This is a genomic window from Tropicimonas sp. S265A (assembly GCF_049800835.1).
GTDB lineage: Bacteria > Pseudomonadota > Alphaproteobacteria > Rhodobacterales > Rhodobacteraceae > Dinoroseobacter.
Map to the genome: position 1 here is coordinate 1 of NZ_JBNAFU010000011.1, position 57,671 is coordinate 57,671.

Here is a 57,671-nt window from a genome sequence, read left to right on the forward strand (position 1 = left end):
ACCGCGCATATTGATGCGGATCGTTATGCTGAGATGTATGCGGCTTCGGTTTCGGATCCGGAGGGGTTCTGGGGCGAGCATGGGCGCTCTCTGGACTGGATCAAGCCCTATACGAAGGTGAAGGACACGTCCTTTGCGCATGACGACGTGCATGTGCGCTGGTTCGAGGATGGCACGCTGAATGTGGCGGCCAACTGCATTGACCGGCACCTGGCGACCCGCGGCGACCAGACCGCGATCATCTTCGAGCCCGACGATCCCGAAGAGCCCGCGCAGCACATCACCTACACCGCGCTGCACCGCTCGGTCTGCAAGATGGCCAACGTTCTGGAAGACCTCGGCGTGCGCAAGGGCGACCGGGTGATCCTGTATCTCCCGATGATCCCCGAGGCGGCCTATGCGATGCTGGCCTGCGCGCGCATCGGCGCGATCCACTCGATCGTGTTCGCGGGCTTCTCGCCGGACGCGCTGGCCGCGCGCATCAATGGCGCGGATGCCAAGCTGGTGATCACCGCCGACTACGCCCCGCGCGGCGGCCGTCAGACCCCGCTCAAGTCCAACGCGGATGCCGCCCTGCTGCACACCAAGGACGACGTCAAGATGCTGGTGGTCAAGCGCACCGGCGGGCAGACCACCTGGGTCGACGGGCGCGATTTCGACTATAACGAGCTGATGCTGGAGGCGGACGAGGTCCAGCGCCCGGTCGAGGTCGAGGCCGAACACCCATTGTTCATCCTTTACACCTCCGGCTCCACCGGCCAGCCCAAGGGCGTCGTGCATTCCTCGGGCGGGTACCTGCTCTATGCGGCGATGACCCAGAAATACGTCTTCGACGTGCATGAGGGCGACATCTACTGGTGCACGGCGGATGTGGGCTGGGTCACGGGCCACAGCTACATCGTCTACGGGCCGCTGGCCAATGGCGGCACCACGGTGATGTTCGAGGGCGTGCCGACCTACCCCGATGCCAGCCGGTTCTGGGAAGTGTGCGACAAGCACAAGGTCACCCAGTTCTACACCGCCCCCACCGCGATCCGCGCGCTGATGGCCAAAGGGCCGGAGTTCGTCGAGAAGTGCGACCTGAGCACGCTCAGGGTGCTGGGCACGGTCGGCGAGCCGATCAACCCCGAGGCCTGGAACTGGTACAATGACCTCGTCGGCAAGGGCAAATGCCCGATCGTCGACACCTGGTGGCAGACCGAGACCGGCGGCCACCTGCTGACCCCGCTGCCGGGCGCCACGGCGCTCAAGCCCGGCTCGGCCACGACCCCGTTCTTCGGCGTCCAGCCGGTGGTCCTGGACCCCCATTCGGGCGAGGAGATCCACGAGACGACGGCCGAGGGCGTGCTCTGCCTCAAGGACAGCTGGCCGGGCCAGATGCGCACGGTCTACGGCGATCACGAGCGCTTCGTGAAGACCTACTTCTCTGACTACAAGGGGTATTACTTCTCGGGCGATGGCTGCCGCCGCGACGCGGATGGCTATTACTGGATCACCGGCCGGGTCGATGACGTGATCAACGTCTCGGGCCACCGGATGGGCACCGCCGAAGTGGAATCCGCGTTGGTGGCGCATGCCAAGGTGGCCGAAGCCGCCGTGGTCGGCTACCCGCATGACATCAAGGGCCAGGGCATCTACTGCTACGTGACCCTGATGAACGGCGAGGAACCCTCGGAGGAGCTCCGCAAGGAGCTGCGCACCTGGGTCCGCACCGAGATCGGTCCCATCGCCGCCCCGGACCTCATCCAATGGGCCCCCGGCCTGCCGAAAACCCGCTCCGGCAAGATCATGCGCCGCATCCTGCGCAAGATCGCCGAAGACGACTTCGGCGCCCTCGGAGACACATCAACCCTCGCAGACCCATCCGTCGTCGACGACCTCATCAACAACAGAATGAACAAAAAGGACTGAGGGCAATGGACGGATCAACCATCACAAAGACCGTGAATGTCATCCTGCTTGGCCCTCCTGGGGCCGGCAAGGGAACACAGGCCCGTATGCTCGAAGAAAAGTTCGGGCTCGTGCAGCTGTCCACCGGCGATTTGTTGCGGGCAGCGGTCGCATCGGGATCCGAAGCCGGAAAGGCCGCCAAAGCGGTCATGGAATCCGGTGGACTGGTCTCGGACGAGATCGTTCTGGCGATCCTGAAGGATCGTCTGGGCGATGATGATGTCAAGTCCGGTGTCATCCTCGATGGCTTTCCACGCACCACGGCCCAGGCCGAAGCGTTGGACGAGTTGCTCAAGGAAACCGGGCAGACAATCGACGCAGCGATCTCGCTCGAGGTCGATGACGAGGCGATGGTCGGTCGCATCTCGGGCCGCTTTACCTGCGGTGCGTGTGGCGAAGGCTATCACGACGATTTCAAACCCACGGCAGTTGCCGGGGTTTGTGAAAAATGCGGCGGAACGGACATGAAGCGCCGGGCCGACGACAATGCTGAGACGGTGCGCGAGCGGCTGAAAGCCTATCACGCCCAGACGGCACCCCTGATCACCTATTACGAGCAGCAAGGCAGCTTGTCCAAAGTCGATGCGATGGCGTCGATCGACGACGTCAAGGCATCGCTGGATGGGCTCGTGGCAGGGATTACGGGTTAGAGGAACCGGGGGGTTCCGCGCGGAACCCCTAATTTTGGAAAGGGAGAGAGTCATGTCGGACAACTCTGACAGCAACGGCTACTGGGCGGCCAATATTCGCCTTGTGAAAATCTGCCTCGTAATCTGGGCGACTGTGTCGTTCGGATTTGGCATTCTACTGCGCCCGCTTCTTTCGGGCATCCCGGTGGGAGGAACGGACCTCGGCTTTTGGTTCGCACAGCAGGGATCGATCCTCGTATTCCTGGCACTGATCTTCTTCTACGCCTGGCGCATGAACGGCCTCGACAAAGAATTCGGCGTCGAAGAGTAATCCGAGGGACACGGAACAATGGATCAGTTTACCCTGAACTTGCTGGTGGTTGGCGCGACTTTTGCGCTTTACATCGGCATCGCGATCTGGGCCCGGGCGGGTTCCACATCTGAATTCTACGCCGCCGGTCGCGGCGTTCACCCGGTCACCAACGGTATGGCGACAGCGGCAGACTGGATGTCTGCAGCCTCGTTCATCTCGATGGCAGGCCTCATCGCCTTCACCGGCTATGACAACAGCTCCTTCCTGATGGGTTGGACCGGTGGTTACGTGCTTCTGGCGCTGCTGCTTGCCCCTTACCTGCGTAAGTTCGGCAAGTTCACCGTTCCGGAATTCATCGGTGACCGCTTCTACAGCCCGACCGCGCGCATGGTTGCTGTGATCTGCCTGATCGTCGCGTCGGTCACTTACGTGATTGGCCAGATGACAGGCGTTGGCGTTGCCTTTTCCCGCTTCCTTGAAGTGGACAATGCAACGGGCCTGTTCATCGGTGCCGGCGTTGTGTTCTGCTACGCGGTTCTCGGCGGCATGAAGGGTGTGACCTACACCCAGGTTGCTCAGTACTGCGTTCTGATCACGGCCTACACCATCCCTGCGGTCTTCATCTCGCTGCAACTGACCGGCAACCCGATCCCGGGTCTGGGACTGTTCGGTGAGCATGTTGCATCCGGCGAGCCGCTTCTTCAGAAGCTCGACGGACTTGTGCAGGAACTGGGCTTTGCCTCCTACACCGGACACCATGCCGACACGCTGAACATGGTTCTGTTCACGATCTCGCTGATGATCGGTACGGCTGGTCTGCCGCACGTCATCATGCGCTTCTTCACGGTGCCGAAAGTGGCTGACGCGCGGTGGTCCGCGGGCTGGACGCTGGTTTTCATCGCCCTGCTGTACCTCACGGCTCCTGCTGTTGGTGCGATGGCGCGCGTGAACCTGATCGACACGGTCTATCCGAACGGCACTCAGTCCGAACCGCTGGAGTACGAGCAGCGTCCTGACTGGATGAAGAACTGGGAAATCACCGGTCTTCTGAAGTTCGAAGACAAGAACGGGGACGGCCGGATCCAGTGGTACAACGACGGATCCGAAGCCTATGCCGCAACGGCTGCCGAGCGCGGCTGGCAGGGCTCCGAGCTGAGCGTGAACCGGGACATCCTCGTTCTGGCGAACCCCGAGATTGCGCAGCTTCCGGGCTGGGTCATCGCGGTGGTCGCAGCTGGTGGTCTTGCAGCGGCTCTGTCTACAGCGGCGGGTCTGTTGCTGGCGATCTCGTCTGCGGTGTCTCATGACCTGTTCAAAGGTCAGCTGACCCCGAACATGTCCGAGAAAAGCGAGCTTCTGACAGCGCGGATCTCGATGGCTGTTGCCATTGGTGTGGCCACGTATCTTGGGCTTAATCCTCCGGGATTTGCGGCCCAAACCGTGGCCTTGGCCTTCGGTCTGGCAGCGGCGTCCCTGTTCCCCGCGTTGATGATGGGTATCTTCTCGAAAACCATCAACAACAAGGGTGCAGTTGCCGGTATGCTGGTCGGTCTGGTCACGACACTGATCTACATCTTCCTGCACAAGGGCTGGTTCTTCATCCCGGGCACCAACACCTTTGATGACAGCGATCCGCTTCTGCTGACCATCAAGTCGACTTCGTTCGGCGCGGTTGGTGCGGCACTGAACTTCGTCACGGCCTATTTCGTGTCGAAGTCGACCGAGCCGGTTCCGCAGGACATCGTCGAACTGGTCGAAAGCGTTCGTATCCCCAAGGGTGCAGGCGCAGCAGTCGATCACTAAGATCAGCGTCGAGGGGGGCGTCCCCCGTCCTCCTCTGCGTCAAACGACTGCGCGCTCCGGTTTTCTGCCGGGGCGCGCTTTTTTCTAACGAAAGGGTCCTTCCGCAATGATGCACGACGTTTCGCAGATCACATCATTTCTTGCGCGCGTTCATCCGTATGATGCGCTTTCGGCAGAAGAACTTGCCGATGTCGCAGGGGCGATTGAGGTGGTCTCGGTTCCGGCCGATGCGTCCGTTTACGATGTCGGTGATACGCTGAAGGGTCTGTACGTTGTTGCCGAAGGGGAGGTCAGCGTTTCCGACGCCTCCGGTGCGCAGGTGTCTCAACTTGGGTCCGGAAACAGTTTTGCGGAACGCGGGCTCAGCCGCGATGGCAAGGCCGTGACTGCCGCCAAGGCCGTTACCGACGCGCAACTCTTTCTTCTGCCGGCGTCGGTTTTCCACCGTCTGGTCAAGGAAAACCCGTCGGTTGCCAAATTCTTCAAGCGTTCGCGCACGGGCGACAGCCGCAAGACCGATCTGTCCACTGCGCGGATTTCGGAACTCATGTCACGACAGGTGATTGGGGTGACGCCCGGGCAGTCGGTTCAGCGGGCGGCACAGGTCATGCGCGAACGGGGTGTGTCCTCGCTTGCGGTAGTAGACGGCGGACGCCTCGTTGGCATCGTCACGGTTCGCGATATGACCCGGGCCCTGGCCGATGGGGTCTCTCCCGAGGAGAAGGTAACCACGCTAATGACTGCCGATCCCGTAAGTCTGCCGCCCGAGGCGTTGGGAACGGATGTCCTGCACACGATGCTGGAACGTCGGATCGGGCATCTGCCCATAACGGACAAGGGGACGCTGGTCGGGATCGTCACGCAGACAGACCTGATCAGGTTTCAGGCCCTGAGTTCCGCACAGCTTGTCTACGACGCGGCGCATGCTGCAGACAGTGCCGAGATCGCCCGCGTGACCCAACGGCTGCCGGAGCTTCTGGCGCAGTTGGTCGGGGCGGGAAATCCGCACGAGGTTGTCACGCGCCTGATCACCGATATCGCCGATGCAGCCACCCGTCGCCTGCTTACGCTTGCCGAGGCCGCGCTTGGCGCGCCGCCTGTCCCTTACCTGTGGCTGGCCTGCGGATCGCAGGGCCGACAGGAACAGACCGGTGTCTCGGATCAGGACAATTGCCTGATCATCGACGATGCCATGCAACCCGAACACGACGCGTATTTCAAAGCACTGTCGAAGTTTGTCTCTGATGGGTTGGACCATGCCGGGTATTTCTATTGTCCAGGCGATATGATGGCGACGGCGGACCGCTGGCGGCAGCCTCTGGCGGTTTGGAAAGACTATTTCGCAAAGTGGATAGCAAAGCCCGACAACGAAGCGCAGATGCTTGCTTCTGTGATGTTCGACCTGAGACCCATAGGGGGCACGACCGCGTTGTTTGATGATCTGCGGGAAGCGACGCTCAGAAGCGCGGCCTCCAACAGCATCTTCGTCGCGCACATGGTCTCGAACTCGCTCAAGCACACACCCCCGTTGGGGATGTTTCGCGGCTTCGCAACGATCAAATCAGGCGAACACAAGAACCAGATAGACCTCAAGCACAATGGCGTGGTGCCGATCGTGGATCTGGGGCGCGTCTACGCACTTCAGGGGCAATTGACGGCCGTCAACACACGTGCCCGGCTGGTCGAGGCGCAGGAGCAGGGCATCATTTCGAAGTCCGGGGCGCATGATCTTCTGGATGCCTACGACCTGGTGGCAGAAACACGGCTCAACCATCAGGCCGCACAGATCAGGGCCGGGGCCAAGCCCGACAATTTCATGGCGCCGACCAGTCTCTCGGATTTCGAGCGCAGCCACCTGCGTGACGCGTTCGTGGTGGTGCGCACCATGCAATCCGCTGTAGGCCAGGGTAAGGGTGCACTCGGATGATAGGACACGCATGTTTCTGGAATTAGTCGCGACATTTTCCATCGGATTCGGGGCTGCCGGCCTTGTCCTGTTGCTCAACTGGATCTCCGGTGGACGGCTGCCACGGGCGATGCTGCCCATCAGTGCAGGCCTGGCGATGATCGGCTTCACGATCTGGAGCGAGTACAGTTGGTACCCGCGCACTCTGGCGCAGTTGCCCGACGGCGTGGAAGTTCTGGTCGCCCACGAGCAACAGGCATTTTATCAGCCGTGGAGCTACGTGAAGCCCTTCGTGAACCGCTTTCTCGCCGTGGATATGGGCAGGGCGCTTCGCAATGAAAATCAACCGGATCAGGTCATCGTCCCGCTCGTTTCGATGGAAAGGTGGCAATTCGGCAGTGAGGTGCCGGTTATCGTGGATTGCGCTGAGTCAAGGCGCGCAGCCATGGCAGACGGTATGGAATTTGATGAACAGGGTGCACCCGTTGGTGCCGACTGGTTTCCCATGGAGGAAGGGGATCCATTGAGGGAGGCCGTCTGCGCCTGAACAGCCAAAGCCCTGAGGGGGGGCTTACGCCATGTTTGATACACTGAGTCTTCGGTTTCGCGTCTTTCTGTTTTTCGCGTTTGTTGCCTTGGGGGGGGTCGCGGCGGTTTGTGCTGCCCTCTGGCTCGGGTATCGGCAATTGGCAGAGCCGGAGGCATTGTCGGCCTTCGTGACCTCCGGTGCGGTGGCGGCGTTCGTCATTGTCGGCCTCGTGACATGGGTCTGGATGCTGTTTGACGAGAATGTCGCGAAGGCCGTGGACCGGCTTGCCACGGACATGCGAGCGCGGGCGCACGCGGATATCGAAAGCGATCTGGACCAGAAAACTGCCAAGTATCTTGGTGATCTGGCCCCTGCGGCGGCAGCTGTCACGTCCAACCTGACCGAAATGAAGAACGGCCTCGCGCAACAGGTGATGCGCGAGACGACCCGGGTTTCGGCGGAAAAATCACACCTTCAGGCGGTCTTGTCAGATCTGCCCACCGGGGTGGTGATCGCAACGGCTGGACATCAGGTCGTGTTCTACAACGGTCGCGCCAGAACCCTGCTGGAACGTTGTGGCGCAGTGGGGCTCGATCGGTCCCTGGCGGGACTGCTGGGCGCAGCTCCGATCGAGGCGGCCTATGCTCAGTTGCTGGAGGCCCCGCGCGAAGCCTGTGCCGATCTGCGCATCGATATTCCTGAGAAACGGCTGCGGCTCGGTGTTGGGATGCGTCTGCTGGAGCCGCTTCCCGATAGTGATCAGGCACCGGCATATGTGCTGACACTGCGCGAGGCGCCGCTCACCGACATGCCCTGCGGCACGCATATTCCGGTGCCGCGTGAAGCGGTCTTTGATTTCCAGCTGATGCACGCGCGTCCCTCGAAGGATGTGATGGAGCATCGATTGGACGAGCTTTGCTATGTTATTTTCGATACCGAGACGACCGGTCTCATGCCAGATCGCGGCGATGAGGTGTGCCAGATCGCGGCCACGCGCGTGATCGGTGGCAAGATGGTCAAGGGCGAAATTCTGGACACGCTTGTTAATCCGGGTCGCAAGATCCCACTTTCCTCCACGAACGTTCACGGTATCACGGATGCGATGGTCGAAAACGCACCGGATTTTGCGACTGCCGGGCGCGCATTTCACGATTTTGCCGACGGTGCGGTACTTCTCGCGCACAACGCGCCGTTCGACATGGCGTTCTTCTACCGTGCGCAGGCAAAGATCGGGGCCCGGTTCGATCATCCGGTGCTGGATACGGTGCTTTTGTCGGCGGTGCTTTATGGACAGAACGCGGAGCATTCACTGGATGCGATTGCAGACCGGCTTGAGGTGTCCATCCCCGAGGAGGCACGCCACACCGCCCTTGGTGATGCACTGGCGACAACGGAGGTGTTCCTGAAGATGTTGCCGATGCTCAAAGCGCGAGGGATCGAAACCTTCGGCGACCTGCTGGCGGAGACTCGCAAGCACGGACGGCTGCTTGAGGACCTGAACACCGCCTGACTGACAGGCCTTGTATTGGCGAAGATTCGGGCGTATATGCCCGATCAACAGCGGCGGTGCAGGTCCACACTGCGCCCCACCGGAACACAATCGCGGGCCGCTCGGCCCGTTTTTTTGTTTTAGACCCAAGGAAAACGTCGTGAGCGAACTGATCGCCAAGACCATGATGGACCAGCGCCTTGCCGGGATCGTTCAGCCCGTGATCGAGGATCTGGGCTATGAATTGGTGCGCCTGCGGTTGATGAGCGGCAAGACCCGGTTGCTCCAGATCATGGCGGACAAGCCCGATGGGGGGATCGAAGTGGATGACTGCGCCGCGATTTCAACGGCGGTCTCCGCAATCCTCGATGTCGAAGACCCGATCGAGGATGAGTATACGCTCGAAGTGTCCTCCCCGGGAATTGACCGGCCGCTGACACGCCTCAAGGATTTCGCTGCCTGGGTCGGATACGAGGCGAAAATAGAGACAACAGAGTTGATCGACGGTCGTCGCCGGTTCAAAGGCGCGCTTGCGGGTATCGAGGGCGACGAGGTCCTGATCGAGATCGAAGAAGGCACCATCGGACTGAAGTTCGAGTGGTTGAGCGATGCAAAACTCGTTCTGACCGATGACCTGATCCGAGATGTCCTGCGCGCGCGCAAGGATGCGGGTGAGGTCGACGAAGCGCAGTTTGACGAAATACAGACCATCATTGATGGCGAAGACGAGACACCGGCGAATACCGCCTAAGGGAGAGACAGATGGCCATTACCTCTGCAAACCAGCTTGAGCTTTTGCAAACCGCCGAGGCAGTCGCGCGGGAAAAGATGATCGATCCCGAACTGGTGATCGAAGCGATGGAAGAAAGCCTCGCCCGGGCAGCGAAGTCCCGCTACGGCGCGGAGATGGACATCCGCGTCTCCATCGACCGCAAGACCGGCGTGGCGACCTTCACCCGCGTGCGCACCGTGTCCGATGACGAAGAGCTTGAGAATTACCAAGCAGAGATGACAGTGCAATCAGCATTGGAAACTGCAAAGGCACAGAAGTCTGACATCATCGTCGTTTCTGGTGTGCGCGAGGTTTTTGATCCGGAAACCGAAACGTCCGAGAAGTTCCCGAACCGCCGGTTCCTGTTGCGCAAACCCACTGAGTTGGACCGCGCGCTGGCAGAAGGTGTTGACCAGGACACGCCACCGCAAGTCGGTGACGAACTGGTCGATCAAGTGCCACCGGTCGAGATGGGCCGGATCGCGGCCCAATCGGCCAAGCAGGTAATCCTGCAAAAAGTGCGCGAGGCGGAGCGGGATCGTCAGTTCGAAGAATTCAAGGACCGCGCGGGCACCATTATCAACGGTGTCGTCAAGCGCGAGGAATATGGCAATGTCATCGTGGACATCGGCCGTGGCGAAGGCGTTCTGCGCCGGAACGAGAAAATCGGCCGCGAAAGCTATCGCCCCAATGACCGCATCCGTTGCTACATCAAGGACGTGCGTCGCGAAACGCGTGGGCCGCAGATTTTCCTGAGCCGTACCGCGCCGGAATTCATGGCAGAGCTTTTCAAGATGGAAGTGCCCGAGATCTACGACGGCATCATCGACATCAAGGCTGTGGCCCGTGATCCGGGCAGCCGGGCGAAGATTGCCGTTATTTCCTACGACAACTCCATCGACCCGGTCGGGGCCTGCGTTGGTATGCGCGGCTCGCGTGTGCAGGCGGTTGTGAACGAGCTACAGGGTGAGAAGATCGACATCATCCCGTGGAACGAAGATCAGCCAACTTTCCTTGTGAACGCGTTGCAGCCCGCCGAGGTGTCCAAGGTTGTTTTGGACGAAGACGCCGAGCGGATCGAAGTGGTCGTCCCGGACGAGCAGCTTAGCCTCGCGATCGGTCGTCGCGGCCAGAATGTGCGCCTCGCCTCTCAGCTTACCGGTCTCGATATCGACATCATGACCGAGGCGGAGGAATCCGAACGTCGTCAAGCTGAGTTCGCGCAACGCACCAATATGTTTGTCGAGACCCTCGATGTGGATGAGGTGCTTGCGCAGCTTCTGGTGTCAGAAGGCTTCACGTCCCTCGAAGAGGTTGCGTATGTTGAGCAGGACGAGCTTCTGGTGATCGACGGGTTCGACGAGGACACTGCCGAAGAGCTTCAAACCCGAGCGCGCGAGCATCTTGAGGAGCAAGCCCGCAAGGCGCTTGAACGCGCCCGCGAACTGGGTGTCGAGGACAGTCTTATTGATTTTGACGGTCTCACACCCCAGATGCTGGAAGCGCTTGCGGAAGACGGTGTCAAAACCCTTGAGGATTTCGCGACCTGTGCGGATTGGGAACTGGCTGGCGGCTGGACCACGGTCGATGGTGAGCGCGTCAAGGATGATGGCGTTCTTGAACAATTCGACGTGTCCCTCGAAGAGGCACAGAACCTCATCATGACTGCGCGTGTGGCGATTGGCTGGGTAGACCCCGAGGATCTGGTCGCCGATACATCCGAGAGCGCGGACGACGCCGCCGAGACGGAGGAGGCGCAGGCCTGAGCCGGGTCAGCGGGTCGGATCGATGGGTCGCGGCGGCGCAGATAAAGACCGGGAGGCCGGGGCGGAGCGCAAGTGCATCGCCACCGGCGCGGTTTGGCCAAAGGCCGAGTTGATCCGGTTTGTCGTGGGGCCCGATGGTGCCATCGTCCCGGACATTGCGGGCAAGCTGCCGGGACGTGGGATCTGGGTTCGGGCGACACGAACCGCACTGGACACGGCTGTGTCCCGCAAGCTGTTTGCCCGCGGCGCAAAGCGTGCAGTTGAAGTGGCGCCAGACCTGCCCGATCAGGTCGAAGCCCTTCTTCTGGCGCGCGTGATTTCCCTCCTTGCGCTCAGTCGCAAGGCCGGTGAGGCCGTGATGGGCTTTGAGAAGGTCAAAAGCTGGCTGGTCTCCGGCGAAGCTGCCGTTCTATTGCAGGCCTCCGACGGGTCTGAACGCGGCAAAACGAAATTACGGCCCCCCGGTGGGCCGGAGACGTATATCGGCTGGTTGTCCGCCCGGGAAATGGGTTTGGCATTTGGCCGCGATAGTGTGATACATGGCGCCTTAACGGCTGGTGGACTCACAACACGTGTTGTAGAGGAAGCCACGCGGCTTTTGGGCGTCCGCGAAAATGATGTCGGCAGCGCTGCTGCCGGAAAGGATACGACAAGCGCATGAGCGATACAGACGGCAAGAAAACACTTGGTCTCCGCAGCGGTTCCCGGACCGGTCAGGTGAAGCAGAGCTTCAGCCACGGCCGGACCAAGAACGTTGTGGTCGAGACCAAGCGCAAGCGCGTTCTGGTGCCCAAGCCCGGAGCCCCAAAGTCGCAAGGCGGTGGCGCGTCTGCCAAACCGGCCACCGCGACCGATGCGGAGATGGAACGCCGTCTCAAGGCGCTGGCCGCCGCCAAGGCGCGTGAGTCCGAAGAAGAAGAACGCCGCGCTCAGGAAGCCCGCGAGCGCGAAGAAGAACGGGCGCGCCGCCGGGCCGATCTGGAGGCCAAGGAACGCGAGGAACGCGAACGCGAGGAGCGGGCCCGACAGAAGGCTGCCGAGGAAGAGGACGCACGCAAGCGTGAGGCTGCCGAAGCCAAGCGTGATGCTGCCAAGCCCAAGGCAGCGGATGCGCCTGCGGATGCTCCGGTTGACCCTGCGGCCGCGCAGGCCGCGGACGCTGCACGCACCGGCAAGGGACCAAGCCGCGCCAAGCCCGCCGATCGTGACCGCGAACGTCGCGAGAACAAGGGCGGCAAGGGCGGTGGCGACCGTCGGCGGTCGGGAAAACTGACCTTGAACCAGGCCTTGTCTGGGGATGGTGGCCGTCAGAAGTCGCTCGCTGCGATGAAGCGCAAGCAGGAACGCGAACGCCGCAAGGCGATGGGCGGGACGCAAGAGCGTGAGAAGGTCGTCCGCGATGTGCAGCTGCCCGAAGCCATCGTTGTGCAGGAACTGGCCAACCGCATGGCGGAACGTGTCGCCGACGTGGTCAAGGCGCTGATGAACAACGGTATCATGGCGACCCAGAACCAGTCTATCGACGCTGACACTGCCGAACTCATCATCGAAGAATTTGGCCACAAGGTGGTCCGGGTCTCGGATGCCGACGTCGAAGACGTGATCGACTCGGTTGACGACAAGGCCGAAGACCTGTCGCCACGCCCACCGGTCATCACCGTCATGGGCCATGTCGACCACGGCAAAACCTCTCTGCTGGACGCGATCCGGAACGCCAAGGTTGTCTCGGGCGAAGCTGGCGGGATCACGCAACATATCGGTGCGTATCAGGTCAAGACGGACAGTGGTCAGCTTCTGAGTTTCCTCGACACGCCCGGTCACGCTGCATTTACTTCCATGCGGGCCCGCGGCGCGCAGGTCACCGATATCGTTATCCTCGTGGTTGCCGCCGACGACGCCGTGATGCCGCAAACGATTGAGGCGATCAATCACGCGAAGGCCGCGCAGGTGCCGATGATCGTTGCGATCAACAAGATCGATAAGCCCGACGCAAATCCCGACAAAGTACGCACGGACCTGTTGCAGCACGAGGTGATCGTGGAACAGCTGTCCGGTGATGTTCAGGATGTCGAGGTTTCCGCGATCAGCGGTCAGGGCCTAGATACGCTGCTGGAGGCAGTTGCCTTGCAGGCGGAAATCCTTGAATTGAAGGCCAACCCGAACCGTGCTGCCTCTGGTGCCGTCATCGAAGCGCAGCTTGACGTTGGTCGTGGTCCGGTCGCGACGGTTCTCGTTCAGAACGGGACGTTGCGCCGCGGCGATATCTTCGTTGTCGGAGAGCAATGGGGCAAGGTGCGCGCGCTCATCAACGACAAGGGCGACCGTGTCGATGAAGCTGGCCCGTCGGTTCCGGTTGAAGTTCTGGGTTTGAACGGCACGCCGGAAGCGGGCGACGTTCTGAACGTTGTGGAAACAGAGGCGCAAGCGCGCGAAATCGCGGAATACCGCGAGAACGCCGCGAAAGAGCGCCGGGCTGCCGCAGGCGCCGCGACGACCCTCGACCAGCTTCTGGCCAAGGCCAAGGCGGACGAGAATGTCACCGAACTGCCGATCCTGATGAAAGCAGACGTGCAGGGCTCTGCCGAAGCAATCGTTCAGGCGATGGAGAAGATCGGAAATGACGAGGTGCGCGTGCGTGTCCTGCATTCCGGTGTTGGTGCGATCACCGAAAGTGATATCGGTTTGGCGGAAGCCTCTGGCGCGCCTGTGTTCGGCTTCAATGTACGGGCCAACGCGCCCGCGCGGAACGCGGCGCAGCAAAAGGGCGTGGAGATCCGGTATTACTCGGTGATTTATGACCTGGTCGATGACGTGAAAGCTGCGGCTTCAGGTTTGTTGAGCGCCGAAATTCGCGAGAATTTCATCGGCTATGCCGAGATCAAGGAGGTCTTCAAGGTCTCCGGTATTGGCAAGGTCGCCGGGTGTCTTGTAACCGAAGGCGTCGCGCGCCGTTCGGCGGGCGTACGGCTTCTGCGGGACAACGTGGTGATCCACGAAGGTACGCTCAAGACGCTTAAGCGCTTCAAGGATGAGGTTAAGGAAGTCCAGTCCGGGCAAGAGTGCGGCATGGCGTTCGAGAACTATGACGATATTCGCGCCGGCGATGTCATCGAGATTTTCGAGCGCGAGGAGGTCGAGCGTAACCTCGACTGATAATCCGAAACTCAAGAAAAAAAGAGGTGGCCCGGGCCACCTCTTTTTTTGGTTGGTGTAAAGTTGATCGGTTATGCAGTGCGACCGATCGGTATTCCTTTGAAAGTCCGCGTCCCGACACGCACAACAATGCGGCCATCTTCCAGAGCCTTAACGAAAAAGCCCTGGATCGACACGCAGCTTCCTAGAGTGATGGTACGAAGCATGGATGTCTCCAAGAGTGATGTTTCATGAAACTATCATCATTCGAGACACAATTCATTACAATTCCGCCACAAAAAGACGATTTTCCCGGGTTTTGTTGCGCAATTTTTGTGCGCGACGCGAATTTTATTTACAACCAGTCTCTCAGGATGGGAATCAGCGGGATGTCAGCGGCCGGCATTGGGTAGTCCCGTAAGGCATTCGCCTTCGCCCACGCAAGGGTCTGTCCTTCTTTCGGCTGTGGGATGCCTTCCCATTTGCGGCAAGCGAAAAGCGGCATCAAAAGGTGAAAGTCATCGTAGCTGTGCGACGCAAAGGTCAGCGGGGCCAGGCAGCTGTTCCAAGTCCCTATCCCAAGCTCTTCGCGCAGTTCCCGCACGAGACAGGCTTCGGGCGTTTCGCCGTGCTCGACCTTGCCACCTGGAAACTCCCACAAGCCGGCCATGGACTTGCCTTTGGGTCGCTGCGCCAGCAGTACCCGATTGTCGCGGTCAATCAGCGCGACGGCAGAGACAAGAACCATCTTCACGAGCGGTAGTCCGCGTTGATCTCGATATAGCGTTTGGTCAGATCGCATGTCCACATGGTTGCGCGTCCGTCACCCAGACCCATCTCGACCGCAACAGTGATCTCGGGTTGTTGCATGTAGGTGGCCCCTGCTTCTTCGGAGTAGCTACTTGCAACCCAACCGTTTTCCGCCACCAGAATGTCTCCGAACGAGATAGACAGGCGGTCGCGATCTGCCGCCGCGCCGGACTTGCCCACAGCCATGACGATCCGTCCCCAGTTCGGGTCCTCTCCGGCGATGGCTGTTTTGACGAGCGGTGAATTTGCAATGCTTTGGGCGACCTTCCATGCGTCTGCATCGGATGCGGCTTGGGTAACGCGCACCTCAATCAGTTTTGTCGCTCCTTCGCCGTCCCGAACCACCTGAAGAGCCAGATCGTGCATCACGCTTTCAAGCGCCGTGTCAAAGTACGCGGCCTCCGGACTGTCCGGATCGGTAATCTGCGCATTGCCAGCCTTGCCGGTTGCGGCGCAAAGCAGCGTATCCGAAGTCGACGTGTCTCCGTCTACGGTTATGGCATTGAAACTGCGGGCGTTGATCCTGGACACGAGCGTCTGAAGCGCGGTTTGCGTAATGGCAACGTCCGAGAAGATGTATACCAGCATCGTTGCCATGTGCGGTGCGATCATGCCGGACCCTTTTGCAATCCCGGCGACCTTCACCTCTGTTTCCCCGATCTGTGCAGTGGCGCTGGCCGCTTTGGGGTAGGTATCGGTTGTCATGATCGCTCGGGCCGCCGCGGGTAATCCGCGTGGATCGAGGCTAGCGTGCAGCGCCCCAATGCAGGACGTGATTTTCTCGTGAGGGAGTGGTTCGCCGATAACGCCCGTGGAGCTTGTAAAAATCCGGTCCTGCGGGAGTTTGAGCGTTTCGGACACCGCTGCGGTGACCACCGCGACAGTTTCTGATCCGGCACTGCCGGTAAAAGCGTTCGCGTTGCCGGAGTTTACGAGTATCGCGGCCCCCTCGGTGGCTGGGGAGCCCATCTTCCGTTCGCAGTCCAGAACGGGTGCTGAGCGGGTGGACGATGTGGTAAACACACCAGCGATTACAGAGCCGGGGGACACACGTGCGAGCATCACGTCATCGCGCCCCTGGTACTTCACGCCAGCCGCACAGGTTGCGAAGCTTGCCCCACCGATAACGGGCAATTCCGGAAATGCCTTCGGTGCCAAAGGCGACACCGCAGGGGCGACTGCCGGGCGCGCAGCGCGGCTGAGCCTGCGAAGACGGGCATCTTGTCGCCACGCCGCGCGACGTTCAAACCGTTCCAACATCATTGGTCCGTCGGATCAGTCGATCAGTGTGCTATCGCGGATCGCCGACGGGTCCACTTCGACCTCGGGACGCTCGACAGCGACACCTGCGGTGAGAGACTCAATTGCCTCCTGAATGGCGGCGGTTTCCAGTTCGCTGGTCAGTTCGGCGCGCATCGACTCAAGGCTGGGCGGCTGTTTCTCGCGGGTTTCGACAAGACGAATGACGTGCCAGCCGAACTGGGTCTGAACGGGTGAGGAGACTTCGCCTGTTTCGAGGGCGATGACAGCGTTTTCGAAAGGGGCCACCATCATGCCAGCCGAGAACCAACCCAGATCGCCGCCATTGGGGCCCGAAGGCCCTATCGATTTGGCTTGCGCAAGTTCGCCGAAGTCGGCGCCACCCTGAAGCTCTTCGATCAGCGCGGCCGCTTCTTCTTCGGTCTCTACGAGAATATGCGCGGCGTTGTATTCCTGCTCCGGCTCGTTGTTCTCGAAACGCGCGTCGTAGGCGGCCTGAATAGCTTCCTCCGTCACTGCGGCTGCGGCCGCGCCGCCAAGCACGTAATTGGCGAGATAAGAGCGCCGCGCGTTTTCCAGCCCAAGCTCGGCCCGGACCGGGACAGTGTCGCCCAGGGATTGCGCCAGAGCAGATTGTTGGATCAACTGGTCGAGAATACCATCAAACAGCACGTTGTCCGGCAATTGCTTGTACTCGGCCGGAAGGTTCTCTTGAACGGAGATCAGATGGCCCAGTGTGATGTCTTCGCCGCCGACCGTGGCCAGAACCGTGCTTGTATCCTGCGCCTGCGCTGCGAGCGGCAGAGCGAGGAATCCGCCGACAAGCAGGGCTGCGGCTGGTTTGATTGAAAATGTCACGGATGTGTCTCCTTTTGCGCGCGTCTCAAGCGGCGTTTTGGCCTGTCCAGTTAGGTCACGTTGACAGTTTTGGGGTGGCCCCTTATGTGCGATCAGGACCCCGAAAGGCCGTGCAGGCCGCAGCGTCTCATGCCGTTTCTATGCCGCAGCCGAGGCGCGGGCAAGCGCGGAGCGTCGGGCACAGATCACGATCGGTCGAGACGGCCGCAACCGGAGCGAAATGGCGCATATGCTTGGTATTGGAACAGTCGCGAAAAAGGTGTTCGGCACACCCAACGATCGCAAAGTCAAATCGGTCCGGTCGACGGTCGCCAAGATCAACGCTCTGGAGCCGGAGTTTCAAGCGCTCGATGACGCGGGGCTGATCGCGAAGACGGAAGAGTTCAAACAACGGATCGCAGATGGTGAAAGCCTCGATGATCTCCTGCCCGAAGCGTTTGCCAATGCGCGCGAGGGGGCACGGCGTGCGCTTGGCCTGCGGGCCTTCGATACGCAACTGATCGGCGGGATTTTCCTCCATCAGGGGAATATCTCGGAAATGAAGACCGGTGAGGGGAAGACACTGGTCGCCACACTTCCGGCGTATCTGAACGCCCTGACCGGACGGGGCGTGCACATCGTTACGGTTAACGACTATCTCGCGCGGCGTGACAGCGAATGGATGGGCAAGGTCTATGCGCAGCTGGGGCTGACGACCGGGGTTGTGGTTCCCATGCAGCCGGATGAGGAGAAGCGTGCGGCCTATGCGGCTGACGTGACCTATGCGACCAATAACGAGCTGGGTTTTGATTACCTGCGCGATAACATGCGCTCTGAACTCGATCAGCTGTCGCAGCGCGGGCACTACTTCGCCATTGTCGACGAAGTGGACAGTATTCTGATCGACGAAGCGCGAACGCCGTTGATCATTTCGGGTCCGAGCGAGGACAAGAGTGACCTGTACGTGAAGGTCAACGCCCTGATCCCGCGCGTCTCTGAGGATCACTACGCGCTGGATGAAAAGACACGCAGTGTCACGTTCACGGACGAAGGCAATGAGTTTCTCGAGGAGTTGTTGCTTGCCGAAGGTCTCCTGCCGGAGGACCAGTCACTGTACGATCCAGAATCCACGACGCTTGTGCACCATGTGAACCAGGGCCTGCGGGCGCATAAGCTGTTCACGAAGGATCAGCAGTACATCGTCCGCGGTGGCGAAGTGGTTCTGGTTGATGAGTTTACGGGCCGAATGACCCCGGGGCGACGCTTGTCCGACGGGTTGCACCAGGCGATCGAGGCAAAGGAGGGTGTCGAGATCAAATCGGAGAATGTCACCCTCGCATCCGTGACGTTCCAGAACTATTTCCGTTTGTATGAGAAACTGGCGGGCATGACCGGGACGGCCGTGACCGAAGCGGAGGAGTTTGCCGAGATTTACGGTCTGGGCGTGGTCGAAATTCCGACCAACAAACCCATCGCCCGCGAAGACGAGCACGATCAGATCTATCGCACCGCGGAAGAGAAGTTCGTCGCAATCGTCAAGACCATCGGCGAGGCACACGCCAAGGGGCAACCGGTTCTCGTCGGCACGACATCGATCGACAAGTCGGAATACCTTTCAAGTCTTTTGAAAGAAGCTGGAATACCACACAACGTTCTGAATGCCCGCCAGCATGAACAGGAAGCCCAGATCGTGGCAGATGCCGGCAAGCTGGGTGCGGTGACGATCGCCACCAACATGGCGGGGCGCGGAACCGATATTCAGTTGGGCGGCAATGTCGAGTTGAAGGTTTTGCAAGCTCTGGCCGAGGATCCCGACGCGCATCCCGATGAAGTGCGGGCGCGGATCGAAGCGGAACATGCCGACGAAAAAGAGAAGGTTCTGGCGGCAGGTGGCTTGTTCGTGCTGGCAACCGAGCGGCACGAAAGCCGCCGGATCGACAACCAGTTGCGCGGTCGGTCCGGGCGTCAGGGCGACCCGGGCCGATCGTCCTTCTTCTTGAGCCTCGAAGACGACTTGATGCGTATTTTCGGGTCTGAGCGCCTCGACAAGGTGCTGTCTTCGCTCGGTATGAAAGAGGGCGAGGCGATCATCCACCCTTGGGTGAACAAGTCGTTGGAGAAGGCGCAGGCGAAGGTAGAAGGCCGCAACTTCGATATCCGCAAGCAGTTGCTGAAGTTCGATGACGTGATGAACGACCAACGCAAGACGATCTTCAGCCAGCGGATGGAGATTATGGAGGCTGAAGACGTTTCCGAGATCACCCGTGATATGCGCCATCAGGTGATTGACGACCTCGTTGACGCCTATATTCCCGAGAGGTCCTACGCCGATCAATGGGATACCGAGGGGCTGAAACAGGCCGTTCTGGACAAGCTTGGTCTTGACGAAGACGTGGTTGCCTGGGGGGCAGAAGAAGGCGTCGACGACGAGGTTATCCGTGAACGTCTGACCAAGGCGTCCGACGAGTTCATGGCGGCCAAGGCCGCGCAATTCGGCGTCGAGAACATGCGCCGGATCGAAAAACAGCTGTTGCTTCAGACGATTGACGGCAAGTGGCGCGATCACCTGCTGACCCTCGAACACCTGCGGTCCGTCGTGGGATTTCGCGGGTATGCGCAGCGCGATCCGCTGAACGAATACAAGACCGAGGGCTTTCAGTTGTTCGGAAGCCTGCTGGACAGCCTACGCACCGAGGTCTCCGAAAAGCTCGCGCAGATTCGCCCTTTGAGCGAGGAAGAACAGCGCGCGATGCTGGAACAGATTGCCGCCCAGCAAGCGGCGATGGCGAAGGCTGCCGAAGGGGCGTCGGCAGCGGCTGCGGGGGCGCCGTCACCGGATGCACCTACGCCACTGATCGATGGGTTCAAAGAGGACGATCCGACCACATGGGGCAATCCCGGACGCAATGATCCATGCCCCTGTGGCTCAGGCAAGAAGTTCAAGCATTGCCACGGGCGTTATACCTGATGCGCCAGACCGCGTTGGCCTTTCTGGCCTGCGCGCTGTTTGGCCTACCGGCACTTGCAGATCCGATCACGCTACACGCGCGGGTTGGCAGTTTTAGTGTAACCGGCACTCTGCTGAGCTTTGACGGGGATTACTATCGGCTGGCATCCGAAGACGGGGTGGTGTCGCTCCGCGCGGCGGCGGTCCAGTGTGTGGGCGGTGCTTGTCCGGCACCCGGAGAGACCACCGGGTTTACCATCGCGGCGGCAGATAGCCTTGTTGACGTTCTGGTGCCTGCGCTGGTTCGTGCGTTCGCCGCGCAGAATGCCCTATCTGTGGACCGGCCATCTGATCAAGACGGTGCGGTTTTTCTGCTGACTGGAAATGGCGCTGACACAAGGCGCTTTTCGATCAAAATGCGCCGGATGAGCACCTCCGAAGCTTTTGCCGAGCTTGCCGCTCAGACGTCGGACCTTGCCATCACGGACCGTTCCATTTCCGAGGCAGAGTGGACGATCCTCAAAGATGCTGGCCTTGGCGACATGACCGCGCCAGGTCGGGAGCGTTTGCTCGCTTTGGACGGGCTGTCGATCGTGGTCTCGCCGCGTCGCGAAACAGAGGATGTGTCACTGGGCGCTTTGGCGGAAACACTGTCGACGGTGACACCGAGTTGGCATTTGTTGCAGGACGGCGCCACGGAACCCTTGTCGTTGACCATGCGCGCGTTGGCCGAGGATCTGCCCCGTTTGAACTTGCTGCTTGGGCAGGTGTCCGCGTCGGTCGAGTACCGCGTCAATGGAGCGGGTGTGGCGCAGGCCGTGCGCGCGGACCCGATGCGGCTGGGTGTGCTTGCCGCGAGCGAGGCCGGAGCTTCGCGGGCACTGGCCCTGCGCGAGGGGTGTGGATTGCGCCACGCGCCGGATACCACCCAACTCGCCACCGGGCGCTACCCTTGGATGCTGCCGATCAAGGCGTATCGGCCGGATGTTCGGGCGTCGCGAGACCTGGAAGCTTTCGAAGCGTTTCTTACCTCCGACGCCGCCGCCGGCGTGATCCGGAGAGCCGGGTTTTCCCGGCCCATCGCGCAGTCTGTTGCCAGCGACCTGGCCGAACGGGCCCTGGTCGCCCTGAGGCTTGCGGACGCTTCGCGCCTTTCTGAGTTGCAAACGCTTGTTTCCGTGTTGTCAGACGCAGAACAGGTCGGGGTGTCAGTGCCTGCGCGTAGCGATCTTGGACCGATGCGCGGTTTGCGGCGTCTCGCGCTGCGGGAGCTTGCCGATGGGATCGCGTCTGGAGCCTTGCCGGCCGACCGTCTGCTGCTTTTGGCGAGCGGGCCATCGCCTGAGGAGGCTGCCAGCTATGCGCAAGCCCTGATTGCGGAATTGAATGATGCCGTTCCCCGGCTGTCGGCCGAACAGATCACTGTTCTGCCAAACGGCGCTCTCTTGCCGGTTTCGTGCCCGAACGCACCTTGGGCGGACTGGATGACCGCGCGAGTCGATGTCTGGCTGCTGCCGGCTACAGGTAGCCCTGAGCGCGAAAACTGACTTGCCGGGATTTTCCGATCACGAGATGATCATGCAGCGTTATCCCCAGCACCTCTGTTGCATCACGGATGCTGTAGGTCATCGTGATGTCCTGTTCGGACGGTGTCGGATCTCCGGAGGGATGGTTATGGACAAGGATCAAAGCTGACGCGTTCAGTTCAAGCGCCCGCTTGGCGACTTCGCGTGGATAGACCGGAACGTGATTGACCGTGCCCTTTGCTTGCGGCTCATCCGCGATCAATACGTTCTTGTTGTCCAGGTACAGGACGCGAAAATGCTCTGTTTCTTGATGGGCGAGTGCTGTCTGGCAATAATCCAGAAGCGCGTCCCAGCTTGAGACCACGGGGCGGTTCAGTACACGCCCCTTTGCCATCCGATGCGCTGCTGCCTCAACGATCTTCAACTCGGTTATCACGGCATCTCCGACGCCGTCGGTCGCGCGCAAGCGGGCGATAGGGGCGGAAATGACGTGATTGAAGTCGCCGAACCCATCCAACAGTTTCCGGGCGAGCGGTTTTACGTCCTGCCGTGGGATGGCCCGGAACAGCACCAGTTCCAGAAGCTCGTAATCCGGGAGCGCATCCGCGCCCCCTTCAAGAAACCGGGTACGCAGCCGTTTGCGGTGATTCTTGATGTAGGAGGGCAATTTGCCCCCAGGCACGACAGGCTCGGCCCCTTGAAACAGGGGCAAGCATGTGTCGTGAAAAGCGGGGTCCCGGGGCATGGATGCACCTTGCCCCGGTCACGGTTAAGCGATGGTTAACCTGTGAGATCGTCCCAGAAACTCTTCGCCTTCTTGAAGAACTTCGAGGTTTCCGGCTGATTATCTTCGCTCAGTTCTTCGAACTCGCGCAGGAGCTCTTTCTGGCGCTTGGTCAGGTTCACCGGCGTTTCGACGGCGACCTCGATGAACATCTCGCCGGTTTCGTTGCCGCGCAGGGCAGGCATTCCCTTGCCGCGCAGACGCATCTGGCGACCGGACTGGCTGCCCGCCGGTATCTTCACCCGTGAGCGGCCGCCATCGATGGTCGGCACCTCCACATCCCCGCCAAGGGCTGCGGCGGCCATGGAGACCGGCACACGACAATAGAGGTCCATGCCATCCCGCTGGAAAATCTGGTGTTCCTGCACTTCGATAAAGATGTACAGATCGCCCGATGGTCCGCCGCGCATGCCCGCGTCGCCTTCGCCCGCCAGTCGGATGCGGGTGCCCGTCTCCACCCCTGCGGGAATGTTCACTGACAGGGTGCGTTCCTTTTCCACCTGGCCGGAGCCACGGCAAACGGAGCAGGGGTTCTTTATGATCTGCCCCATGCCAGAACATGTCGGACACGTGCGTTCGACCGTGAAGAAGCCTTGTTGCGCGCGGACCTTGCCCATGCCCGAGCAGGTCGGGCAGGTCACAGGCTCCGCACCCCCTTCGGCTCCGGTGCCGCTACACGCGTCGCAACTGACGCTGCCGGGCACCGATATCGTCTTTTGCAGGCCCTTGTAGGCATCTTCGAGGGAGATGCGCAGATTGTACCGCAAGTCCGATCCGCGGGCGGCACGTTGTCGTCCACCCCCCGGGCCACGCTGACCCCCCATGAAATCGCCGAACAGATCCTCGAACACATCCGAGAACGCGGATGCGAAATCGCCCTGACCCTGTGGCCCGTATCCACCACGCGCGCCGCCGGGTCCGCCGCTGCCATTCTCGAATGCAGCGTGGCCATAGCGGTCATAGGCGGCCTTCTTGTTTTCGTCCTTCAGGACGTCATACGCCTCGTTTGCTTCCTTGAACTGGGCTTCCGCATCGGGATTGTCTGCATTCCTGTCAGGATGCAGTTCCTTGGCTTTTGCCCGAAACCCTTTCTTGATTTCGTCCGCCGAAGCGCCTTTGGACACGCCAAGGACTTCGTAGTAGTCGCGTTTGGCCATGACCGGTCCTTCTGTTGTGAACGGCGACGCCGGCCCGCATCAGCGGACCGGCGCGGCATGTTCGTCTAACCGGCCTTTAGCCGCGCTTCTGGTTATCGAGATCTTCGAAGTCCGCATCGACGATATCATCGTCAACGCCCTGCGGTTCATCGGCGTTCTCGGGCGCGTCTTCGCCGCTGGCTTCCTGTTGCGCCTTGTAGATCGCTTCGCCCAGTTTCATGGCCGCATCGGTCACGTTCTGAACGCCGGACTTGATCTTGCCAGCATCTTCGGTCTCCAGCGTTTCCTTCAGCGCGGAAACGGCCAGTTCGATCGCCTCCACGGTCGAAGGATCGACCTTGTCGCCGTGCTCTTCCAAAGACTTCTCGGTCGAATGAATCAGGCTCTCTGCCTGGTTCTTCGTCTCCACCAGCTCCTTGCGCTCCTTGTCGGCATCCGCATTTGCTTCGGCATCGCGCACCATCTGCTCGATCTCGTCATCCGACAGACCGCCGGACGCTTGGATCGTGATGTTCTGCTCTTTGCCGGTGCCCTTGTCTTTTGCGGACACGGATACGATGCCGTTGGCGTCGATATCGAAGGTCACCTCGATTTGCGGCAAGCCACGCGGGGCGGGCGGAATATCCTCAAGGTTGAACTGGCCAAGCATCTTGTTGTCGCCCGCCATTTCGCGCTCACCCTGGAAGACCCGGATCGTCACGGCGTTCTGGTTGTCCTCCGCGGTCGAGAAAACCTGCGATTTCTTCGTCGGAATGGTCGTGTTGCGATCAATCAGACGGGTGAACACGCCACCCAGCGTCTCGATCCCCAGCGACAGTGGGGTCACATCCAGAAGGACCACGTCCTTCACATCCCCTTGCAGAACACCTGCCTGGATCGCGGCGCCCATGGCGACGACTTCGTCCGGATTCACGCCCTTGTGCGGCTCCTTGCCAAAGAACTTCGACACTTCGTCGATCACTTTCGGCATCCGGGTCATACCCCCGACCAGAACGATCTCATCGATGTCGTCCTTGCCGAGACCGGCGTCTTTCAAAGCGGCCTGGCAAGGCTTCAGCGACGCCTTGATCAGGTCATTGACGAGGCTTTCCAGCTTCGCGCGGGTCAGCTTCATGACGAGGTGAAGCGGCTGGCCGCCATTAGGGTCCATGGAGATGAACGGCTGGTTGATCTCGGTCTGGCTGGACGAAGACAGCTCAATCTTCGCTTTTTCCGCAGCTTCCTTCAGACGCTGCAGTGCCATCTTGTCCTTGGTCAGATCAACGCCGTGTTCCTTCTTGAACTCGTCGGCAAGGTAATTGACGATCCGCATGTCGAAATCTTCGCCGCCAAGGAACGTGTCCCCGTTGGTCGACTTCACTTCGAACAGACCATCGTCGATCTCGAGGATCGTGATGTCGAACGTACCACCGCCAAGGTCATAGACCGCGATGGTGTGGCTCTCGGACTTGTCGAGACCGTAGGCAAGGGCTGCTGCTGTCGGTTCATTGATGATCCGCAGCACTTCAAGGCCCGCGATCTTGCCAGCATCCTTGGTGGCCTGGCGCTGCGCATCGTTGAAGTACGCGGGCACCGTGATGACGGCCTGCGTCACGTCTTCGCCAAGGTAACTTTCGGCGGTTTCCTTCATCTTCTGAAGGATCAGGGCAGAAACCTGTGCGGGAGAGTATTTCTCATCCCGGATGCCTACCCATGCATCTCCGTTGCCGCCATTGACGACTTCGTATGGAAGATTTTTCTTGTCCTTCTCAAGCGCCGGGTCGTCAAAACGACGGCCGATCAGGCGCTTGACACCGAATACGGTATTTTCCGGGTTCGTGACAGCCTGGCGTTTTGCCGGCTGGCCGACCAGGCGTTCATCGTCGGTGTAACCGACAATCGAGGGCGTTGTACGCGCCCCTTCGGAGTTCTCAATGACACGCGGTTGCGACCCATCCATGATGGCAACGCAAGAGTTCGTCGTGCCGAGATCGATACCAATGACTTTTCCCATTGCTATAGTCCCTTTCGTCGTGGCGATAGTTGCGAAACAGAACCCGAGAGCGGCGTCCTGTCTCTGATCCCAAAATGATCACGGGGCCCGCGATCCACTTCCCGGCGTATATAAGGAGGGGTCTGTAGCGCTGCAACCATCACACCCCCGAAGGAGGGACGCATTTTGCAGAAAATTCTGCCCGAAAAGCCGGAAAAACCGGGTTTGAACCTGCGCGGGGTTACGATTTATCAAGACCTCCTTGATCGCGCTGCACAAGAGGCGCTTTTGGAGGACGTTCGTGCGATGGTCAGGGCAGCGCCGCTCTATTCGCCCGTGACGCCTTCGGGGCGCAAGATGTCGGTGCGCATGAGCGCGGCGGGACAGTACGGATGGATCTCTGACCGACGCGGGTATCGCTACAGCAGCCATCACCCTTCCGGGGCGCCGTGGCCAGACATTCCCCAGCGCATTCTGGGGTTGTGGGAACGGGTGACCGGGTATCCGCGCACTCCGGAATGTTGTCTTGTAAACTTCTATACCGTCGACGCGCGTATGGGCTTGCATCAGGATCGGGACGAGGCCGATTTGAACGCGCCGGTTTTGTCGTTGTCTTTGGGTGATGACGCCTTGTTTCGGGTCGGCAACACGACACGTGGCGGCAAGACGGAGTCGCTCTGGTTGAGATCAGGCGATGTCGCCGTTTTGGGAGGCTCTGCACGGCTTGCCTATCACGGGGTGGATCGGATTCGCGCGGGCTCTTCGGACTTGTTGCGCGATGGCGGGCGCATCAACCTGACACTGCGGGTTGTGACCTGACGGCGTTCAGCGTCTCGCGTTCCAACTTATGGACGCCTTGTTGCGCGTGTAGAATTCGCCCATCAGACCAATTGCCAGACATCCGAGTGCGACCCACAATGGGTATTCAAGGTTGGTATTTCGAGGGTCGTAATTGATGAAGATATAGCCGCGCATCTGATCGATCAGGTGGAACAGGGGGTTCCACGTGAACAAGACCAACATGAAGCCCGGCAAGGAGTTCGCGACAAACATCTTGCCGCTGGCGAACATGTTGATCCGGCTGTAGATCGTCATCACCATTTTCGAGGCCTGAGGGACCCAGGGCCTGAGCGCCAGGAACATCATTCCGATCGAAACGCCCGACAACCATGTAACCATGTAGACCTTCAAAACACCGCCGAAATCCGCGAATTCCACCGAATGCCAGCCGATATGGTAGAAGATCAGGGTGATCGTTATGGACAGGGTCTGAATGTAAAGCGCGCTGAGCGCCGCGGCGCAGATCGCGATCATTGTATTCATGTTGGCATGTTTCATCATGGGGGAGGCTGGCCCCTCCGCCCCGTATACCGACATCATGGATTTGTTGAACACGAGGAACAGGAATACACCCGACAGGATGTATAGCAGGAAGTCGCCGCGCAGACCTGCCCCCTGAACGCCAAGGATCGCGAACATCGCGAAAAAGGCCCCGACAAAAACAAACGTCTGAAAAATGTTGATGAAAATACTCATCAAGGCGTTGCCATGGTCCTTGCGGACGTCCCGCACCGTCGCATGATAGATCAGCGACCAGACGCGAATGGCCATCGCGACTGTCGACGTGTTTTGTTCTGTTCTGAACATCGGGACCGATTGTTGTTTTGGCACGGAGCTCGCTCGGACTTTGGGGACAAACAGTTGCGGTTCCTTTAATCGCGCAGCATAGAGCATTGCAAAGGCCGATCAACCGAACCGCAAAGGCATTGCCCCAGATATGGATTTTCAGCATCTAACCGCCGTTATTCGCTCCCTCGCCCTCGAAGCGGGCGACGCCATCATGCAAATTTACAACTCCGACGATTTCGATGTGCGTGCAAAGTCGGATGATAGTCCTGTCACCGCTGCCGACGAAGCCGCCGATGCGCTGATATCGGCCGGTCTTGCGAAGGCTTTTCCGGATGTTCTCTGTGTCACCGAGGAGCAGGCTGCGTCACATTCCGAAACCGCAGGCACCTTCTTCATTGTTGATCCACTGGACGGTACCAAGGAGTTTGTGCACCGACGCGGCGATTTTACCGTGAACATCGCGTATGTTGTCGATGGCGTGCCCATGCGCGGCGTTGTCTACGCACCAGCCAAGAACCGGCTGTTCTACACGCAGCCCGATGGCACGTCCGTGGAGGAAACCGGTGATCTGGCTCCCGAAACGGCAGGCCCAGTAACCCCGATCTCCGTCACCGAACCGGACAATTCGGCGCTCATGGTTGTCGCGTCCAAGTCTCACCGCGATCAGGCGACGGAGGATTATATTTCGCAGTATGCTGTCAAGGACATGACCTCCGCCGGATCGTCGCTCAAGTTCTGTTTGGTAGCCACCGGAGAGGCGGATTTCTATCCGCGTCTCGGGCGGACGATGGAATGGGACACGGCGGCGGGCGATGCCGTTCTGCGCGGAGCAGGAGGGCAGGTGCTCAGGTTTGATGACCACACGCCGCTCAGCTATGGCAAGTCAGGTTACGAGAACCCGTTCTTCATCGCGACCGCACCGGGCGTCGTTTTGAAAGGCGCGTAAATGTCGGTTCTGGTCGTCATCCCGGCGCGTTACGCCTCGTCGCGGTATCCCGGCAAACCGCTTGTCCCGCTGAAAGGGGCGACGGGCGTTTCGCGCACACTTCTGGCGCGCTCGTGGGAAGCGGCCTGTGCGGCCAAAGGCGTGGACCGTGTGGTGGTTGCCACGGATGATGACCGGATCGCAGTCCACGCGACCGAGATCGGGGCGGAGGTCGTGATGACCTCTACTGCGTGCCGCAATGGCACTGAACGGGTGGCCGAGGCTGTCTCCGTTCTGAAGGTCGAGCCAGAGATCGTCGTCAACCTTCAGGGCGATGCCCCCCTGACGCCTGCGTGGTTCGTCGAAGAGCTTGTTGAAGGCCTGCGTGCCGCGCCGGATGCCGATCTCGCAACACCGGTGTTGCGGTGCGATGGACGTGCGCTCAACGGGTTTCTGGACGACCGCCGCGCAGGACGTGTCGGGGGTACAACGGCCGTGTTTGGGGCGCAGGGTCAGGCGCTCTACTTTTCGAAAGAAGTCGTGCCCTACACTGATACCACCTACGCAGAGACAGAAGCGACTCCGGTGTTCCACCATGTCGGGCTCTACGCCTATCGGCCGGATGCGCTAAGCGCCTATGCTCACTGGCCAGTTGGCCCCCTGGAAATGCTCGAAGGTCTCGAACAACTGCGTTTTCTAGAGAACGGTCGCCGGGTTTTGTGTGTGCAGGTCGATGGCAAAGGGCGCCAGTTCTGGGAATTGAACAACCCCGAAGACGTCCCAAAGATCGAGTCGATGTTGGCGGAGATGGGGCAGGCCTGATCTTTTGGTATGCTCCCGATTTGACAGCAACAATGCTGTTCAGCGGCGAAAACATGCCACCTTCAAGAAACAATAGCGGATGCTGCGCAAATGCTTGTTTTTTGAAAGAACCGGTGTTGTTTCTGCCTCGAACGCTTGATTTCTCAAAGCAATTTTTCCCGCCATGCTGCGGCGCAGCAACAACGCATTGCCGATCCGGGCCGACGTGGTTGCCATCCACAGGCAAACCTGCACAGGATTGGGCAGCCAAGTTATGCACAGGTCAGGACATACTATGCCTCGCTCCGTAAAAACGGCCGTTTTTCCAGTTGCCGGCCTCGGAACCCGCTTTTTACCCGCTACAAAATCCGTCCCGAAGGAAATTATGACCCTCGTGGACAAGCCTCTCGTGCAGTACGCGATCGACGAAGCGCGCGCGGCAGGCATCGAAGAATTCATCTTTGTAACCTCGCGCGGCAAGAGCGCGCTCGAGGACTATTTTGATCAGGCGCCCCAGTTGGAGCAATCGCTCGAAGCAAAGGGCAAGACAGAGCTTCTGGATGTTCTGCGAAAGACGAACATGGAAAGCGGCGCGATCGCGTATATCCGCCAGACGCAGGCCTTGGGTCTTGGCCACGCGGTCTGGTGTGCCCGCCGGTTGATTGGCGACCGGCCGTTCGCAGTGATCCTGCCGGACGATGTGATCGCCGCCGATACGCCCTGCTTGCAACAGATGGTCGAAGCCTATCAGGAAACCGGCGGCAATATGGTGGCCACGATGGAGGTGCCCGCAGACAAGGCGTCGGCCTATGGCATCGTGGATATTGCCGAGGACATGGGATCGATCGTTTCGGTCAAAGGCATGGTCGAGAAGCCGTCGCAGGAAGAAGCCCCGTCGAACCTGGCTGTTATTGGACGCTACATCCTGACACCCAAGGTGCTGACCAACCTCGAAGAGGGCAAGCGCGGCGCTGGTGGCGAGATTCAACTTACAGACGCCATCGCTCAGGAGATTACGGATTCGGACAACGTCTACGGGTTCCGGTTTGCCGGGCAGCGGTTCGACTGCGGCTCCAAGGCGGGTTTCCTGCAGGCCACCGTTTCCTTCGCGTTGTCGCGGCCGGACCTAGCGCCGGAATTACAGGACTTCCTGCAAGAGCTGTCCTTTGCGAGCAAGGCCGCAGAGTAAACCGATCACTTGTGCCATATCATGGAGTAGCTAGTCTCGGCGCGATGTCCTAAACGGGTCGGCTCCGGTGATCAACGCTCTGCGACAAGCCTACAAGCTCCGCTGGAAACGGCGTGAACTTCTTTGGCGTGCATGGAAAGCGCGCCATGAACTGACCCCGGTCACGGACAGAACACGTTCGTTGCCGACCGAAGGCGTCTTGTGCTTCGCCTGTGTACGGAACGAGGCAGAACGGATTCCGTTTTGGCTGGCGCACTACCGGGCGCTTGGCGTCGTGCATTTTCTGATCGTGGATAATGACAGCACGGATGCCACCAGTGCTTTGCTACGGGACGCGTCCGATGTGTCGGTTTGGCGCACGTCTTCCAGTTACAAGGCCGCACGCTTCGGGATGGACTGGCTGACCGTTCTGCTGGCGCGCCACGGTCAGGATCGTTGGTGCCTGACCGCAGATGTGGATGAATTGCTGGTCTATCCGGATCATACGGCGCGACCCTTGCCATACCTGACGAGTGCACTCGACCAACATGGGCGCCGCGCGTTCGGTGCCTTGATGGTGGAGCTTTTTCCAAAGGGTCCGGTGGGCGCGCAGAAATACAGGCCAGGTCAGGATCCGACCGAAACCCTGCGGTGGTTGGACCCAACTCCGTATCGGACGCGCCGGCAGCCACATTTGAAAGCAACGCTCTATCAGGGTGGTATTCGAGACCGTGCGTTTTTCGCCGATGAGCCGAGGCGTGCGCCAACCCTGAACAAGATTCCGCTGGTCAAATGGCATTGGCGCTGGGCGTATCTCAACTCTACGCATTCTTTGTTGCCACCCCGGTTGAACGAGGTGTTTTCCACTCCCGGTCAATCTCGCCTTTCGGGCACATTGCTTCATACGAAGTTCTTGCCATCTGTCGTGCCCCGCTCGGTCGAGGAGAAGGCACGGCGTGAGCATTTTGGAAACAGCACACTTTTCGATGCTTATTACGACCGGTTGATCGAAAACCCCGATCTGTGGTTCCCGCAGGCTGTTGAATACACGGGCACCGATCAGCTTGAAGCACTGGGGTTCATGGCACGGGACGCTGAATGGGGGCCCTGACGCGCCCCGTTGTGGCAGACCTGAACTGCCGTTAGTCTTCGGGTAAGAACATTAACCATATATCGGGCATAGAGCGCGGGGCGGGTCCACGCCTTTGCGCACAGGTACAGGAGCAGGATCGTGAGCGTTCTTGCGCGCTACAAGCTCAGGCTGCGGCGGAAACGTCTGTTGCTGCGCGCACGCCGCAAGTCGCGCGAGTTGCGTGCGGTTCGTGATCTGACCCCCGACATCCAGTCGCAGGATATCCTGTGCTTTGTCACCGCTCGCAACGAGCGTATCCGCCTGCCCTATTTTCTCGATTACTACCGAAACCTTGGTGTCGATCAGTTCCTGTTTGTGGACAACGGATCAAGCGATGGGTCTGTCGATTACCTGGCCGCGCAACCGGATGTCTCAGTCTGGTCAACCCAAGCCAGTTACCGAAGCGCGCGTTTCGGTATGGACTGGACAAGCCAGCTGCTTCGAAAACACGGCACGGGGCACTGGTGCCTGACCGTCGATCCCGACGAGTTCCTTGTCTATCCGTTCTGCGAGACGCGGCCCTTGCGCGCCCTGACAGACTGGATGGACGCTTCCCGCCTGCGGGCATTGCCTGCGATGCTGCTGGACATGTACCCGCGCGGACCGCTGGATGCGCATCCCTATTCCGAAGGGCAGAATCCGTTCGAGATAGCAAGCTGGTTTGACGGTGGGAATTACACGGTCAAGCTCAACCCCTATCTGAGGAACCTGTGGATTCAGGGTGGCCCCAGGGCACGCGCGTTTTTTGCTGACGATCCAAGTGCGGCGCCGGCGTTGAACAAGATACCGTTGGTCAAATGGCACGCCCGTAATGTCTATGTCGACAGCACCCACATGCTGCTGCCACGCGGGTTGAACCAGGTTTATGCGACCGATGGCGGAGAACGGATTTCCGGTTGTTTGCTGCATGCAAAATTCTTCGACACCTTTGCCGCCAAGTCGCAGGAAGAGCTGCAACGCAACGAACACTATGCGGGCGGGAGAGAGTACAGCGCCTATGCCGCTGCGCTGGACCGATCGGACAACCTGGACCTTTGGCATGAATACTCCGAGCGGTACGTCTCATGGAGGCAACTGGAAATCCTTGGCCTGATGTCGAAGGGGAACTGGGCATGAGCGCCGCACGGATCGGGTTCGTGATGCTTGCGCATGTCGAATTGCCGAGGGCAGGCCAGCTTGCGCGGCATCTTGCCTCACGCGGGTTTCCGGTGGTCATCCATCTGGATCGCAAGGTGCCCATCAGCCAAGCGGAAGCGCTACGGTCGGCGCTGCGTGATCTGGCCAACGTGCTGTTTGCGCCGCAATACGCGTGTGGATGGGGCCTGTGGTCGATGGTCGAGGCAACGCAGGCCAGCGCGGCGCTTCTTCTCGAAGCCATGCCCGCCGTGCGTCACGTCGCGCTGATCAGCGGCGACAGCTTGCCGCTCGCTCCGGTGACCGAACTGGCGGACTTCCTGAACAGGTATCCACAGACTGATTTCATCGAGTCCGTCACCGTTCAGGACGTGCCTTGGACAATTGGCGGGCTACAGCAGGAACGCTTTACGCTGCGTTTCCCGTTCTCGTGGCGGACGCAGCGCAAGTTGTTTGACAGGTACGTGAACCTTCAGCGACGGACCGGGTTTCGGCGCCGGATACCACAGGGCATTGAACCGCATCTCGGGTCGCAATGGTGGTGCCTGACGCGCGACAGCCTTGAGGCAATTCTTGCTGATCCACGCCGGTCGGAGTTTGACCGGTACTTCTCCAAGGTCTGGATTCCGGACGAGTCTTATTTCCAGACCCTTGTGCGTCGCGTGTCGGTGTCGATCGAAAGCCGGTCGCTGATGCTGTCCAAGTTCGATGCCCAGGGAAAGCCATTCACGTTTTACGACGATCACCTCGACATTCTGCGCAACTCGGATCGGTTCCTCGTCCGCAAGGTTTGGCCGCGCGCAACGAAATTGTACGAGGTTTTGTTGTCAGAGCAGCCTGCACGTCATGCGCAGTCGCCCGCGCACCCCCATCGCATCGAAAAGGTGTTTGATGAGGCTATCCTGCGTGGCCGGGATGGCCGACAGGGGTTGTTCATGCAAAGCCGATTTCCGGCCGATACCTGGTCGGCGGGCAAGACCGCAGCGCCGTATTTTGTCTTTCAGGGGTATGATGAAGCGGTGGACGGGTTTGCCAAATGGCTGTCGCGCTGGACCGGTGCACGGGTGCACGGGCACCTTTTTGATTGGCAGTCAGTTCCGTTTGCCGATGGGGCGCGAATGTTCAATGGCGGGCTTCCCGCCGATCCGGCCTTGCGCGACCATGATCCGCGCGGGTTCTTGAGAAACCTGCTTTGGAACGGTCGGGGCGAGACGCAGTGTTTTCAGATGGCGCCCTATGACCGACAGGATGTGAACGAGGAAATGATATGGGATTCCAACGCGCATATTTCGGTCATCTCTGGTGCCTGGGCGATCAAGCTGTTCAAATCTGACCTGCCGTTCGAGGCGGCGCGCAAGGAAGCGGCCTGGATGCAGCGGGTCGAGGATCATTTTCTGGGACAGTTGCGGCGGCGCGGCCTGCCCTCGACCATCCGGGTCACTTCGCTTGCGGATTTCATCGAGAACCCCATGACCCATCTGCAAGACACGCTGGATGTGCTGACGCCCTTGTCGCGTCGCCACTTGTCCGAGGCGCCCAAACTGGTCGACCTCGCAGGTTTTGGCGACTTCCTGCAACGGCTGACCAATGCCGGTATGAAACCCTATCTGACGGGGGATATCCCGCATGATAGCGAACTCGTTGCTTCCGTTGTTCCGACGGACACCGCTGCGAGTGGGCGCGCGTGATGTCCGCGTTCGATTACTTCGTGATCTTCGCGGGGATGCGAACCGGGTCGAACTATCTGGAGCGAAACCTGAACTCCGCCCCGGATGTTCAATCCTACGGGGAGCTGTTCAACCCCTACTTCATTGCGCATGAGGGGCAGGACGCGTTTCTGGGGATGACACTCGCGGACCGGGAGTCTGAACCGGTTGAACTGATCGAACGGGTCCGTGCCGAGACGGAGGGCTTAGCCGGGTTTCGGCTTTTTCATGATCACGACCGGCGCGTCCGTGACGTTGCACTCGCGGACCCGCGTTGCGCAAAGATCATCCTGACACGCAACCCGGTCGAAAGCTATGTATCCTATGTGAATGCGATGGCTTCCAATCAGTGGGTATTGACCGATGCGAAGGGCCAGATCGATGTTCCGCCGGTAGTTTTCAAGCCTGAGGAGTTCCAGGCTTTTGCGAGAGCTCAGGCAACGTTCCTGAACGAGGTGCGTGTGGGATTGGCGGCGGCGGGGCAAACCGCTTTGCAGATTGACTATACCGACCTTGGCGACCTGACTGCGGTCAATGGCGTTTTGTCCTACTTGGGGTCGCGTCACAGGCTGAACCGACCGGAACGAAGCCTGAAGCGTCAGAACCCTGCTGATGTTCTCGATCGCGTGGCCAACCCGGGCGAGATGCAGAATGCGATCTCTACGCTTGATCCGTTCGGCCTTGATCCGACGGTTGCGGCGCGGTTGGAACGCGGTGCGGCGGTGCGCAGTTATGTGGCAGCGGCGCAAGCGCCGTTGCTTTACCTGCCGGTGCATGGTCCATTGACCAGAGCCGTAACCGACTGGATGACCGCGTTGGACCATGGCGAGGCGCCACAGAGCGGGATGACGCAGAAGGACCTACGGGATTGGCGCCTCTCTCATCCAGGCGCGCGCAGCTTCACCGTTGTAACGCACCCTGTGCGGCGGGCGTGGGACGCATTCGAAACAGCCATCCTGCCCAGAGACCTGAGGCCTTACGCCGAGGTGCGCCGGGGCCTCGTGACGGCCTACAAGATTCCTTTGCCGGAACGCTGGCCCGACCCCGATCTGCCGACCGGACAGCTCCGACGCGCGTTCCTTGGGTTTTGCAAGTTCCTCAAGGCGAACCTTGCTGGGCAGACCAGCCTTCGGATTGACGACGCGTGGTTGGGACAACATACGAAGCTGCACGGGATGGCTGCGATTGCCCTCCCGGATTTGATCCTGCGCGACTGTGATATGCACGCGGGTCTTATGCAGGTCGCCAGAATGGCTGGTTGTGACACAGCATGCACAGATCTGGCAGAGGCCCCCAAGCCGGAGCTTCTGTCCCGAATCTACAACCAGAAGGTCGAGACAAGCGTTCGAACCGCGTATGCGCGCGACTATGCCGTGTTTGGTTTTTCAGATTGGTCCGCGTCCTAGGCGGCGCGATGCTGCTCTGTTTCCGTCAGGATCGCGTGCAGGGTCGACGGTTCCGCGTTGGCCCGCAGTTTGGCACAAACCGCCGGATCCCGAAGTGTGCGCGATACCAGCGCAAGCGCCTTGAGATGCTCAACTCCGCTGTCTTCGGGCGCAAACAGCGCAAAGATCAGATCGACCGGCTGGCGGTCGACCGAGTCGAAATCCATCGGCTTTTCGAGGCGCACGAACACGCCCACGACCCGGTCGATGTCGGCAAGCCGCGCATGGGGCAATGCAACGCCGCCACCAACACCTGTGGGCCCAAGCGACTCGCGTTCTTGCAAGGCATCGACGGCATCGGTCAGGCACACCTCGTAGGCCTGACACGCGATGTCGCTCAGCTCCTGCATCAGGCGCTTCTTACTACTCATCTGTCCCAGAACGCGAATTGCCTTCGGGGCGACCAAGTCTGATAAATCCATTGCCCTCGTCCGTTTAACCGGTTCAATCTGCGCCAGCTACACCGGCTGTTCTCAGCTGTCGAGCTTTGGATCGATCCAGCCGATATTTCCATCTTCACGGCGGTAAACGACGTTGAGGCCACCGTGCCCCTCGTTACGGAAGACCAGCACCGGGGCGTGTGCAAGCTCCATCTGCATGACGGCCTCTCCGACCGATACCGAGGGGATTTTCGTTTCCATTTCAGCGACAATCATCGGCTCAAATGTATCGGGTTCACTCTCCTCAGGCGTGTCCGATCCATCGAGGATATATGCAGCCGCGCCCATGGATGCAACCGGCTCGGTGCGATCGCGGTGATGGTTTTTCAGGCGGCGCTTGTAGCGGCGCAGCTGTTTCTCCATCCGTTCGTTGCATTTGTCGAAGGCCGCGTAGATATCTACGGCGCTTGCCTTTGCCTGCGCCGTCAGACCGGTGGACAGGTGCACGATCGCTTCGCAGACATGTTCATGCGCATCTTTGGAAAACACGATGTTGGCGTCGGTCGGGCGCTCCGCATACTTGCTGACCACCTCCGACATCTCATCCTTGACATGGGTTTGCAGAGCTTCGCCGACATCGATTTGTTTTCCGGTGATTTGATAGCGCATAGTACCTCCCGATATGCGGCAATCCGACGACCTGACAGACGTCAGGGCGCGCTCTGGACTGCATGTAGAAGAGTGTTCCGAAACACGGGTTTCGGCGTGGCATCCGCAAACCGGCCAGTGGCGCGGTCTGAGAGCAGGATGTCTGGATGACTACTCATCGACTTCATTTGGCGACAAGGTGCGAGCGGAGTCAACGCTTGCGTCGGGTATCTGCAAAGGTGCCGCAGGCATCAATTAAGGGTGAAGTTGTCGCCAAGATAGACGCGCCTGACGTTCGTGTCCTGAACGACCTCGTCCTTGGTTCCGTTCATCAGAACGGTTCCATCATGCAGGATGTATGCGCGATCAACGATCTCCAACGTTTCACGCACATTGTGGTCAGTGATCAGTACGCCGATCCCACGTTCTTTGAGATGTGACACGAGCATCCGGATGTCGCCGACGGCAATCGGGTCCACCCCAGCGAAGGGTTCATCAAGCAACAGATATTTGGGATCGGCCGCCAGGCAGCGGGCAATCTCGACCCGACGCCGCTCCCCTCCTGACAAGGCAAGTGCCGGGGTCCGTCGCAGGTGTTCGATCGAGAACTCCGAAAGCAGTTGGTCCAGCTTCTCCATCCGCCGTGTTCTGTCGCGGGTGCTGACTTCGAGAATCGCACGGATATTGTCTTCGACACTGAGCCCGCGAAAGATGGACATTTCCTGTGGTAGGTAGCCGACGCCGATTTTGGCACGCCGGTACATCGGCAGGGTGGTGACATCACGCCCGTCAATACTGACCAACCCGGCCTCCGGCGTGATCAGGCCCGCAATGCAGTAAAAACAGGTCGTCTTCCCTGACCCGTTGGGCCCGAGCAAGGCTACGGCTTCACCGCGGTTCAGGTGCAGGCTGACATCCCGGATAACCGGTCGTTTTCTATAGCTTTTGCGTAGGTTGCGGACGTGAAGCCCCGCATCCCCATCCTTCACTTCGAGTTTTGGAGGTCCGGCCATGTCTATTGCGCGGCCGGTTGCAGAATTGTCCGAACCCGCCCCTCCATCTCGCCGATCCCGGTGGCCAGGTCCATCACCAGCGCGTCGCCAGCAACGATCACGGGCCCTTGTGTCAGCAACACATCTCCGAAGATGCGGAGCTCCTGGGAGTCGGGCTTGTAGGTGGCACGCGCGCCTTCCGCCGTGTCCGGGCCGCTGACGAACACGACATTACCCGTCGCGTTGACCTCGGTGATGCCGCCCTCGCGCAATTGCGTCGATTCCGCATAGAAGACAACGACTTCGTCTGCGACGAGTTTCAGTGCGCCCTGGGTAACGACAACAGACCCGACGAACACAGCCTCGCCGGTTTCGCGGTTGACGTTCAGCGTATCCGACGTGATTTCCACTTCTTCGTCGGGCGAAGTTGCAGGCGTGCCAAGCGCGACCTGCGTGCCTTGCGCGTACGCCGCGACAGTCAGGCCGGCGCACAGCGCAACACAACTTATGAACCGAACCAGCGTCATTGTGGTTTGTATAGCACCCGGACCCCGCCCGAGAAAACAATCACTTGAGAATTTGTCGCCGGGTCCGGTTTCAGCTCTGCCCGCGCGGCATTCAGCGTGATCTGTTCTCCGACCACGACGACGTCGCCTTCGGAGACCGCCTCGGTGCCATCAAAGGTCGTGGTGCCCCCCCGGGCGGTCATGATGTATCCCGCACCGTGGACGATGCGCAGCCCGTCATCAATAACGGCGATCTTGGCGTTCTGATCAATCCGTGCCTGTCCTCCGTCCAGCGTGATCTCGGTCCCGCCAGAAGTCTTTAGGATGCCGAAGACCTCCTCCGCCAGAAACTCACCGGGGGATGTCAGAAGCGGTCGTGCCGTTCTTGCCCGCAGATCGACCGACGAGCCGTTTTCGAGGATGGTCTGGTATCGTGGGCCGCCGACGCGCTGGTTTTCCACGATGTCTTCAAGCTCCACCTCGGAATAAGGCAGTTCCCCGACCTCACGGCCCTCATTCGACAAAAGAAACAGGCTGGACAACAAACCTAGTCCGAGGACCGGGAGTGTGATCTTGGCCAGCGTGACAAACTGGGAATAGAGATTGTCCGCGCGCGGCATGACTCAGCCAAGGCCCGCACGAAGGCAGTCATGAATGTGCAGGAACCCTTCGGGCATCGCCGGACCGGTCTCGTCCACCACGAACAAACACGTAATCTTGCGCTCGTTCATCACCGCTACGGCTTCTTCAGCAAGGGCATCGGGTGGAATGGTTTTGGGCGCACGCGTCATCACGTCTCCGGCGCGCATGGTCAACAGCCCGTCCATGTGCCGTCGCAGGTCACCATCCGTGATGATGCCTGCAAGCTTTCTGTCCCTCAGGACGCCCACGACGCCAAAGCCCTTTTGCGAGATCTCAAGCAGGGCGTCCGACATGGGCGCATCGATATTTATCAGCGGCACGTCCTCGCCGCTGTGCATGAGGTCGGCCACTTTAGACAGCCGCGCGCCCAGTTTTCCCCCCGGGTGAAAGTCGCGGAAATTCTCGGGGCTGAACTTGCGATGCTCCATCAGTGCGATGGCAAGGGCGTCCCCTAGGGCAAGCGTCATGGTGGTAGAGGTGGTCGGTACGATACCGGTTCCGCAGGCTTCTTCCGCCGGGGGCAGGACGAGGGCGACATCCGACTGTCGCAACAACGTACTCTCTGAACGCGATGCGACACCGATCAGCGGGATCTTGAAGCGGCGGGTGTAGGCGACAAGATCGGCCAGTTCCGGCGTTTCGCCAGAATTTGACAGAACCAGAGCGACATCGCCAGCCGCCATCATCCCGAGATCGCCATGGCTGGCTTCGGCCGGGTGAACGAAATGCGCAGGCGTGCCGGTAGAGGCAAATGTCGCCGCGATCTTGCGCGCAATATGTCCTGACTTCCCCATGCCTGAAACGATCACGCGCCCCTTGGCAGACAGAATCACCTCGACCGCCACGCCGAATCTGTCGTCCAGGCTATCCGCCAGCTGATACAGCGCGTCGGCCTCGCGTTTGATCACGCGGTGGGCCGTGCTGAGAAACTCTATCGCGTCCATGGGAGCCTCAATGGTGGAAAATGTCGACCTCTGGCCAGCCTTGCAGGTCCAGCGCCGCGCGCGTCGGTAGGAAATCAAAGCACGATTGTGCAAGCGCCATCCGGCCTTCGCGCTCCAGCCGGATGTTCAACTCGTCCCGCAGCCGGTGCAGGTACAAGACGTCCGATGCGGCATAGTCGATCTGTGCGGTGGTCAGCTCTGGCGCGCCCCAGTCCGAGCTTTGCTGGTGTTTGGAAATATCGATCCCGAGGACTTCGTGAAGCAGGGCCTTCAGCCCGTGTCGGTCCGTATAGGTCCGGATCAGTTTGGACGCGATCTTGGTACAGTAAACCGGTGCTGCGCGTACGCCGAACGCATATTCCATCACGGCGATGTCGAACCTGCCATAATGGAACAGTTTCAAGACACTCGGATCCGCGAGCAGGCGTTGCAGGTTCGGAGCCTCGGTTTGTCCCTGTGCGATCTTGACCACATGCGCGTCCCCGTCCCCGGACGAAAGTTGCACGACACACAAACGATCGCGATGGGCGATCAGCCCCATGGTTTCGGTATCGATCGCGACCACCGGGCCAAGGTCCAGATCATCCGGAAGATCGCTGTGATATAAGTGGTTCGCCACGTCAGTCCCTCACTCTGCCTTGCCGGCCGGGGGGATGGTGCCCAGGAGAGGCAGCCAATTACTATATCTTGATACGCCATCCCGACCGCGCGACCAAGAAAACAAAGCATATACTGCGCTCTTGCCGTCTCAAAGGGTTCCATTTTGCCCCACGATACCCCACATATAGAGGGGGATAGAAAGGTGGATCAACATGGCCCGCGCACTGCACAAGCTCACCACTGCAACTGTCAAAGCAGCCCAACAAGGCAAGTACTCGGACGGAGGCGGCCTTTGGGTCTATAAGCGCAAGGATGGTGGCGCGCAATGGGTGCTGCGCTACACGTTGCATGGGCGCAGGCACGAAATGGGGTTGGGGGCATACCCTGAGGTTACCCTAAAGGAAGCCCGTGAAAGCGCTGAGACGTGGCGCGCAGTCGTCCGGCAGGGCAAAGACGCCATCAAGGAACGCGAGCGCCAACGCCGGGAAGCCGAGCGCAACATGCATATCCTGTCCGACATAGCCACCGATGCCTTCGAGAGCCGTAAGGCAGAGTTGAAAGGTGACGGAAAGGCCGGGCGCTGGTTCACGCCGCTGGAATTGCATGTCCTGCCAAAGCTGGGCCGCATGCCTATCGCGGAAATAGACCAGCGCGACATTCGCGACACGCTTGCGCCCATCTGGCACGACAAGGCAGATACCGCCCGAAAGGCGATGAACCGGCTCAACATCTGCTTCAAACATGCCGCCGCGCTGGGCTTGGACGTGGACCTGCAAGCACCCGAGAAGGCTAAGGCTCTTCTGGGCAAGCAACGCCACACCGTTCGACATGTCCCTGCTCTTCCTTGGCAAGATGTGCCCGCTTTCTATCGGAGTTTAGCGGGCGGCAGCGTGACCGAGTTAGCTCTACAACTCCTTATTCTTACTGCCGTTCGGTCCTATCCGCTGCGGCATATCCACGATAGCCAGATTGACGGCGACGTCTGGACCATCCCCGCCGAGAACATGAAAGGGCGCGTGGGTGCCACCCAGGATTTTCGTGTGCCGCTTTCAACCGAGGCCCAGCGCGTCATTGGCGAGGCCCGCAAGTTTTCGCGTGATGGCTACCTGTTTTCAGGCGTTCGGCGCGGTGTCATTTCCGACATGACCATGAGCGCATTCATGGCGCGCAGAGGCTTAGAGGCGCGTCCTCACGGCTTTCGGTCGTCCTTTAGGGATTGGTGCGCAGATGCGACGAACACGCCGCGTGAGGTCGCAGAGACCGCGCTGGGCCATGTTTCTGGTGGCAGCGTGGAGCGGGCTTATCGCCGAACGGATTTTCTGGAGCAACGGCGCGCTCTAATGGAACGGTGGGGACAGATGTGCGCGAAAGAAGAAACAAAAATCTATAAAATCAATCAGTGACGGCATGGCATGAGACTGAAAAGTACGACTGCAATGCCAGATATCCACAGGTTTACCCCCACCGGCAAGAAAATTTTTCCTCATATAATCAGAGTGTTGTGCGCTTTATCCACAAGAAAGTGCGTATCCACAAGATATCCACATATCCTTTACCCCGCTTGTGTGAATAATGGGGGGCACTTTCGTATTTAGAGGTGCACTGCCGAACTCGGCGTACCTCACAATCAAGAGGTACATACATGCGCTACATCACCCTTTCAGACGTTCAGAGCAAACTCGGCGGCAGAGGCCGCACAACCATTTACCGTGACGTGGAATTGGGTCGCCTGCCCAAACCCGTGAAACTCGGCGGACGCCTTTATTGGGCCGAAGCCGATATCGACGCCGCTATCGCGGCACACGCGGAGTAAGACCCGCTCAATCCTCTGCGCAGACGCAGGGCGGATCGAGCGGGAATATATCCTCCAAGATACTCCTTCGACATACGCCCAGCGCCTTCGTAGATCAACTATGGAGGCCAATTTGGCTGAAACCTCAAACTGGGGCACAGCGCCCTACACACTCTATTTGCCGAACCAAACGCAAAGTTACATCGCCGTCTCAGGCCGCGACCGCTGGGCGCTTGAAGCGCTTATCGCTGCCGGGGAGAAGGGTTGCACCCCAATCGACACCCCCGGCCCGCGCTGGAGCGGCTACGTGTTTAACCTCCGCCGACTCGGTGTGGCGATTGAGACCGTCACAGAGGCGCATGACGGCCCGTTTGCAGGCACTCATGCCCGCTACGTGCTTCGCAGCCGTGTGACGCGCTCTCAGGGGCAGGCAGCATGACGGAGAAGAAGGCAAAAGCCCCGACACCTCGCGCGCTTTTCGAGCGCAAGGTCAACCACCAATTCGGTCTGACCGGCGGGTTACTCCGCGCAATCAGCGAACTCCACTATCCGGACAAGCTCTGATGGCAGGCCGCAGTTATAGGAAAGGAAAGAGGGGGGCTGGGCGTCACGTCCAGCTTCCCGAATATCTGCAAGCGACAGAAGCTTGGGAAACCCTGAAACCTGGGCCGCGCGCGCTCTACATCGAGCTAAAGCGCCGTTACAACGGGCGCAACAATGGTCAGATTTTTCTCAGCCATCGCGATGCTGCAAAGGCTATCAACGTGAACCGCAATACCGTTGGAGGCTACTTTGCTGAGTTGCAGCAACGCGGGTTCATTTCCATGACCCGTGCGCCTTACCTTGGGCCAGAGGGTGTTGGCCGGGCGAGCTTATGGGCATTGCAGGAGCTTGCAACGCACGACAGTAAGCCTGCTGAGCATGGCTTCAAAAAGTGGCGCAAGAACAAGAAGCCCCGCACAAAAAGCATGCGTTCCCGTCCTGATAATCAGGACACCGATACAGAATGGGACGATGGCAAGCGCGCGCCCGTCCTAAAAATTGTGACGTGAGCCGATTTTTCCTTGTGTTCCCGGTGCCTGAAAACCGGGACACATATACATCTAGCCACAGGGGGTTGACCTACTGTTTTGCAGCGGCCTCTGTAACTTGTTGCTGTAACAGGCGAGCCAGAAGAGCTGCCAACCGTGACGTGTCGCCATTATTTCCGTCTGCATAACGAAGCGCCGCAATGTACTCGTCGTTGTTTTCTTTGATCAGTACCGGCAACACAGGGTCATAGGGCAGCCAGCCTCCCGCCTTCAAGCAGATCACGAAGAAACATGCGGCGCGGGCCGTTCTACCGTTTCCGTTGATGAACGGGTGAATTGCGTTGAGCTTCCACAGCACATGTGCTCCCAGTTCGGCTGGATGTGCGTTGTCCCAGTGGCGGTTCACCCGATTGGTGAAATCATCCATCAAGTCCGGAACTTGCCAAAACGGGGGGTAAACTGTCCCGGCGGCGTTAGAGACGTCGCACGGGCGATACTGGCCCGCATTAGTGTGCAGGCACGCAATAGCGTGAAAGTTCAGAGCCTTTATAACAGTTTGAGAGAGAAAAGGCCGACCAACTGCCAAGGCTGCCTCGGTTGCGGATCTGATGAAGTCCAAGTGTCGAACGTGGTTATCGACGTGCAGTTTTTGATATGCGGGATGCTCCTCAGACCCACACAGATCAAAAAGTATCAAGCTGCGTTGCCCTCGTGCGCGTCCAGTTGTCTCTCAACCCGCTGGCGCGTTGCTTCACTGCTATCGTCTAAAGTGCTAAGGACGAATGACAGTCGTTGCGCCCGTATTTCCTCGGCACTCATGCTCCGTCCGGCGGCCTTACGCAGGGCCTCCAGTAGTTCGTCGTTGCTCATGTGCTCGTTCTCCGCGCAATCAAAGGTTGCGGCAGCTTGTCTCCCATGACGTCAAAATAGTCGCACAAATCCGATTTGTCACATCAACTTGATGCAAAAAACGCTCGCGTGCGGCAAAATTTCGCCGTGGCAGAAATACACGCAAAGAACGAACAATCACCTAAACAAACCGAAACACGGTAAATTTCGTAATCAGCATGGGTGTCTGGTGTCTTGCGAATTACCCAGTTAGGTTCTTTGAAGCATGTGCGCGACCAGGCGAAGTTGCGGGTTTTCGCTATCGATTTCGGTAAAAAGTTGGAAGCTGCGATGGGTGGAGTTGGTAGCGGTCGTCATTGGCACTGGAGCCCGAAGAATACGACCGAAGACTTCCGCAGCATCGATGTCAGGCGCTGGGCGCGAGAGGGTTTGCTACATTCTGGCCGTTCCTTCAATTGGCAGTGGTCTATCGATGGAGAACGCCAAGGACTCATAAGCGTGACCGCCGAGCATGCGGCTGTGCGCCTGAAATACAAAAGCCGCGACTACGGGGAAGAGTGGCGTGACCACGACTACAGGGTGCGACTACTATCCGAGCCGTGCAATCTAGGGGGCTTTCGACAGTGGTTTGCTTGTCCGGCGCAAGGATGCGGTCGGCGTGTCGCCTTGCTGTATGGCGGGCACATCTTCGCGTGTCGCCATTGCTACCAGCTCGCTTACCCCTCGCAGCGCGAGAAGCCTTTCGAGCGCCAGAGACGGCAGGCTGATAGGGTCAGAGACCGGCTTGGCTGGTCAGAAGACCCCGATTTGCTTGAAGGCATAAAACCCAAGGGTATGCACTGGGCGACTTATAACCGTTTGGTATCAGAGCTGGATATTCTTGAACGGGAGTCCGATGCCGCCTTCGCCGCATACATCTTTGAGCGCCTAGGTGGCGGCAACTGGACTACCTGACTATCTTCGTAAGCAAGCATGTTCTGCAAAACGTGCGGGATAGCCCACGTCTGCTCAATTAGTGTTTCGCGATGCTAAATCGCGGAGAAGCTGGTCAACTTCCACTTGATCTATACCCAACGTATCCGCTGCTGTTCTCAGCATCCATGCGCCAGAGGGAAGCTCAGCGATTATTCCACGCTCTCGCCAAATTTCACACGCCCAAGATACGCGGTCGGCTGGTAAGAAGTCCTCAAGCGAACCTTTGCGGCCTCTTCTGTCCGGCATCCGACTTCCCAACTCCTGCACGCCACAATTTAGAACGTACAGTGAACACGGTGGTGCGGATAGGTGATACAAGACCTTTACAGGCAACGAACCAAACAAGTGTTTTGTTGCGTATTTAATCAAGAACTTCGGCCACACTGATGGCGTAGATCTGGACTAGAATAGGCGAATATATGTCTGAGCTCGGCACGCCGGTTCTGACCTCTTCGAGACAGTCGCGCATTCCGCAACGTGTTAGCTTGCGCTCCAATCTCTGTCACTGCGCCATCGAGGTTGATTTCCGTCAATATTTGGATCTCCAGAAACACGATGGCTGGTATCAACGCTGGAAAGCCGTACCGTGATGGTTCAATTTTTCGGAGATTCGGTATGCTTTCAAGGTTTGGATTGGCTGCAACGGTCTGCGCATCGGTTCTTTTTTCTGCCGGAACTGCCAGTCCAAAAACGCTTCTTGTTGAAGTCAGTGATGTGCAGCTAGTCGGTGCACAGGTGCAGTATGATGGTTTCGATGAATACGAGGGTGAGATATTTTTCAGCAACGTCGTGCAGACGCAAAACACTGGCGGTACAGTTGATTTGCCGCAAGAAACGATTGATGAGCTGGCCGCCGGAAATCCGTTCTTTGCTCCGGAACAGACCGGTTTCGCGATTTTTGAAAGTGAGACCGGTTTAGCAGGTCCTTTGATGGTAAAAGAGTGTGGAGGGTTTCTCAAACTTTTCTGCGGTGACAGCTTTGGGATATTCGATGTCAATGCGGCTGCTACACAGATAACGTTTAACGTGAACCACTTCATTTCCTCGTTCGCTGTTTGGGGTTCAGTTGGCGAAGGTGGTGGGTTTGTTTCCTATGGAAACGACTTCATCGTGGATGCCGAAGGTGGTGAGGCCGGAGGTATAGCAATCGGTAACTTCTACTATTTTACCCAAGGTGGCGGCTCAACGTCGATTTTATACAACGTAGGGGCAGGGTCGATTAGTGCGATTCCATTGCCCGCCCCTGCGCTTCTGCTGCTATTCGCGCTTCTACCGTTTCGCTTGCTCAAACGCAGAGCATGACTCAACGTGAGTGCTCGGCCCGTTTGCGTCGTTGACCAAGGTGGACTTCCACTTTTGGCGTTGAGCGAACCAGTCCTTCGGCGCGATGAGGTTAGTATTATAGCGGCCATAGCAGCGCGCTGGCTTGGCGCTTCCAACCCAATAAGGGGGGCTGCCGGGGGGATGAGATTTGAGCGCCCACGGCCAAGTCACTGTAAATAAACAAAATTGACCGAATATTTGGTGCCCAGGAGAGGACTCGAACCTCCACGTCCATACGGACACTAGCACCTGAAGCTAGCGCGTCTACCAATTCCGCCACCTGGGCCGGTGTCGTGAGCGCGGGAGTTACAGCGGCTTGGCAAAGGTGTCAACGGCCCCGGGTGGTACGGGTGCGAAAAATCTGTATGCAGCGTGGCGCCGCGATGCTGCACCCGCGACGTGATGCGCCTTGTGAGGTTGGCGGGGCAGGGATATGACCGGTGCAACGACCTATTATGCGGAGCGTCAGCATGTCCAAGCTTGTCACGATTTTCGGCGGATCGGGCTTTGTGGGGCGGTACATCGCCCGGCGCATGGCGCAGCAGGGCTGGCGTGTGCGCGTTGCAGTGCGTCGCCCCAACGAAGCAATCTTCGTGCGGCCGTACGGTGTCGTCGGCCAGGTTGAACCTGTCCTTTGCAACGTACGCGATGATGCGTCTGTGGCCGCGGTGCTCGAAGGGGCTGACGCCGCGATCAACTGCGTTGGCATTCTGTCCGCAACGGGCAAAAACACGTTCGGTCTGGTTCAGCATCACGGTGCGGAACGTGTGGCCCGGTTGGCAGCGGCGGCTGGCGTCGCGCGGTTCGTGCAAATCTCTGCAATCGGGGCAGACGCCGACTCCAAAAGCACCTATGCCAGTTCCAAGGGCCTTGGCGAGCAGGCTGTATTGAAGCACCAGCCCGATGCCATCATCCTGCGGCCGTCGATCATCTTTGGACCAGAGGACCAGTTTTTCAATCGGTTTGCAGGCATGACCAAACTTGGACCCGTCCTGCCCGTTGTGGGCGCGGGGACGAAGTTTCAGCCTGTTTATGTGGACGATGTGGCCAAAGCCGCTGTTCTGGGCGCGACCGGAGCGGCGGCACCGGGCATCTACGAGTTGGGCGGGCCGGATGTGGATACATTCCGCGAGTTGATGGTGCAGATGCTTAAGGTCATCAACCGGCGCAGGCTCGTTTTGAATATTCCGTTCTTTGCGGCAAAGATCATGGGGGCAGGGCTTGATCTTGTGCAAAAGCTGAGCCTCGGGTTGATCCACAACTCCATGCTGACCCTCGATCAGGTACGTAATCTGGCCAAGGACAACGTGGTGGCTGCGGATGCCAAGGGTTTTGCGGAGCTGGGAATTCAGCCGGTCTCGCTCGAAGCCGTTCTGCCAGATTACCTGTGGCGGTTCCGTCCGGACGGCCAGTACGATGAACTGAAGGCGTCGGCCCGCAACCTGAAGGCATGAACGTCAGGTCGTGTAGGCCATCACCAACAGAACCAACCCGAGCGCGACCCGATAGATGACATAGGGCGTGAAGCTGACGCTGCGCAGCAGTCGCATCATGAAGTGCAATGCGGCCAGTGCGCAGACAAACGCCATGACCGCAGCAATTGCGCCATCTCGGGCCGCGTCAGCGTTCGCTTCCGCCACGACACCGACGCCCAACAGCAAGCCCGACGCGATAATGGTGGGGATCGACATCAGCATCGCCAAACGCGCTGCATCCTCCCGACCATATCCCAACAGCCGTCCACCAGTGATTGTGATGCCGGATCGAGATGTGCCCGGGATCAGCGCCAGTGCCTGCCACAGCCCCATGATGACCGCGTCTTTCAGGGTCCAACCCTCGGCCTTGCGGTGTGTCGCGCCGCGTTGATCCGCCCAGTACAGCAGGACGCCGAACCCGAGCATGGTCCAGCCGATCACCGCCATGTTGCGCGTGGCACTGTCCAGACCGGTGACATGCAGGATCAGGCCCAACCCCATCACCGGCACAGTGGCGACCAGAAGGCAGAGCGCTAGAAAAGCACCTTGCGTATCGATCTTGCCGCGTACCAACCGGCCCAGACCGCCGATAGCCTTGGCAACATCGGACCGGAAGTAGAGGATCACCGCCAGCAATGATCCGACATGGACAGCGACGTCGATCACCTGCCCCTGATCCTCCATGCCGCTAAGTTCAGGCAGTAGGATCAGATGACCGGACGAAGAAACTGGCAGAAACTCTGTCAGGCCCTGGATGGCCGCAACGAGAAACAGGTGAAAAAGGGTCATCAGCAGTTGGTCTCACGATTCGCGGCTGACCCTAGAGAGCACGCACAAGAAGGGAAAGCTCTGCCGTGCCGTTCGACATAGGGATCATGTGCTGACCTAAAATTCAGATCGCCACATGCATATCATCGGGCCTTGACCCATTTTTTGTTTATTAGGTCAGTATAAGTGACTTTTATTTCTCGTTTTGGCGATTTATAGCGGGCAGACGCAACTTGGAGGCACTCATGGCCAAGCAGCCGATGCTCAAATTCGTGACCGTAGATCAGGCAACGCCCGAAAAGCGTCCGCCAGACCTGCGTAAACAGGATTTTCAAGAGATCTACGCTGAGTACGCCACAGAGAAAGCCGCCGAACAGGCTGGGCGGTGCAGTCAGTGCGGTGTGCCGTATTGCCAAAGCCATTGCCCGTTGCACAACAATATCCCCGATTGGCTGAAATTGACCGCCGAAGGGCGTTTGCAGGAAGCCTACGAGATCAGCCAGGCGACCAACACCTTTCCCGAGATTTGCGGGCGCATCTGCCCACAGGACCGCCTGTGCGAAGGCAATTGCGTAATCGAGCAGTCTGGCCACGGCACGGTCACGATCGGTTCGGTCGAAAAGTATATCACCGACACTGCGTGGGAACAGGGCTGGGTCAAGCCCATCGTGCCCGCGCAGGAACGGACGGAAAGTGTTGGAATCATCGGGGCGGGACCCGGTGGCCTGGCTGCGGCAGACGTATTGCGCCGTCAGGGCGTGCAGGTCACCGTGTATGACCGCTATGATCGCGCGGGCGGGCTGCTGACCTATGGCATCCCCGGCTTCAAGCTGGAAAAAGACGTCGTCATGCGTCGTAACGAACAGCTCGAAAATGGCGGCGTGGAATTCGTGCTGAACTGCGATGTCGGCACGGACATCTCGTTCCAGAAGATCCGCGAGAAGCACGACGCGGTTCTGATTGCAACGGGCGTCTACAAGTCGCGTGATCTGGGCGGGCCGGGTGCAGGTGCTGAGGGCATCGTGCGCGCCATCGACTTCCTGACAGCCTCCAACCGCAAGAGCTTTGGCGATGCGGTGCCGGAGTTCGACAGCGGTGATCTGAACGCCGAAGGCAAGCGTGTGGTTGTCATCGGTGGCGGCGACACGGCGATGGACTGCGTCCGAACGGCGATCCGTCAGGGTGCGACCTCAGTCAAATGTCTGTACCGTCGCGACAAGGCGAACATGCCCGGTTCCCAGCGCGAGGTTGCCAACGCAGAGGAAGAGGGTGTCGAGTTTGTCTGGCTGACCGCGCCCAGAGGCTTCACGGGCGGCGACAAGGTCGAAGGCGTCATGGTTCAGCGGATGCGCCTTGGTGCGCCTGATGCGACGGGGCGCCAGAGCCCTGAGGTGATCGAGGGCGCAGACTATGTCGAAGACGCGGATCTCGTGATCAAGGCGCTTGGCTTCGAGCCTGAAGCCTTGCCGAGCCTCTGGGGTGAAGAAGCCCTTGAAGTGACTCGTTGGGGCACCGTGAAGTCCGATTTCCGAACCCATGAGACCGCGCTTCCGAATGTCTATGCCGTCGGGGACATCGTGCGTGGCGCATCGCTTGTCGTTTGGGCCATTCGCGATGGGCGCGAGGCGGCGGAAGCCATGCTTGAGCACTTCAACTCTAAGACCGGCGCGGTCGCGGCTGAATAACGCGCAGCGCGCTCTCAAGAAATTCAGCCCGGCACGTTGGCGGGCTTTCGAAGACAACCGGAGCGTTGTGTGGCCTGAAACGGCCCGCTACCTCCCCCGCAAGGAGCCTGAGACATGACCGAGTTTGACCAGAACTGGGCCGCAGCCGAAGCTGAAAAGCGCAAGTGGATGGCACAGAACAGCCTGTGGCGCGAGGAGGAAGAGCATTCGTCCTGCGGCGTGGGCCTTGTTGTCAGCGTCAGCGGTGAAAAGTCCCGCGCAGTGGTTGAAGCCGGGATTACCGCGCTCAAGGCGATCTGGCACCGGGGCGCGGTCGATGCTGATGGCAAGACCGGAGATGGAGCGGGTATCCATGTGCAGATCCCCGCAGAGTTTTTCTATGACCAGGTGCGCCATACCGGTCACGAACCCAAGATGGACGAATTGATGGCCGTTGGGCAGGTGTTCCTGCCCCGTTCGGACTTCGGTGCGCAAGAGACGTGCCGCACGATCGTCGAAAGCGAAGTGCTCCGCATGGGTTACGCGATCTACGGATGGCGACATGTCCCTGTTGATGTGAACTGCCTCGGCGAGAAAGCGAACGCAACCCGTCCGGAGATCGAGCAAATCATCATTTCGAATTCCAAGCACGTGGACGAGGAAACATTCGAGCGGGAACTGTATGTCATTCGTCGTCGGATCGAAAAGGCAGCGGCCGCAGCGCAGGTTGCCGGGCTCTATATCTGCTCACTGTCGTGCCGGTCGATCATCTACAAGGGCATGATGCTGGCAGAGCAGGTGGCAGAGTTCTATCCCGACCTGCAAGACGAACGCTTCACATCTGCTTTCGCGATCTACCACCAGCGGTATTCCACCAACACGTTCCCGCAGTGGTGGCTCGCGCAGCCGTTCCGCATGCTGGCCCATAACGGCGAGATCAACACGCTCAAGGGCAATACGAACTGGATGAAGAGCCATGAAATTCGCATGGCTTCCGGTGCGTTCGGAGAGCTTGCCGAGGACATCAAACCGATCATCCCGAGCGGGTCGTCGGACAGCGCCGCACTCGACGCGGTGTTCGAGGTTCTGGTGCGGTCCGGGCGGAACGCGCCGATGGCCAAGACACTGCTCGTGCCGGAGTCGTGGTCCAAACAGGCGGTGGAGCTGCCGCAAGCATGGCGCGATATGTATTCGTACTGCAACTCGGTGATGGAGCCCTGGGACGGCCCTGCGGCGCTCGCCATGACCGATGGCCGTTGGGTCTGTGCGGGCCTTGACCGCAACGGTCTGCGCCCGATGCGGTACGTCGTGACAGGGGACGGTCTGCTGATCGCCGGGTCCGAGGCGGGCATGGTCCCGGTCAACGAAGCCACTGTGGTCGAGAAGGGCGCGCTGGGCCCTGGGCAGTTGATTGCCGTTGATATGGCCGAAGGCAAGCTGTTCCACGATACGGAGATCAAGGACAAGCTGTCCGCATCCCAGCCGTTCGGCGAATGGGTCGAGAAGATCACCGATCTTGACGAGGAACTGGCCGGTCTGACCGAAAAGCCACTTTATTCAGGGGCTGAGTTGCGTAAGCGACAGATCGCGGCGGGCTACAGCATCGAGGAACTGGAGCAGATCCTCGCGCCCATGGCGGAGGACGGCAAGGAAACGCTGGCGTCTATGGGCGATGACACGCCCTCTGCCGTGCTGTCGAAGAAGTATCGCCCGCTGAGCCATTTCTTCCGGCAGAACTTCAGCCAGGTGACCAACCCGCCGATCGACAGCTTGCGCGAGTACCGGGTGATGAGCCTCAAGACGCGGTTCGGCAACCTCAAGAACGTGCTGGATGAAACCTCCGAGCAGACGGAAATCCTGGTGCTCGACAGCCCGTTTGTCGGCAACGCGCAGTTCGACCAACTGGTTGAACAGTTCCAGTCGGCGGTTTGCTACATAGATTGTACCTTCCCAGCAGGCGGCGCGGATGATGCGCTGCGACAGGAGTTAGTGCGCATTCGGTCCGAGGCCGAAGAGGCAGTGCGGTCCGGGGCGGCACATATCGTCCTGAGTGATCGCGGGCAATCGGAGGATCGCGTTGCGATGCCGATGATTCTCGCGACCAGCGCGGTCCACAGCTGGTTGACCAAGCAGGGTCTGCGGACCTTCTGCTCGCTCAACGTACGCTCTGCTGAATGCGTCGATCCACATTACTTCGCTGTTCTGATCGGCTGCGGCGCGACTGTGGTGAACGCCTATCTCGCAGAGGATTCTCTGGCCGACCGGATCGAGCGAGGGTTGCTGGATTGCAGCCTGACCGAGGCTGTGCAGCGGTATCGCAACGCGATCGACCAGGGTCTTTTGAAGATCATGGCGAAGATGGGCATTTCGGTCATATCGTCCTACCGCGGCGGCATGAATTTCGAGGCTGTCGGCCTAAGCCGTGCGATGTGCGCTGAATACTTCCCCGGCATGACCAGCCGCATCTCGGGTATCGGGATCAAGGGCATACAGGCCAAGCTGGTCGAGGTGCACGCCAAGGGTTGGCGCGGCGGGCAGGACGTTCTGCCCATTGGTGGTTTCTACAAGGCACGCCGGTCCGGCGAGAAGCATGCCTGGGAGGCCCAGACCATGCACATGCTTCAGGCCGCGTGCACGCGTTCATCCTATGAGTTGTGGAAGCAATATGCCAAGGCGATGCAATCCAATCCGCCGATCCACCTGCGGGATCTGCTGGCGATCAACCCCATGGGCAAGCCCGTGCCGATCGAGGAGGTCGAGAGCGTCACGTCCATCCGCAAGCGGTTCGTCACACCCGGTATGTCGCTGGGCGCGTTGTCCCCCGAGGCGCACAAGACGCTGAATGTTGCGATGAACCGGATCGGAGCGCGGTCCGACAGTGGCGAGGGCGGCGAAGATCCGGCCCATTTCGTGCCGGAGCCCAACGGCGACAATCCGTCTGCCAAGATCAAGCAGGTGGCTTCGGGGCGCTTCGGCGTCACGGCCGAATACCTGAACCACTGCGAAGAGCTCGAGATCAAGGTCGCGCAGGGTGCCAAGCCCGGTGAGGGTGGCCAGCTGCCCGGCATGAAGGTCACAGACCTGATCGCCCGCCTCCGGCATTCCACAAAGGGCGTGACGCTAATCTCGCCCCCGCCGCACCATGACATCTACTCGATCGAGGATCTGGCGCAGCTGATCTACGACCTCAAGCAGATCAACCCGCGTTGCAAGGTGACAGTGAAGCTGGTGGCAAGTTCCGGTGTGGGAACGATTGCTGCTGGTGTTGCCAAGGCCAAGGCCGACGTGATCCTGATTTCGGGCCACAACGGTGGGACCGGGGCCTCACCCGCGACGTCGATCAAGTACGCAGGCCTGCCGTGGGAGATGGGCCTCACAGAGGCGCATCAGGTTCTGGCCATGAACAACCTGCGGGAGCGGGTGACCCTCCGCACCGATGGTGGTTTGCGCACCGGGCGGGACATCGTCATGGCCGCGATGATGGGGGCCGAGGAATACGGCATCGGCACCGCCGCGCTGATCGCAATGGGCTGCATCATGGTGCGCCAGTGCCAGTCGAACACCTGCCCGGTGGGCGTATGTACGCAGGACGAGGCGCTGCGTGAGAAATTTACCGGGAACGCGGATAAGGTCGTCAACCTGATCACCTTCTACGCGCAAGAGGTCCGTGAAATCCTTGCAGAGATCGGCGCACGGTCGCTGGACGAGGTGATTGGCAGGGTCGACTTGCTCAAACAGGTCAGCCGGGGTTCTGCGCATCTGGATGATTTGGATCTGAACCCGCTTTTGATCACGGTCGACGGGTCCGCCAGCATCACCTACGATCGGAACAAGCCACGCAATGCAGTGCCGGATACCCTGGACGCGCAGATCGTTTCGGATGCTGCACGCTTCCTCAAGGATGGCGAGAAGATGCAGCTGTCTTATGCGGTACAGAACACGCTCCGGACCATCGGGACGCGCACCTCAAGCCATATCGTGACCAATTTCGGGATGCGCAACGCGCTGCAGCCTGATCACCTGACGCTGAAGCTCGAAGGCTCGGCGGGTCAGTCCCTCGGGGCATTTGGCGCACCGGGGCTGAAGATCGAGGTTTCCGGGGATGCCAACGATTACGTCGGCAAAGGCTTGTCCGGCGCGACAGTCATCGTCAAACCACCGCTCGGGTCGCCGCTCAAGGCCGATGACAACACGATTATCGGCAACACGGTGCTCTACGGGGCTACGGATGGGTATCTGTTTGCCGCTGGCCGCGCTGGTGAGCGGTTCGCCGTACGTAACTCCGGTGCGAAGGTCGTGATCGAAGGTTGTGGGTCGAACGGGTGTGAGTACATGACCGGCGGCGTCGCAGTGATCCTTGGCGCGATTGGCGCAAACTTCGGTGCGGGCATGACTGGTGGTATGGCGTATCTCTATGACCCGGATGGTCTGGCGCCTGACATGATGAACATGGAAACGCTTGTGACCTGCCCGGTGACGATGGAGCATTGGGAAGCCCAGTTGAAGGGCCTGATCGAGCAGCACGCCGCCGAGACAGGCAGCCGGAAGGCACTGGACATCCTGCAGCACTGGGATATCGAACTGGCGAACTTTATCCAGATCTGCCCGAAAGAGATGCTCGTCCATATCCCCGTTCCGCTGAGCATCGAAGAAGGCGCGATCCCGGCAGAATAAACCTGAACAGAGCTTTGAACGAAAGCCGTCCTCCGGGGCGGCTTTTGCCTCTGCGGCTGCTGGGCTATGCAGGTGACATGGACAAGATCAGCGTGGCATTGGGCGGCGGCGGGGCCGCAGGGTACGGGCATATCGTTGTGTTGGAGGCTCTCGACGAGTTGGGCATCAAACCCGTTGCTCTTGCCGGAACCTCCATGGGAGCGCTGATCGCGGTCGCGTATGGCGCGGGCATCTCTGCGAAAGATCTGCGCGCGCACTTGCTCGACATGGTCGAAAGCCCGATGAAACCGGCCCGCAGGCTCTGGAACGGCTACCTCAGCACAGGTTTGAACGTGCTGCGCCCGGTAAACGCGCTGGCGGCCGTCGAAACAGTACTACCGGATGAAGTGCCCGAAGATCTTTCCAACCTGGCCATCCCGACAACGGTTGTCGCAACCGATTATTTCGACCGGTGCGAAGTCTCGTTCACTTCCGGCGCAACACGGCCCCGCGTGGCCGCGTCCCTGTCGATCCCGGGGTTGTTCGACCCGGCCGAGATAGACGGGCGCTACTATGTCGATGGCGGCGTGACCAACAATCTGCCTTTCGAAGTTCTGCCGGAAGGCACCATTCGTCTGGCCGTTGATGTGGCCAGCGAACCCCCGGAAGAAGTGGTCGACCCGCCGGGATCGCTGGCAGTTACGATGGGATCGATGCGGATCATGATGCGGGCTCTTCTTGAGGCGCGGCTCGAGAACACGCCGCCCGAGATTCTGATCGAGCCTGAGCCGTGTAAGTTTGGTGCACTGGATTTTCTGAGCGCTGCGGAAATCCTCGAAGCCGCCGAGCCCGCGCGTGAAGCTACGAAACGTGCGGTGGAGAACGCATTAAAGGCTGATTGAGTCCTTGGAAATCTGGCACTTCGGGCAGAATAGGCGCTATAAGGCCTCAAAGGCGCGTTTGACGTTCTGAAGGCTCGAGCAGGTGGCCACGAAAAAGAAAAAACCCTCTAAACCCCGTAGTAAAGCGGGGCCAAAGACATGGTGGCAGTCGCTGCGGCGCTGGGTGGTGCGCGCCGCGCTGGCGGTCGTGGCTGTGTTCACGGTTTGGGTGCTTGTGTATTCTGTCGTGCCGGTTTACGCCACGCCCTACATGCTGGCCGAAAGGTGGCGTCACGGAGAACTGGACAATCGCTGGACGCCGATTGACGACATCGCGCCGGTCATGGCGCGATCGGCCGTGGCGGCCGAGGACGCGAATTTCTGCCGTCATTGGGGGTTTGACATGTCGGCCATTCGCGATGCCATCGCCGAAGGCGGGCAACGCGGCGCGTCCACCATCTCGCAGCAGGTCACCAAGAATGCTTTCCTGTGGCAGGGGCGGTCCTGGCCACGCAAAGCCATGGAAGCCGCCCTGACCCCGGCTGTGGAATTGGTCTGGTCCAAGCAGCGGATCATCGAGGTCTATTTGAACATTGCGGAGTTCGACACGGGTGTTTTCGGTGTCGCGGCGGCCGCCGAGCATTACTACGGTGTTTCGGCATCGGACCTGACCGCATCCCAGGCGGCGCGCCTCGCGGTCGTTCTTCCCAATCCGAAACAGCGATCACCGAAGTCGCTCAGCCCTACGTTGATGCGCCGCGCGGCACAGGTCGAGGACGGAGCAGAGACGATCCGCCGAGACGGTCGTGCGGCGTGTTTCGAGGATTGAACCACCCCCCCGCACCGTGCACATTACCCCGCAAGGCGCAGCACAGAGGCTTTCCCAAATGAACCGGCTCTACCACGTCCCCCTCTCGCCCTTTTGCCGCAAGGTGCGCCTTGTCATGGCGGAAAAGAAGATCGAGGTGGACCTGGTCGAGGAAAAGTACTGGGAACCCTCTGGCGATTTTCTCCGCCGCAATCCCGCGGGAAAGGTTCCCGTGCTGAAGATGGGGGCGAAGTACCTGTCCGAAAGCTCCGCGATCTGCGAGTATCTGGAAGAGGTGTTTCCCAATCCGCCGCTGATGCCGGACAATGCGCAGGACCGCTACGAGGTCCGGCGCCTGGTCGCGTGGTTTGATGACAAGTTTTTCAACGAGGTCACGCGGAACCTGCTGTATGAACGTGTCAACAAGAAGATCATGGGATCAGGCTATCCCGAGAGCCGCGCGATCAAGACAGGTGCGACCAAGATCAAGTACCATATCGACTACATGGGCTGGCTGTTGGATCAGCGGCGCTGGCTGGCCGGCGACAAGATGAGCCTTGCCGACTTCGCCGCGGCAGCGCACTTCTCATGCCTCGATTACATACGGGATGTGGATTGGAACCGGAATCCGGGCGTGAAGGACTGGTACGCCAAGATCAAGTCGCGCCCCGCGTTCAGGTCGATTCTGGCCGACCAGATTCCGGGGTTTGTGCAGCCACCACATTACGCGGATCTCGATTTTTGAGTGCAGAACTCAAGGCGCAACTCGGGGCAGAGGCAAAGGCATTGGGTCTTGTCGGTTTCGGGGTGTGCAGGCCCACGTCCATCCCTGCGGCGCAGGACCGGTTGCGCACTTTTGTTAAGACGCAACGCCATGGGCAGATGGGCTGGATGGCCGAACGGATGGGATGGCGCGGTGATCCCGCAGAGCTTTGGCCTGATGCGCGCTCGATCGTCATGCTGGCGGAAAGCTATACCCCTGAATATGACCCGCTGGAGCTTCTGGATCACCGTGGGTGCGCGGCGATCAGCGTCTACGCACAGAACCGCGACTACCACGATGTGCTGAAAAAGAAACTCAAACGTCTGGGACGCTGGCTAATCGACAGGGCCGGGTGCGAAATAAAGGTGTTTGTCGACACGGCCCCGGTCATGGAAAAGCCGTTGGCACAAGCCGCGGGTCTCGGTTGGCAGGGCAAGCACACAAACTTGCTTAGC

Annotated in this window: 52 protein-coding genes and 1 tRNA gene (1 of these 53 running past the window's edge); 35 read left to right on the plus strand and 18 right to left on the minus strand. The window is 59.7% G+C overall.

All coding sequences use genetic code 11. The features are described 5' to 3' along the window. The 11 genes from acs to infB all read left to right on the plus strand — a co-directional run. Positions 1 to 1,911, plus strand: a 1,911-nt coding sequence (gene acs, locus ACP15N_RS18425) for an acetate--CoA ligase (protein ID WP_425093215.1), incomplete at its 5' end; no start/stop codon positions are given. Positions 1,912 to 1,916: 5 nt separating this feature from the next. Then, entirely contained in the window at positions 1,917 to 2,600 is a 684-nt protein-coding gene (locus ACP15N_RS18430) for an adenylate kinase (protein ID WP_425093782.1), read from the plus strand. Between the two features lie 52 nt (positions 2,601 to 2,652). After that, positions 2,653 to 2,910: a DUF4212 domain-containing protein gene (locus ACP15N_RS18435; protein WP_425093783.1), complete on the plus strand. Its 258-nt coding sequence runs from the start codon at positions 2,653 to 2,655 to the stop codon at positions 2,908 to 2,910. An 18-nt stretch (positions 2,911 to 2,928) separates the two neighbouring features. After that, positions 2,929 to 4,695, plus strand: a complete 1,767-nt coding sequence (locus ACP15N_RS18440) for a sodium:solute symporter family protein (protein WP_425093784.1) — start codon at positions 2,929 to 2,931, stop codon at positions 4,693 to 4,695. A 109-nt stretch (positions 4,696 to 4,804) separates the two neighbouring features. Further along, complete coding sequence (locus tag ACP15N_RS18445; RefSeq protein ID WP_425093785.1) at positions 4,805 to 6,622, plus strand: DUF294 nucleotidyltransferase-like domain-containing protein; 1,818 nt, start codon at positions 4,805 to 4,807, stop codon at positions 6,620 to 6,622. A 10-nt stretch (positions 6,623 to 6,632) separates the two neighbouring features. Beyond that, the gene (locus tag ACP15N_RS18450) at positions 6,633 to 7,148 is read left to right on the plus strand and encodes a hypothetical protein (RefSeq protein WP_425093786.1); all 516 of its coding nucleotides are present in this window, start codon (positions 6,633 to 6,635) and stop codon (positions 7,146 to 7,148) included. 31 nt (positions 7,149 to 7,179) lie between these two features. Beyond that, complete coding sequence (locus tag ACP15N_RS18455) at positions 7,180 to 8,640, plus strand: exonuclease domain-containing protein (protein WP_425093787.1); 1,461 nt, start codon at positions 7,180 to 7,182, stop codon at positions 8,638 to 8,640. 139 nt (positions 8,641 to 8,779) lie between these two features. Further along, positions 8,780 to 9,370 (plus strand): ribosome maturation factor RimP, encoded by a 591-nt coding sequence (rimP, locus tag ACP15N_RS18460; RefSeq protein ID WP_425093788.1) that lies wholly within the window; start codon positions 8,780 to 8,782, stop codon positions 9,368 to 9,370. 11 nt (positions 9,371 to 9,381) lie between these two features. Further along, positions 9,382 to 11,157 carry a transcription termination factor NusA gene (gene nusA / locus ACP15N_RS18465; RefSeq protein WP_425093790.1) on the plus strand — a complete coding sequence of 592 codons (1,776 nt, stop codon included), beginning with the start codon at positions 9,382 to 9,384 and terminating at the stop codon, positions 11,155 to 11,157. Positions 11,158 to 11,179: 22 nt separating this feature from the next. Next, entirely contained in the window at positions 11,180 to 11,818 is a 639-nt protein-coding gene (locus ACP15N_RS18470) for an RNA-binding protein (RefSeq protein ID WP_425093791.1), read from the plus strand. After that, positions 11,815 to 14,310: a translation initiation factor IF-2 gene (infB, locus tag ACP15N_RS18475; RefSeq protein ID WP_425093792.1), complete on the plus strand. Its 2,496-nt coding sequence runs from the start codon at positions 11,815 to 11,817 to the stop codon at positions 14,308 to 14,310. Before ACP15N_RS18470 ends, infB begins: the two co-directional genes overlap by 4 nt. Positions 14,311 to 14,644: 334 nt before the next feature. Here the strand turns inward: infB and mutT are convergent, their stop codons facing one another. Genes mutT through ACP15N_RS18490 form a run of 3 tightly spaced genes read right to left on the minus strand, consistent with a single transcriptional unit; the run spans position 14,645 to position 17,217 of the window. Next, positions 14,645 to 15,043 (minus strand): 8-oxo-dGTP diphosphatase MutT, encoded by a 399-nt coding sequence (mutT, locus tag ACP15N_RS18480; protein ID WP_425093793.1) that lies wholly within the window; start codon positions 15,041 to 15,043, stop codon positions 14,645 to 14,647. Further along, complete coding sequence (gene argJ, locus ACP15N_RS18485; protein WP_425093794.1) at positions 15,040 to 16,359, minus strand: bifunctional glutamate N-acetyltransferase/amino-acid acetyltransferase ArgJ; 1,320 nt, start codon at positions 16,357 to 16,359, stop codon at positions 15,040 to 15,042. The genes mutT and argJ overlap by 4 nt, the downstream gene beginning before the upstream one ends. 15 nt (positions 16,360 to 16,374) lie before the next feature. After that, positions 16,375 to 17,217: a foldase protein PrsA gene (locus ACP15N_RS18490; protein ID WP_425093795.1), complete on the minus strand. Its 843-nt coding sequence runs from the start codon at positions 17,215 to 17,217 to the stop codon at positions 16,375 to 16,377. Between the two features lie 229 nt (positions 17,218 to 17,446). Here ACP15N_RS18490 and secA point away from each other — a divergent pair, with 229 nt between their 5' ends. Together secA and ACP15N_RS18500 are read left to right on the plus strand one after the other, a co-directional pair. Further along, positions 17,447 to 20,164, plus strand: a complete 2,718-nt coding sequence (secA, locus tag ACP15N_RS18495) for a preprotein translocase subunit SecA (RefSeq protein ID WP_425093852.1) — start codon at positions 17,447 to 17,449, stop codon at positions 20,162 to 20,164. Then, positions 20,164 to 21,690 (plus strand): hypothetical protein, encoded by a 1,527-nt coding sequence (locus tag ACP15N_RS18500; RefSeq protein WP_425093796.1) that lies wholly within the window; start codon positions 20,164 to 20,166, stop codon positions 21,688 to 21,690. Before secA ends, ACP15N_RS18500 begins: the two co-directional genes overlap by 1 nt. Here ACP15N_RS18500 and radC read toward each other — a convergent pair. The 3 genes from radC to dnaK all read right to left on the minus strand — a co-directional run bounded on the left by radC (position 21,662) and on the right by dnaK (position 25,603). Further along, positions 21,662 to 22,414 carry a RadC family protein gene (radC, locus tag ACP15N_RS18505; RefSeq protein ID WP_425093797.1) on the minus strand — a complete coding sequence of 251 codons (753 nt, stop codon included), beginning with the start codon at positions 22,412 to 22,414 and terminating at the stop codon, positions 21,662 to 21,664. The two genes, ACP15N_RS18500 and radC, sit on opposite strands and share 29 nt — an antisense overlap. A gap of 35 nt (positions 22,415 to 22,449) precedes the next feature. Further along, complete coding sequence (gene dnaJ / locus ACP15N_RS18510; RefSeq protein ID WP_425093798.1) at positions 22,450 to 23,610, minus strand: molecular chaperone DnaJ; 1,161 nt, start codon at positions 23,608 to 23,610, stop codon at positions 22,450 to 22,452. Between the two features lie 76 nt (positions 23,611 to 23,686). After that, complete coding sequence (gene dnaK / locus ACP15N_RS18515; RefSeq protein WP_425093799.1) at positions 23,687 to 25,603, minus strand: molecular chaperone DnaK; 1,917 nt, start codon at positions 25,601 to 25,603, stop codon at positions 23,687 to 23,689. A gap of 165 nt (positions 25,604 to 25,768) precedes the next feature. On the opposite strand from dnaK, the gene ACP15N_RS18520 reads away from it, so the two are divergent. After that, on the plus strand, positions 25,769 to 26,401 hold the full coding sequence (locus ACP15N_RS18520) for an alpha-ketoglutarate-dependent dioxygenase AlkB family protein (RefSeq protein ID WP_425093800.1): 633 nt from the start codon (positions 25,769 to 25,771) through the stop codon (positions 26,399 to 26,401). Positions 26,402 to 26,407: 6 nt separating this feature from the next. Here ACP15N_RS18520 and ACP15N_RS18525 read toward each other — a convergent pair whose 3' ends face one another. Beyond that, positions 26,408 to 27,229, minus strand: coding sequence for an ABC transporter permease (locus ACP15N_RS18525; protein WP_425093801.1), 822 nt, complete (start codon positions 27,227 to 27,229; stop codon positions 26,408 to 26,410). Between the two features lie 130 nt (positions 27,230 to 27,359). On the opposite strand from ACP15N_RS18525, the gene cysQ reads away from it, so the two are divergent. Together cysQ and ACP15N_RS18535 are read left to right on the plus strand one after the other, a co-directional pair. Further along, positions 27,360 to 28,157 (plus strand): 3'(2'),5'-bisphosphate nucleotidase CysQ, encoded by a 798-nt coding sequence (gene cysQ, locus ACP15N_RS18530; RefSeq protein ID WP_425093802.1) that lies wholly within the window; start codon positions 27,360 to 27,362, stop codon positions 28,155 to 28,157. Beyond that, positions 28,158 to 28,958 (plus strand): 3-deoxy-manno-octulosonate cytidylyltransferase, encoded by an 801-nt coding sequence (locus ACP15N_RS18535; protein WP_425093803.1) that lies wholly within the window; start codon positions 28,158 to 28,160, stop codon positions 28,956 to 28,958. It abuts the gene before it with no gap. Positions 28,959 to 28,997: 39 nt separating this feature from the next. On the opposite strand, the gene ACP15N_RS18540 is transcribed toward ACP15N_RS18535, so the two are convergent. Then, complete coding sequence (locus ACP15N_RS18540) at positions 28,998 to 29,174, minus strand: hypothetical protein (RefSeq protein WP_425093804.1); 177 nt, start codon at positions 29,172 to 29,174, stop codon at positions 28,998 to 29,000. 58 nt (positions 29,175 to 29,232) lie between these two features. Here ACP15N_RS18540 and galU point away from each other — a divergent pair, with 58 nt between their 5' ends. The 5 genes from galU (at position 29,233) to ACP15N_RS18565 (ending at position 35,483) form a co-directional block, all read left to right on the plus strand. Further along, complete coding sequence (gene galU, locus ACP15N_RS18545; protein WP_425093805.1) at positions 29,233 to 30,126, plus strand: UTP--glucose-1-phosphate uridylyltransferase GalU; 894 nt, start codon at positions 29,233 to 29,235, stop codon at positions 30,124 to 30,126. 67 nt (positions 30,127 to 30,193) lie between these two features. After that, positions 30,194 to 31,216 (plus strand): glycosyltransferase family 2 protein, encoded by a 1,023-nt coding sequence (locus tag ACP15N_RS18550; protein ID WP_425093806.1) that lies wholly within the window; start codon positions 30,194 to 30,196, stop codon positions 31,214 to 31,216. 120 nt (positions 31,217 to 31,336) lie between these two features. After that, complete coding sequence (locus ACP15N_RS18555) at positions 31,337 to 32,353, plus strand: glycosyltransferase family 2 protein (protein ID WP_425093807.1); 1,017 nt, start codon at positions 31,337 to 31,339, stop codon at positions 32,351 to 32,353. Continuing rightward, a complete protein-coding gene (locus ACP15N_RS18560; protein WP_425093808.1) occupies positions 32,350 to 34,059 on the plus strand; it encodes a beta-1,6-N-acetylglucosaminyltransferase in 1,710 nt (569 codons plus the stop codon). Before ACP15N_RS18555 ends, ACP15N_RS18560 begins: the two co-directional genes overlap by 4 nt. Further along, entirely contained in the window at positions 34,059 to 35,483 is a 1,425-nt protein-coding gene (locus ACP15N_RS18565; RefSeq protein WP_425093810.1) for a nodulation protein NodH, read from the plus strand. The genes ACP15N_RS18560 and ACP15N_RS18565 overlap by 1 nt, the downstream gene beginning before the upstream one ends. On the opposite strand, the gene ACP15N_RS18570 is transcribed toward ACP15N_RS18565, so the two are convergent. The 7 genes from ACP15N_RS18570 to ACP15N_RS18600 form a co-directional block, all read right to left on the minus strand. Continuing rightward, a complete protein-coding gene (locus ACP15N_RS18570) occupies positions 35,480 to 35,944 on the minus strand; it encodes a PTS sugar transporter subunit IIA (RefSeq protein WP_425093812.1) in 465 nt (154 codons plus the stop codon). The two genes, ACP15N_RS18565 and ACP15N_RS18570, sit on opposite strands and share 4 nt — an antisense overlap. Before the next feature lie 51 nt (positions 35,945 to 35,995). After that, the gene (hpf, locus tag ACP15N_RS18575) at positions 35,996 to 36,571 is read right to left on the minus strand and encodes a ribosome hibernation-promoting factor, HPF/YfiA family (protein ID WP_425093813.1); all 576 of its coding nucleotides are present in this window, start codon (positions 36,569 to 36,571) and stop codon (positions 35,996 to 35,998) included. Between the two features lie 230 nt (positions 36,572 to 36,801). Further along, a complete protein-coding gene (gene lptB, locus ACP15N_RS18580) occupies positions 36,802 to 37,563 on the minus strand; it encodes an LPS export ABC transporter ATP-binding protein (protein ID WP_425093814.1) in 762 nt (253 codons plus the stop codon). Between the two features lie 2 nt (positions 37,564 to 37,565). Beyond that, complete coding sequence (locus ACP15N_RS18585; protein ID WP_425093816.1) at positions 37,566 to 38,069, minus strand: LptA/OstA family protein; 504 nt, start codon at positions 38,067 to 38,069, stop codon at positions 37,566 to 37,568. Further along, positions 38,066 to 38,668 (minus strand): hypothetical protein, encoded by a 603-nt coding sequence (locus tag ACP15N_RS18590; RefSeq protein ID WP_425093817.1) that lies wholly within the window; start codon positions 38,666 to 38,668, stop codon positions 38,066 to 38,068. Before ACP15N_RS18590 ends, ACP15N_RS18585 begins: the two co-directional genes overlap by 4 nt. A 3-nt stretch (positions 38,669 to 38,671) precedes the next feature. Next, positions 38,672 to 39,634 carry a KpsF/GutQ family sugar-phosphate isomerase gene (locus ACP15N_RS18595; protein ID WP_425093818.1) on the minus strand — a complete coding sequence of 321 codons (963 nt, stop codon included), beginning with the start codon at positions 39,632 to 39,634 and terminating at the stop codon, positions 38,672 to 38,674. A gap of 7 nt (positions 39,635 to 39,641) precedes the next feature. After that, the gene (locus tag ACP15N_RS18600; RefSeq protein WP_425093819.1) at positions 39,642 to 40,253 is read right to left on the minus strand and encodes a ribonuclease D; all 612 of its coding nucleotides are present in this window, start codon (positions 40,251 to 40,253) and stop codon (positions 39,642 to 39,644) included. A gap of 193 nt (positions 40,254 to 40,446) precedes the next feature. On the opposite strand from ACP15N_RS18600, the gene ACP15N_RS18605 reads away from it, so the two are divergent. The 5 genes from ACP15N_RS18605 (at position 40,447) to ACP15N_RS18625 (ending at position 43,078) form a co-directional block, all read left to right on the plus strand. Then, complete coding sequence (locus ACP15N_RS18605) at positions 40,447 to 41,637, plus strand: tyrosine-type recombinase/integrase (protein ID WP_425093820.1); 1,191 nt, start codon at positions 40,447 to 40,449, stop codon at positions 41,635 to 41,637. 239 nt (positions 41,638 to 41,876) lie between these two features. Then, a complete protein-coding gene (locus ACP15N_RS18610; protein WP_425093821.1) occupies positions 41,877 to 42,047 on the plus strand; it encodes a helix-turn-helix transcriptional regulator in 171 nt (56 codons plus the stop codon). Between the two features lie 112 nt (positions 42,048 to 42,159). Next, positions 42,160 to 42,465, plus strand: a complete 306-nt coding sequence (locus tag ACP15N_RS18615) for a winged helix domain-containing protein (protein ID WP_425093822.1) — start codon at positions 42,160 to 42,162, stop codon at positions 42,463 to 42,465. Then, positions 42,462 to 42,590: a hypothetical protein gene (locus ACP15N_RS18620; RefSeq protein ID WP_425093823.1), complete on the plus strand. Its 129-nt coding sequence runs from the start codon at positions 42,462 to 42,464 to the stop codon at positions 42,588 to 42,590. Before ACP15N_RS18615 ends, ACP15N_RS18620 begins: the two co-directional genes overlap by 4 nt. Then, the gene (locus tag ACP15N_RS18625) at positions 42,590 to 43,078 is read left to right on the plus strand and encodes a hypothetical protein (RefSeq protein ID WP_425093824.1); all 489 of its coding nucleotides are present in this window, start codon (positions 42,590 to 42,592) and stop codon (positions 43,076 to 43,078) included. Before ACP15N_RS18620 ends, ACP15N_RS18625 begins: the two co-directional genes overlap by 1 nt. A gap of 70 nt (positions 43,079 to 43,148) precedes the next feature. Here ACP15N_RS18625 and ACP15N_RS18630 read toward each other — a convergent pair whose 3' ends face one another. Then, positions 43,149 to 43,754: a Fic family protein gene (locus ACP15N_RS18630; protein ID WP_425093825.1), complete on the minus strand. Its 606-nt coding sequence runs from the start codon at positions 43,752 to 43,754 to the stop codon at positions 43,149 to 43,151. Between the two features lie 374 nt (positions 43,755 to 44,128). Here ACP15N_RS18630 and ACP15N_RS18635 point away from each other — a divergent pair, with 374 nt between their 5' ends. Together ACP15N_RS18635 and ACP15N_RS18640 are read left to right on the plus strand one after the other, a co-directional pair. Next, the gene (locus ACP15N_RS18635) at positions 44,129 to 44,860 is read left to right on the plus strand and encodes a hypothetical protein (RefSeq protein WP_425093826.1); all 732 of its coding nucleotides are present in this window, start codon (positions 44,129 to 44,131) and stop codon (positions 44,858 to 44,860) included. Between the two features lie 576 nt (positions 44,861 to 45,436). Further along, positions 45,437 to 46,183: a hypothetical protein gene (locus ACP15N_RS18640; RefSeq protein ID WP_425093827.1), complete on the plus strand. Its 747-nt coding sequence runs from the start codon at positions 45,437 to 45,439 to the stop codon at positions 46,181 to 46,183. 220 nt (positions 46,184 to 46,403) lie between these two features. On the opposite strand, the gene ACP15N_RS18645 is transcribed toward ACP15N_RS18640, so the two are convergent. Beyond that, positions 46,404 to 46,490 (minus strand) — tRNA-Leu (locus ACP15N_RS18645). 184 nt (positions 46,491 to 46,674) lie between these two features. On the opposite strand from ACP15N_RS18645, the gene ACP15N_RS18650 reads away from it, so the two are divergent. Beyond that, entirely contained in the window at positions 46,675 to 47,658 is a 984-nt protein-coding gene (locus ACP15N_RS18650) for a complex I NDUFA9 subunit family protein (RefSeq protein WP_425093828.1), read from the plus strand. Between the two features lie 3 nt (positions 47,659 to 47,661). Here the strand turns inward: ACP15N_RS18650 and ACP15N_RS18655 are convergent, their stop codons facing one another. After that, a complete protein-coding gene (locus ACP15N_RS18655; protein ID WP_425093829.1) occupies positions 47,662 to 48,468 on the minus strand; it encodes an undecaprenyl-diphosphate phosphatase in 807 nt (268 codons plus the stop codon). A gap of 224 nt (positions 48,469 to 48,692) precedes the next feature. Here ACP15N_RS18655 and ACP15N_RS18660 point away from each other — a divergent pair, with 224 nt between their 5' ends. From ACP15N_RS18660 to queG, 6 genes are all read left to right on the plus strand, one after another. After that, complete coding sequence (locus tag ACP15N_RS18660) at positions 48,693 to 50,132, plus strand: NAD(P)-dependent oxidoreductase (RefSeq protein WP_425093830.1); 1,440 nt, start codon at positions 48,693 to 48,695, stop codon at positions 50,130 to 50,132. 114 nt (positions 50,133 to 50,246) lie between these two features. After that, positions 50,247 to 54,785 (plus strand): glutamate synthase large subunit, encoded by a 4,539-nt coding sequence (gltB, locus tag ACP15N_RS18665; protein ID WP_425093831.1) that lies wholly within the window; start codon positions 50,247 to 50,249, stop codon positions 54,783 to 54,785. A gap of 14 nt (positions 54,786 to 54,799) precedes the next feature. Beyond that, a complete protein-coding gene (locus ACP15N_RS18670; protein ID WP_425093832.1) occupies positions 54,800 to 55,666 on the plus strand; it encodes a patatin-like phospholipase family protein in 867 nt (288 codons plus the stop codon). An 82-nt stretch (positions 55,667 to 55,748) separates the two neighbouring features. Continuing rightward, a complete protein-coding gene (mtgA, locus tag ACP15N_RS18675) occupies positions 55,749 to 56,474 on the plus strand; it encodes a monofunctional biosynthetic peptidoglycan transglycosylase (protein WP_425093833.1) in 726 nt (241 codons plus the stop codon). A gap of 58 nt (positions 56,475 to 56,532) precedes the next feature. After that, a complete protein-coding gene (locus tag ACP15N_RS18680; protein ID WP_425093834.1) occupies positions 56,533 to 57,198 on the plus strand; it encodes a glutathione S-transferase family protein in 666 nt (221 codons plus the stop codon). Next, positions 57,195 to 57,671, plus strand: partial view of a tRNA epoxyqueuosine(34) reductase QueG gene (gene queG / locus ACP15N_RS18685; protein WP_425093835.1) — the start only. 579 nt of this gene lie beyond the right edge of the window; the window shows 477 of its 1,056 coding nt (coding positions 1-477); it begins with the start codon at positions 57,195 to 57,197; its stop codon lies off the right edge, out of view. The genes ACP15N_RS18680 and queG overlap by 4 nt, the downstream gene beginning before the upstream one ends.

Bases quoted from the DNA above. Each gene is read 5' to 3' on its own strand.
- lptB (WP_425093814.1), bottom strand. From the start codon at position 37,563: ATGGCCGGACCTCCAAAACTCGAAGTGAAGGATGGGGATGCGGGGCTT.
- nusA (WP_425093790.1), top strand. From the start codon at position 9,382: ATGGCCATTACCTCTGCAAACCAGCTTGAGCTTTTGCAAACCGCCGAG.
- ACP15N_RS18450 (WP_425093786.1), top strand. From the start codon at position 6,633: ATGTTTCTGGAATTAGTCGCGACATTTTCCATCGGATTCGGGGCTGCC.
- ACP15N_RS18620 (WP_425093823.1), top strand. From the start codon at position 42,462: ATGACGGAGAAGAAGGCAAAAGCCCCGACACCTCGCGCGCTTTTCGAG.
- cysQ (WP_425093802.1), top strand. From the start codon at position 27,360: ATGGATTTTCAGCATCTAACCGCCGTTATTCGCTCCCTCGCCCTCGAA.
- ACP15N_RS18655 (WP_425093829.1), bottom strand. From the start codon at position 48,468: ATGACCCTTTTTCACCTGTTTCTCGTTGCGGCCATCCAGGGCCTGACA.
- ACP15N_RS18525 (WP_425093801.1), bottom strand. From the start codon at position 27,229: ATGTTCAGAACAGAACAAAACACGTCGACAGTCGCGATGGCCATTCGC.
- infB (WP_425093792.1), top strand. From the start codon at position 11,815: ATGAGCGATACAGACGGCAAGAAAACACTTGGTCTCCGCAGCGGTTCC.
- ACP15N_RS18455 (WP_425093787.1), top strand. From the start codon at position 7,180: ATGTTTGATACACTGAGTCTTCGGTTTCGCGTCTTTCTGTTTTTCGCG.
- ACP15N_RS18585 (WP_425093816.1), bottom strand. From the start codon at position 38,069: ATGACGCTGGTTCGGTTCATAAGTTGTGTTGCGCTGTGCGCCGGCCTG.
- dnaK (WP_425093799.1), bottom strand. From the start codon at position 25,603: ATGGGAAAAGTCATTGGTATCGATCTCGGCACGACGAACTCTTGCGTT.
- ACP15N_RS18610 (WP_425093821.1), top strand. From the start codon at position 41,877: ATGCGCTACATCACCCTTTCAGACGTTCAGAGCAAACTCGGCGGCAGA.
- ACP15N_RS18445 (WP_425093785.1), top strand. From the start codon at position 4,805: ATGCACGACGTTTCGCAGATCACATCATTTCTTGCGCGCGTTCATCCG.
- ACP15N_RS18605 (WP_425093820.1), top strand. From the start codon at position 40,447: ATGGCCCGCGCACTGCACAAGCTCACCACTGCAACTGTCAAAGCAGCC.
- ACP15N_RS18595 (WP_425093818.1), bottom strand. From the start codon at position 39,634: ATGGACGCGATAGAGTTTCTCAGCACGGCCCACCGCGTGATCAAACGC.
- ACP15N_RS18590 (WP_425093817.1), bottom strand. From the start codon at position 38,668: ATGCCGCGCGCGGACAATCTCTATTCCCAGTTTGTCACGCTGGCCAAG.
- galU (WP_425093805.1), top strand. From the start codon at position 29,233: ATGCCTCGCTCCGTAAAAACGGCCGTTTTTCCAGTTGCCGGCCTCGGA.
- ACP15N_RS18470 (WP_425093791.1), top strand. From the start codon at position 11,180: ATGGGTCGCGGCGGCGCAGATAAAGACCGGGAGGCCGGGGCGGAGCGC.
- ACP15N_RS18500 (WP_425093796.1), top strand. From the start codon at position 20,164: ATGCGCCAGACCGCGTTGGCCTTTCTGGCCTGCGCGCTGTTTGGCCTA.
- ACP15N_RS18625 (WP_425093824.1), top strand. From the start codon at position 42,590: ATGGCAGGCCGCAGTTATAGGAAAGGAAAGAGGGGGGCTGGGCGTCAC.
- ACP15N_RS18570 (WP_425093812.1), bottom strand. From the start codon at position 35,944: ATGGATTTATCAGACTTGGTCGCCCCGAAGGCAATTCGCGTTCTGGGA.
- gltB (WP_425093831.1), top strand. From the start codon at position 50,247: ATGACCGAGTTTGACCAGAACTGGGCCGCAGCCGAAGCTGAAAAGCGC.
- hpf (WP_425093813.1), bottom strand. From the start codon at position 36,571: ATGCGCTATCAAATCACCGGAAAACAAATCGATGTCGGCGAAGCTCTG.
- ACP15N_RS18680 (WP_425093834.1), top strand. From the start codon at position 56,533: ATGAACCGGCTCTACCACGTCCCCCTCTCGCCCTTTTGCCGCAAGGTG.
- ACP15N_RS18430 (WP_425093782.1), top strand. From the start codon at position 1,917: ATGGACGGATCAACCATCACAAAGACCGTGAATGTCATCCTGCTTGGC.
- ACP15N_RS18650 (WP_425093828.1), top strand. From the start codon at position 46,675: ATGTCCAAGCTTGTCACGATTTTCGGCGGATCGGGCTTTGTGGGGCGG.
- ACP15N_RS18640 (WP_425093827.1), top strand. From the start codon at position 45,437: ATGGCTGGTATCAACGCTGGAAAGCCGTACCGTGATGGTTCAATTTTT.
- ACP15N_RS18565 (WP_425093810.1), top strand. From the start codon at position 34,059: ATGTCCGCGTTCGATTACTTCGTGATCTTCGCGGGGATGCGAACCGGG.
- ACP15N_RS18660 (WP_425093830.1), top strand. From the start codon at position 48,693: ATGGCCAAGCAGCCGATGCTCAAATTCGTGACCGTAGATCAGGCAACG.
- ACP15N_RS18535 (WP_425093803.1), top strand. From the start codon at position 28,158: ATGTCGGTTCTGGTCGTCATCCCGGCGCGTTACGCCTCGTCGCGGTAT.
- ACP15N_RS18435 (WP_425093783.1), top strand. From the start codon at position 2,653: ATGTCGGACAACTCTGACAGCAACGGCTACTGGGCGGCCAATATTCGC.
- ACP15N_RS18560 (WP_425093808.1), top strand. From the start codon at position 32,350: ATGAGCGCCGCACGGATCGGGTTCGTGATGCTTGCGCATGTCGAATTG.
- dnaJ (WP_425093798.1), bottom strand. From the start codon at position 23,610: ATGGCCAAACGCGACTACTACGAAGTCCTTGGCGTGTCCAAAGGCGCT.
- argJ (WP_425093794.1), bottom strand. From the start codon at position 16,359: ATGTTGGAACGGTTTGAACGTCGCGCGGCGTGGCGACAAGATGCCCGT.
- secA (WP_425093852.1), top strand. From the start codon at position 17,447: ATGCTTGGTATTGGAACAGTCGCGAAAAAGGTGTTCGGCACACCCAAC.
- ACP15N_RS18440 (WP_425093784.1), top strand. From the start codon at position 2,929: ATGGATCAGTTTACCCTGAACTTGCTGGTGGTTGGCGCGACTTTTGCG.
- ACP15N_RS18540 (WP_425093804.1), bottom strand. From the start codon at position 29,174: ATGGCAACCACGTCGGCCCGGATCGGCAATGCGTTGTTGCTGCGCCGC.
- radC (WP_425093797.1), bottom strand. From the start codon at position 22,414: ATGCCCCGGGACCCCGCTTTTCACGACACATGCTTGCCCCTGTTTCAA.